Origin of the sequence: Enterococcus sp. DIV1316a (assembly GCF_050536915.1) — a bacterium.
GTDB classification, from domain to species: domain Bacteria; phylum Bacillota; class Bacilli; order Lactobacillales; family Enterococcaceae; genus Enterococcus; species Enterococcus faecalis.
This window is the reverse complement of record NZ_CP172913.1, coordinates 919,558-977,228: the sequence shown is the minus strand read 5'-3', so window position 1 is coordinate 977,228 and position 57,671 is coordinate 919,558. Positions and strand designations below refer to the sequence as shown.

Below are 57,671 nucleotides of genomic sequence, written 5' to 3'. Positions count from 1 at the left end.
TTTGAGCGACATCGACTTTGCCAATCATGGGATCCATCGCTTGCCACGTTTTTTCATTGGCATAGACATCTAACTTATATTTTCGCGCTAACACGCCAACGCCGTGAATGTGATCCCGATGTTCATGTGTAACTAAAATCGCATCTAAATCTTCTGGTTTGCGATTGACTTCTGCTAACAGTGAAGTGATTTTTTTGCCACTTAAACCCGCATCTACTAATACTTTCTTTTGGTTGGTTTCAATAAAAAGGGAATTGCCTGTACTGCCACTGGCAAGAACACTGATATTAAAAGCAAACTCTGAATCCATTTAAAACTCTTCCCTTCTACATTACAACATTAACGTGTTTCATTATACAACGGACCTTAATGTTTTTCCACCTTTGGCACAGTATTATTTGTGATGATGGTATTACTTACGGCATTCACCTGTTCAATTTCAACTGAATCTTCACCAGTAGAAATTCCTACAAACCAGACTGGAACGTATACATTTTTCTCACGAATTTTATAAATTCTTGAATAGGCCAATTTAATGAATGTTATTTTGGAATTACTAGGAATCCGGTTATTCATATAGAGCGTGTCTATCGCATCACGATTGGAATATAAATCCGTTTTGTCCCGTAACTCTTCAATATTTTCAATGTGCGTTTGCGAATATTTACTAATTTTCCATAATTCACCTGACGTATCTGCTAAAATACTTAATTTTGCCGTGTCGTCTCTAAAAGGAATTCCTTTATACGATTGTGCAGCCACAATTTCTGCCGTCGGCTCTTTTAAATGAGAAAATTCTGGTAAGTATTGATATTCGTCTCCGAATAATAAAGCATTTTTTTCATTTAAAAAGGTACTTAAATCTTTATCAATTTTCTTAGGATCAATAAAATAGTTTTTACTAGGTACACTCGTTAAAGTATTATCCGCAATTTGCAGCCCATTTCTCAAAAAATTTTTATTCTTTTCACGTTGGATTTTTAAAGCAGCAGAAAAATTGGTTTGTTCGCCACTTAAATAATAGCCTTCCAATCGTTCTGAAGAAAGTGTCCCTTTATACGAGATATTATCTTTTTCCAACCGACTTTCAATCGATTCTGTTTGGCTGGAAGAAGAGACGTTGCTCTCCTCTTGTTGACCTTCCCGATAAATTCCAAATAAAAAGATATTTAATCCTAAAAATGCTAAGAAGAAAATCCACTCAATTCGTTTAAAATCCATTAGCCCACCTCCAAGCTTGGTAATTGTTTTACCAAGTCCGTTGCAGTGTACCAATTGTTGTTATAAAGGACATACCATTCCGGACTTAAATCAACGACTTGTTTGACTTCTTCAATTGTCTGCCACGTATAACCGATAACAGCCGATTGGATTTTTTCCTTTTTAGCACCAGCCGTTTCTAAACGCTTAATCAATTTTTCCGTGCTTTCCAGCGTCACTTCTTCTTCTGAAGGAATCGGTACTTGGATTGTATTCACACTTGTGTTAATGGTTACGCTTGGCGCAGCACCATCGTTGTTCGTGATACGGATATCCACTTGGCCTTTTAAATCATTACTGAACACTGGGAAACCTTCCACAAAAGTCCGATAATTGACACTATCTTTCGTTCGATCAAAGTAACGCAAATTCCCCATATTGGTTCCTAAACGTTTTACATAAGAAAAGCTTTGATTATAGATTGAATCCCGTTTATTCTCTTCTGGCAAGGTCCCTTTAAAATCGATTTTCCCCAGTTTTTCTTCTGCAAACAATCGTTCTTCTTTACTCGTATAGGTTAAGTCTTGACTGTCTTCATTGGTTTGGATATCTTCCGTTTCATTGAAAAAAGCATTCCTAAAACGAGTAACTGGTTGCGAAGCTAAGATATAACTGTACTTTTTCAACTTCATATCATTGGTTAAATAACATTGTCCTTGTTTGGTTAGCGTATTTTCGGAAACGTCTTGATATTGCAATCCCTCTTTATTGATAATTCCCATTAAGCGCGCCTTATTAACAGTCATGGGCGCTTCATAGACGTTGGATTGATCATAATCTAAAAAACGTATCTTATTTTCGTTAAAATCCAATTGAATTTTCGTAAAATACTGGTCCGTCAACTCATTAAAGTTAGTAAAATTAATGGATAGATTATAAATCGAAGCATAGTCCGAGATTAAAAAGGGACCTTGATAAAGAAGTTCAATGCCTTGTTCCATTTGGTTGTAGCGCTTAAGTTGCTCTGCATTTTTTGTCACAACTTGTGTCAATTTACCAAACGTAGCCATTTTAATATCATTTTGAACATTACTAATTAATGTTTCACGATTACTTTGCATCGCTTTTCCATCGGCTATTCGAATCAATTGCAAAGGTAAATAGACATCGCCAATGGCTTTTTCATTGACAGCTGTTGTGACTTGGCTTCCCGACTTCATTTCTGGTATTTTTTTGGCAGAATTCAGCCAGATATTGACTGAAAAATATATACTTAAAATGACCATCAAAATCAAGCCAATTCTTGTAATCCATTCTGATAATTTCATCATTCCCACCAATCCTCTTCATAAGGTTCATATGGTAGTGAAATATAGAAAGTCGATCCTTCACCTTCTGTACTTTCCACCCAAATACTCCCGTTATGGGCCCGAATTACTTCTTTAGAAATTGCTAAACCTAAACCAGTCCCACCTTGTGCTCGCGCACGTGCTTTATCCACACGATAAAAACGCTCGAAGACTTTCCCGAGATCTTTTTTAGGGATGCCCAAACCTTGGTCCGAGATACTAAAGACGACATTATTATGTGTTTCAACTAGTCGGCAGGTAATGACGCCGCCATCTGGCGAATACTTAATCGCATTGTTCAAAATGTTGTCTAAAACCTGAATTACTTTGTCTGTATCTAACTCTACCCATAAATCGCGTTTAGTAAATTCACGGCGAATTTTGTAATTTTTTTGCTCATTTTCAATCATCATATCAAAGCGATCCAAGACAAAATTAATCAATTCGTTAAAATTCACATACTCTAATTGAAGATGTGTATTCCCAGAGTCCATCCGAGATAAATTCAACAAATCATTAATCATACGAATCATCCGGTCGGTTTCTTCTAACGTGACTTTTAAGAAGTTCGGCGCAATCTCAGGGTTTTCCCAAGCTCCTTCACTCAAAGCCTCTATATAACTACGCATACTTGTCAAAGGCGTTCGCAACTCATGAGAAACATTGGAAACAAATTCCCGTCTTTCCCGTTCGTTTTTTTCCTGTTCTGTGACGTCATGAAGTACGCAAACTAAGCCAGTAATAAATCCTGATTCCCGACGAATCATCGTAAAGTCTACCCGGATAATCATTTGGTCTTCTTCACGATCAGACGTTGAGCGATCAATCAGCAGTTCATCTGGCTCTTCTAACAGCTTCCGCAATGTGTAATCTTCTTCAATATCTAACAACTCTAATAACGAGGTCCCAATCACATTTTCATTTTTTACATTTAATAATGAAAGGGCCATTTCATTAATCGTAATCACCTTTCCGCGGCGATCCGTCGCAATGACACCATCTGTCATATGCGTTAAGACACTATCTAAACGATTTCTTTCTGCTTCCATTGTTTCTTGTGCTTCTTCAATCCGTTCTGATAATTGATTAAATGTTTCTGCTAATTGGCCTAATTCATCTTTTCCATGGACTTCTACTTTTCCAGCGTAATCACCACGAGCGATTCGAATGGCTTGCTCGCGCATTTCCCCAATCGGCTTCGTGATTGATCGTGCAATCAGTAAGGTCACAATAATCGAGATTGCTGCGGCAATAATAGAAGCAGTGAAAAAGATACTTGCTGTGTTGGTAATTTCTTGGTATTTATTTTCTAAATTACTTTTCACATAAAGGACGCCAATCACTGTTTCTCCAGTAGGCGATTGAATCGGCTGGACATTCACATACACGCGTTTATCATTATCTAAAGCTTGATATTTTTTACTCGTAAAGTCATTTAAATCACGATAATCATTCTTTTTCCCAATAATATTTTGTTGATTTAAATCATTGGTTGCCCGAATAATCCCTTTATCATCGACAATTCTCGCTTCAGAAATATCTGCATTTGAAAAATCAGATAACGCTTTTTTTAAATTTGCATCAACGTCACTACGTTCGAGATCTTTGTTGCTCATCTGCGTGCTTAACGTATTTGACAATTGGACAACTTGGGAATCCATATTTTTTTTAAAATCGGAAATTGTAGTGGCTTCCAATTCACGAATGAAATAGCCACCAATGATTTGAATCGCAATCAGTAACAGCAGAATAAATGATAACGCAATCTTAAAATTAACAGATTGAAAAAAGTGAACTTTTTTCTTCATACCTGATTACTCCTGTTCAGGATTTCTTAGATAATAACCAACCCCACGACGAGTAACCAAATACGTTGGATGACTTGGACTATCTTCAATTTTTTCTCTTAAACGACGCACGGTTACGTCCACTGTCCGCACATCACCAAAATAATCATAACCCCAAACGGTTTGTAACAAATGTTCACGAGTCATCACTTGTCCGATATGTTTTGCTAAGTAATAAAGTAACTCAAATTCACGGTGGGTTAATTCAATTTTTTCACCCCGTTTTGAGACCATGTATGCATCAGGATGAATGGTTAAATCACCAATCGTTAATTCAGATTGTGTTGTCACCTCAGCTTCTTTCGCATTGGTTGCACCTCGCCGTAAATTGGCTTTTACACGAGCAACTAATTCACGATTTGAAAATGGTTTCGTTACATAGTCATCGGCTCCTAATTCCAATCCTAAAACCTTATCAATTTCAGAATCTTTGGCAGTCACCATAATGATTGGCATATCATGTGTTTTGCGCACTTCTCGCGCGACTTCTAAGCCATCCATTTTAGGGAGCATTAAGTCTAAAATAATTAAGTCTGGTTCCACTTCTTCCACTTTTTCAAGTGCTTCTTCTCCATCATAAGCAGTAAATACTTCATATCCTTCTTTAACCAAATTATATTTAACGATCTCTGAAATTGGCTTCTCGTCATCAACTACTAAAATTTTCTTCACAAAGAGACACCTCTTTTTCCTTCTAATCTTATTTGATACTTTCCTATTATACCTTATTTTGATGATGTTTTCATCTTTAGCTAAAAATGCGCCTTCAGGTTCTCCTAGTATAACAAAAAAAGAATCTCTGACAACAATTGACGCTTGTTATCAAAGATTCTTCTTCTGCTAATCTATTCTTCCGTATCTAAGACGGATTTTGCTACAAGAGCGGCTAATAATCCACCAATTAATGGCGCAACGATAAAAATCCACAACTCAGATAACGCTGAACCACCCGCAAAAACGGCTGGCGCGATGCTACGAGCTGGGTTGACAGAAGTTCCTGTCAAAGGAATGCCGACTAAGTGAATCATTGTTAGTGTTAACCCAATTACGATTCCTGCTAATGAAGCATTGCCTTTCTTAGCACTTGTAACTGTCATGACAACTAAAACAAAAATAAATGTTAAAATAATTTCGACTGTCAATGCACCAGCAACACTTAATTCCCCTACGCCATTTTGACCTAAGTTCTCAATACTTTTACCAGCACCTTTTAGAATGCTTAATAATGCAAATGAGGCAATCAAGCCACCAACAATTTGTCCCACTACATAGTAGATTAGTTCCATTGTTGTTATTCGTTTATTAAGCCACATTCCTATAGAAACAGCTGGATTTAGATGTGCACCTGAAATTGTGCCAATACTATAGGCAGCAGCAACGATTGTTAACCCAAATGCTAAGGCAATCCCCGTTGTTCCAATCCCTTCCATACCATTTCCTAGAACGGCTGTTCCTGTCCCAAAAAAGACAAGAATAAATGTTCCTAAACATTCTGCTATTGTTTTTTTCACAAAAAATTCCCCCTTTGTAGACAAATTGTAACACATTCGTGAAATTTTCAATATAATTTTCGTTGTTTTTTCAGTAAAATGATATTTCTATGAAAAAGAGAAATCTTAAATGAAAAATCCCCTCAAAAAAATTTGAGGAGATTTTTCATTTAATTAATCATTTAATAACTGTATACCAACACCTAAAAGTCCTGGTCCTGTATGAACAACTAATGCCGGACTAATCGTTCCAAAGTAAATTTCTTCTGCTTGTGGAAAAGCCGCTTTCAAGCGTTCCATCATTGCTTTTGCTTCTTCCTCTGCCGCACCGTGAGCGACTGCCAAACGGAAACGGGGTGCCTCACCTATAAAGTTCGTCACCAACTCAAACGTTTTATCAAGACTTTTTTTACGGCCGCGAGACTTAGCCACCGTATAGTAAATGCCTTCTTCATTACAAGAAATAATGGGGTTTAATTTTAGCGCATTCCCTAAAATAGAAGTGACTAAACCAATTCGTCCACCTTTTTGTAGATATTCTAAAGTGGCTACATTAAAAAATACTTTTGCGTTGGCTACTTCTTCTGTTAATTTTTGTTGTAATTCTTGCCATCCTAATCCTGTTTCAATTAATTCTGCTGCTCGTATCGCCTGAATGCCAGCTCCGATACCAATGTTCTTTGTATCTAAAACAAATACATCTAGTCCTTCGGTTTGTTCTCCAAGCAAGCGAACCACATTATACGTTCCACTTAAACCACTAGAAATGGTCACCGCTAAGACTTTTTCGTAACCCGCTTCTTTAATTTTGTCAAAAATAGCTTGGATTGTTGCGCCATCTGGCAATGAAGTACTCGGGATTTCTTTCTCTAAACGTTGATACACTTCTTCTGGTGTAATATCTACCTTATCTGTATAGGTTTTTTCAGGATAAATAATCTGTAAAGGCAAGACATACATGCCGTATTGTTTGACTAATGCCTCTGGAACATCTGTCCCAGAATCAACCAGTAGTGCGATCTTTTCTTTATTCATGTGTCATCTCATCCATTTCTTTTAAGTATTCTTGTTCCAATTCAATCACTTTTTCACTAAACATTTTAGTAGCAAAAGACATTGTCGCTGCTTTTACAGCCAAATATTCAATCCCCATAGGTTCTTGTGATTTAGCCTGAACTTCTTTTTCTTGCGCTTGAGCAGCAATCACATAAATCGCTCGTTCCTGTTCTTGACAAAATAAATTGTACGCTTCACGAATACCAACCGTGGCTCCTTGGAATAAAATGCCTTGCTTAATTTCTGGCAATGTTAACACTTGTTTCAACAACGTAATCGCAATTAAAAACGCTAAATGCTTTTGATTGTAGCGCTTTTTCACTGGGGCCGGGATTAACCCGTGTTTGACATAATTATTAACCATTGAGGACGTTAACAAAGTATGTTTTTCCAGTGTAATCAATGGGGATAAGTATTTTTCTATCAGAGTAATCACTTGATCCATATATAATTCAATGTCTGGTAACTCATGCCATCTTGGCAAATGAACATTTTCCAATTGTTGGCCCCAATTTTGTAGTGATTTTTCTATCTCGTCCATAAAAACCCTCCTAACCATTTCTAAAAAAGAATATCATACTTTTGACAATTATTCAATCTAGTTTTTAAAACTAGATTGAATAAAAAAGAAAAGCGAGCAATTTTGGAATTGTTCACTTTTCTCTCTTTATTTTTTTAAAGAACGTTTTCCGATTAAAACACCTATCAAAAACAGGCCTTCTAATAAAACAAAAAACAAGATAAAGCAATGCATAAAGTAGGCTTCAGGTAAGGCATTGATAATCGGATCAGTCAGCGGATTAAATAACCAAGCATCGTTGTTAAAAAATAATCCATGAAACGCAATAAAAAATTGATCAAAGCCAATCAGCATGAAAAAGCCAAAAAGCACAGGCAAAAACATTCCCCACTGAAATGGCCGTATCAATGTCCATAAACGCTGATTTTTTACCAAATATTTTAAATAAAGGACACTAGGCATCAACGTAACTAGTAATACGCCATAGCACAATAAAAATAATTTTTTCACTTCATAAAAATGAAAAGCCGCGCTATCAGACATTGGAAAATCAGGAAATACTAATGTTTTTTCAAAAGGATTGTTTAAGTACATCATTAAATGATCGTAATTTTTAATCAAGGTCACACGATCAACCTCTACGTCTTTTAAAATATTTAAGTGTTGGATATCAAAAAGATACAATGGACGAAAATTAATCGTGATCGTGATACTTAAAGCCACAATCGTTAAAAACAAACAAATGAGTCCAAGTGTTTCCCTTAAACGCAATTTCGACCTCATCATACTCAAAAAGTCCATTCATCTAAGGAATCAACAACATAGGTTGGTGGCGTTGGCAAAGTTGGAACAGCTGACTTAGGGGTAAAACCTGATGTAACTAACAAGCTATCAATACCATTTTGAATCCCTGATTGAATATCGGTTTCATAATTATCTCCAACCATAATTACTTGCTCTTTTTCCACGCCTAAATGCGCAATCGCTCGTTCCATGATAATCGCTTTTGGTTTGCCAATATAAACTGGTTTTGTTTGAGTAGCTGTCTCCACAAACGTCACAACTGAACCTGCACCAGGTAATAAGCCTCTTTCTGTCGGAATGTTCTTATCTGGATTGGTCCCAATAAACAACGCCCCTTTTTGAATGGCTAAGGTAGCTAAAACCACTTTTTCATAAGATAATTCTGTATCGAGTCCCACGACAACATAATCAGGGTTTGTTTCATCCCATTCAAAACCTGCTTCTAAAATTAAGTCAATTAAACCAGCCTCGCCGATGACAAAGACTTTCTTGCCTCGATTGGTTTCTTTCATGTAATCAATCGTCGCTAAAGTCGCTGTATAAACAAGGGATGCTGGGACATGAATATCAAATTCATTTGCTAAACGTTGTGCCACTGTTTCAGGAGATTTAGTGGTATTATTCGTTACAAATAAAAAAGGCAAATCTTTTTCCTGTAACTGCTCGACAAAACGTTTTCCGGCTGGAATTGGTTCTTTTCCTAAATAAATCGTTCCATCTAAATCAATTAAATATCCTTGATAGTCTTTTTTCACTCTGTTTACTCCTCACGTTGACGAATCGTAAAGCCTTTGCCAGATTTTTTGGGACTAGGCTGTTTGGGTGTAGTCGTTTTTTTATTTTCTTCTTTTCGCGTACGAATCACTGGCTTGCTATTTTTATTAGCGGGCGCACTCTTTTCCTCGACAAACGCGTTAGAACGATTATTCTTTTTATGGCGACGACGACGATGCGTTGTTTTTTCTTTACGTTCCCCTGTTCGTTCAATTACAAAATAGGCACAGCCAAAATTACAATATTCATACAAATAGTCTTCTAGTGTATCAATGCGTTGATCCGGCGCTGCCCGACGATTAGAAGTATCAAAAAAGCCACGCAAGCGTAACTGTTCATAGCCCCAGTCTCCTACGATATAATCATAACGCGCTAATACTTCACTAAACCGTTCACCTAAGCGTTCAGGATCAAAGGCATCACGATGATTTTTAACAATTCGGTACTCTCTTTCACCAATTTGAATATCTGTTTCATTCACAATGGTGACAATTTCCCCTTTTTTCTTTTCTTTTACAGGTTCTTCTTTTATTTCTTCAAGAACTGCTGTTAGTTCTTCTGTAAAGGTTGCAGCAGTTTCTGTTTCTTTTTTTTCGGTTGTCTTTTTGTCTGTCATTTTTTCACCACCTAGTTTTTATTATACCTTGTTTTTATTTGATTGGATAGTGGGCATGCAGATAGTTCGCCACGACAGTTCTTAAAACGTCTGGAAATAAAAATTCGACTTCTCCAACTAACTCAATCGTTGGGAAAAACGGAACAAATTGAAAGTGATCCACTGTTGTCAGCGTATACTTCTGCTCTGGCTGAATAGGTTTCCCTTGCCAAAAAACGGTCTGGCTATTTCGCTCAAAACGAATCCCATCATAACATAATTCGCCAAAAATTTTCCCGCGGAAGCCCATCCCGCGAATCGGAAATTTCCGCAGAAATTGACGACTTTTTTCCATTTCACGAATCAAACGGCTCATGTCTGACCCTTTCAAGGTAACCTTGATTAAATGCATTGGATGAGGCAAGGCCTCATGTAATTGGTCTGCATTGATTATTCCTTCTGGTAAATCTGCTAAAAATAACCCGTTGTTCAACACAGCCGCTTCGGTCTGCCCCGCTTCTTTTAACGCCTTCAAGGCAACAGTTATAAAGGCATGCGGTTGCCGTAAGTCCGTTGACAAGGTTTCAGGGATTTGTGCAATTTGCTGCGCTTGCAATAGTCGATGACCTTCCGTTAAGTAACCCGCAATTTCCTTGGCATCCGTTGCTTGCTCTTCTAAACTTGCTGTTTCAATCGTTTTTGCATAACTTGTGACTTGCTTCGTGTCGGCATCCACAAACAGATGCACTTCACCAATATACTGTCCATATTTGCCAGCAGCTGCTAGTTGCACATGATTAATTTTTTCACCATCTTTAAATAAATGATGTGTATGGGAACCTAAAATCACTTGAATTTCAGGATAATTCGCCGCAATCATAAAATCAGTATCTATCCCCAAGTGACTAAGCAAAATGAGAACATCACATTGAGGCGCAACTTCTGTAATCAGTTGAGGAAGGACTGCTTCCACTTGTTTGATTGTCCAGCCATTGGGATTATACGTTAAAGGAAATGGTGCGGTTAAGCCAATAAACCCTAACTTCGTGCCTTCTTTAGTTGTCATAATTTTATATGCTTGACAAAAATCTGGTAACGTTTGGGTTTTTGGATCTTCTAAATTAGCTAAGACCACTTCAAATGTTGCCTGATCATATAAATGCTCTAATTGTTTCTTTGAATTGCCGATTCCTTCATTATTTCCAATTGTAACCAGGTCATACGCTAATGTATTCATTATAGCTACATTTGCTCGACCATCTGTTGCTTCGGTCAAAGGATGACACCGATCTGAAAAGTCACCTAAATCAATGGTTACGACTGTTTTGCCCTCTTTTTGGTACAGCGAACGTTTGGCTTTAACCAGACGCCGTATTTTGGGCCAATTTTCAAAGTGAGAATGAAGATCATTGGTATGGAACAACACAATCTCTTCCACTAAAATCGCCTCCTTTATTCAGCGCTCTGATTAATAGTACCATATTTATAGAAGAAAGTTACAAAAAAGAACAGATGACTTTAGAAGAATTTCTCCTAAAATCACCTGCTTTTATCAGGACGAACTATGCATTATTTTTGGGACGCTTGCGTTGCGTCGCTTCCATGATAACTGGTAAGATCACAGGACGACGTTTGGTTTGTTCAAATAAATAACGGCTTAAGTTTTCGCGGATTTCTTGTTTCAGTTTGCTCCATTCGAAATCGTCACTTTCTAAATGCTTTTCAACAATTTCTGTAACAATATTGCTACTTTCTTTCATTAGGTCTTTACTTGTTTTAACGTAAACAAAACCTCTAGAAGTAATTTTAGCTGGTGAAACAATTCGTTTTTCTCGGCGATTAATTGTCACAACAGCCACAAAAATACCATCTTCTGAAAGAATACGACGATCCCGTAAAACGATATTACCAATATCGCCGACACCAATCCCGTCAATCATAATATTTTCGGCCGTTGTGCTGCCAGCTACCGACATTCTACCTTTTGTATACTCTAGAATGTCCCCACGACCTGTAATAAAGATATCTTTATAAGGCATGCCAATTTCGTGTGCTAAGTCCGCATGCGCAGCTAACTGGCGGTATTCACCTTGGACAGGAATGAAATATTTTGGTTTCATTAAGTTCAGCATCAATTGCAAGTCATTCGGATTAGCGTGACCAGACACACGTAAATTGTCGGAAATTTGCTTCACCGTAGCACCGGCCCGATAGACAATATCCTCTGTTTTGGCAACCGTTGTTTCCATGGCCGTTGTCGGCGTTGTCGTAATATAAACTAAATCGCCTTCTTCAATTCGAACGACACCATGTGTATTATTAGCCATTTTTTGAAGTGACTTAATCGGTTCTCCCATCCGGCCTGTTTCTAAAATTAATAACTGTTCGGGTGCATATTTTTTCATTTCTTTTGGTTTCACTAATAGATCTTCACTTGGCAATTGTAATTTTTCCAATTTCATCGCCGTCCGAATAATCCGTTCAAAATCTTGGCCTGTCAAAACGACTTTACGACCAGAACGATCCGCTGCATTCAATACTTGTTGGACCCGTTGCAAATTACTTGCCACACATGCCACGATGATTCGTCCTTCCCAATAGCGAATCGTGTCGAACACTTCATCAGCGATTTGGGCTTCCGATGCAACTTGGGCTGGGTTTTCAGCATTTGATGAATCACTAAGTAGCGCCAAGACGCCTTCATTCCCAATTTCAGCCAAGCGGCCATAATCGGTTTGATACATCTCAATCGCACTTTGATCAAATTTAAAATCACCAGTATAAACAATGTTGCCTTCTTTTGTTTTGATGCTAACGCCAATCGAATCTGGAATGGTGTGCGTTGTTTTAAAGAAGCTCACCGTTGCTTGACCAAAATCAATTTCTGTATGCGGGTCAATCACATGGAAATCTTTAAATTTCTTCGTTTCCGCATGACTGTTGACACTTAGTTTTGCTAGTTCAATCGTTAATTCTGTCCCAAAAACAGGCACTTGAATTTTTGAAAGCAAATACGGTAAGGCCCCAATTGCATCTGCATGGCCATGTGTTAAAAAGACCCCTGCAATTCGTTCACTATTTTCTTCTAAATACGTAAAATCCGGAATGACAACGTCAATTCCTAAAAGTTCGTTCTCTGGATATTGTAATCCACAATCCAGTACAAAAATTTCATCTTCCACTTCAGCAACGTACATATTTTTTCCATTTTCACGAACGCCGCCTAATGGAACGATTTTTATTGTACTCACTCTTTTCACCTCTCTATGATTACACGTTCTTTAAATCTCTAACGTGCGAATAATTCTTTGCTCTTCTTCTGGTGTACAAGCAACTAGAGGTAAACGTAAATTTCCAACAGGAATACCTAAATGATTTAAGGCCGCTTTCACGGGTGCCGGTGAAGGCACTGAAAACAATGCGTTCATTTTTGGTAATAACTGTCGTTGAATTTTAGCCGCTTCCGGCAAGTTCCCCTGCTCCAGCGCTTGATACATCTCATACATTGACGAACCGAAGACATGACTGGCTACCGAAATAACCCCTTGTCCGCCAAGTGCCTTGGTGGCAAAAGCCAACCCGTCTTCTCCAGTATACACTAGAAAGTCTTTTGGCGCTCTTTCAATCAACTCAGTAATTGCATCTAACCCTGCACATTCTTTAATTGCCACAATTTTTTCCAATTGTGCTAAGCGCAAAGTAGTTTCCACTTCTAGACATGCAGCCGTTCTACCAGGAACATTGTACAAAATAATTGGCAGTTCACTTGCTTCTGCGATGGTTTTAAAATGTTGATACATACCTTCTTGATTCGGTTTATTATAATAAGGAACAACCGCCAAAACAGCATCGATACCAGCGATTGTCGCTAACTCTTTCACAAAAGCGACTGAGTCACGTGTATCATTCGTACCTACACCACAAATAATCGGAATACGTCCATCGATCAGTTCAATCATTCGCTGGAATAATTGTAATTCTTCTTCATGAGTTAACGTGGGTGATTCACCAGTTGTTCCTGCTAAAATAACGCCTTCTGTATGATTGGCCAATAAATAGTCTACCAATTGCGGTAGTTTATCAAAATCTATTTCTCCCGATTCTTGAAACGGCGTAACCATTGCCGTAATAATTGTTGCATTCGTTAAATCCATCCTATTCCCTCCCGAGTATACAATACAAACCTTCTAGTCGTTTTCAGGTACACGAAGCAAATTCATTTCGTGTAGCGTTTCAGCAATTTGGACCGAGTTCCAAGCAGCTCCTTTTAATAGGTTGTCTGACACAATCCATAAATGGAAACCGTTCTTCACGTCAACGTCTTGACGAATACGGCCGACAAATGTTTCTTTCTGGTTGACGCTATTTAGCGCTTGTGGATATAGTTGTTCACTTGGCTCATCTTGCAAAATTACACCTGGAGCTTGCGCCATTAATTCTTGGATGGCTGAGACCGATGCATCTGCTTGTTTCACTTCTATATAAACAGACTCAGAATGTCCTGAAATTACCGGAATACGGACACAGGTGGCAACGACTTTTAGCTTGTTGTCTCCCATGATTTTTTTTGTTTCATTCATCATTTTCCATTCTTCGTAGGTATACCCTGCTTCTGAAAAAACATCAATTTGAGGCAACGCATTAAAAGCAATTGGATAATGTTTTTCGTCACTGCCAGCTGGTAAAATTTCAGCTGACCATTCGCTGACAGGTTTTCCCTCTAAAAAATCTTCGGCTTGTTCTTTTAGCTCATTAATTGCACGGATACCTGCGCCACTCACAGCTTGATACGTTGAAACGATGATTCGTTCTAAGCCAAACGCTTGCCGAATTGGTTCCAAGGCCACCATCATTTGAATCGTAGAACAATTGGGATTTGCGATGATTCCCTGATGATTTTTTAAGGCTTCCGGGTTCACTTCTGGAACAACTAAAGGAACATCTTTTGCCATTCTAAAATGGCTAGTGTTGTCAACAACAACAGCTCCGCGCTTAACTGCTTCTGGTGCAAACTTTTCGGAAATACTCCCACCAGCACTAAATAATGCTAAATCGATTCCTTCAAATGATTCCGGGACTAATTCTTCCACGATAAGAGGTTGCCCTTTAAACTGAATCTCTTGTCCAGCAGAACGCTTAGACGCCAATAACCTCACACTGGCAATTGGCAAACTTGTTTCTGCTAACAATTCAATCATTCTTGTCCCGACAGCACCTGTTGCTCCTACCACGGCAACATGATATTCTTTTCCCATATTTTCATACTCCCCTCTTACCTTCTTGTAAAAGCTACTTGTCCTATTTTACCATAGTATTGAAAAAACCTACATAGTCAAAAAAATGATTTTTTTATTTTCCCATGATATTTTAAAACTATTACCCATTAAAGGACTATCCATTGACTTTTGACTTAAATTTGTTATAGTTAAAACGAATTTAATTATAAAGGGAGCGAAATTTCATGGCACGCGTAGAAAGTTTTGAATTAGATCACAACACAGTAAAAGCACCATATGTTCGCCTTGCTGGCACAGAACAAAATGGTGATGCGTTAGTCGAAAAATATGACTTACGTTTCTTACAACCAAACAAAGATGCCCTACCAACAGGCGCATTACACACGTTGGAACATTTGTTAGCAGTTAACATGCGTGATGAATTAAAAGGAATCATTGACATTTCGCCAATGGGTTGCCGCACTGGTTTTTATATGATTATGTGGGATCAACATTCACCACAAGAAATCCGTGATGCATTAGTCAACGTTTTAAACAAAGTAATCAATACAGAAGTTGTTCCAGCAGTCTCTGCAAAAGAGTGCGGAAACTACAAAGATCATTCTTTATTTGCAGCGAAAGAATACGCAAAAATCGTCTTAGACCAAGGAATTAGTTTAGATCCATTTGAACGTATTCTGTAATCTTTAGCAATTAACGACTGAGAAACCCACTATTAAGCTGTGGGTTTTTCTGTTCTCTTTCTTAATTTAAACGGAGGTTTTTTATGAATCAAACAATCGAACAATTACTAAGTCACCGTTCCGTTCGTCATTTTAAAAAGCAAGCGTTAACGGACAAGCAGAAACAACAGTTAATTACTGCAGCTCAAGCAGGATCAAGCTCCAATTTTTTACAAGCTTATACAATTATAGAAATCAAAGATCCTGAGCTACGCAGAGAATTGGGACGTTTAGCGAATTGTGAAGACTATGTCGTTAACACTGGTGTGTTCTATGTTTTTGTTGCTGATTTGTATCGTCATGCAACGATTTTGTCAAAAGAGGGGCAATCATTGGAACCCTTAAAGACACCAGAATCATTATTAGTAGCTGCCGTTGATACAACGATTGCTGCGCAAAACATGGCCATTGCGGCTGAATCTATGGATTTAGGGATTTGTTATATTGGCGGCATTCGAAATGACTTAGACACAGTAGCCAAACGCTTATCTTTGCCTGAATTAACTGTACCACTTTTCGGATTAACAATCGGTGTACCAGAAACGTTAAATGGTGTAAAACCACGGATGCCTTTTGAAAATATTTTAAGCGAAAATCACTACCAATCAGACAAATTGACAGATATGCACACATATGATGAATTATTAAAAGATTATTATGCCAGCCGCTCAAGTAACGCCCAAACAGCGGATTGGTCACAGAAGTCTTTGTCCTATTTTTCTTATAATCGTCGGCCAGAAGTAAAAACATTTTTACAGAAGCAAGGATTTGATATCTAAACAAAAGAGCGTGGGCTTACGTTATTTCAACGTAAGCCCACGCTCTTTTGTTAATTTTTATTTATCTTTACTAAATTTGTCTTTTAAGTCTTCAAAGCCTTCTTTAACTTTATCAGTTAATTTTTCAGCGCCTTCTTTAAGGTCATCGCCGGCATCACGTGCTTTGTCTTTTACGTCAGCAAAGGTTGATTGAGCTTTTCCTTCAAGTTCTTTGCCTTTATCATCCGTAACTTTGCCTTGCGCTTCTTTTGCAGTACCTTCTACTTTATCTTTTGCATCGTCAAAACGTCCTTTTAAATCTGCCATGCTAATCCCTCCTAAATAATTAATTACATAATAAGAGTATCATTCTTAGCCATTTCCTTCAAATATAATGCATGAACTGCGAATAAATGGTTATTTTTGAGCTATTAAAGCTTTTTTTGCCAAGGCAAAGCAACCAATTGTTCCTGGATTATCTTCTAAAAGAGGCGTCACCAAGTATTTTTCTAAAGGCGGTGTTTCCACATATCCATTGACTAATTCAGCAAATTTTTCACGAACTTTCGGCATCAAATGACGTTGTTTCATGACGCCGCCGCCTAAAATGATCACTTCTGGCGCTAATAATAAAGTCGTATTGTACGCCGCTTGCGCTAAATAATAAGCTTCTAGTTCCCAAGTTTTATGATCCTCTTCCAATAAATGTCCTTTTTTACCAGAACGACCTTCAACTGCTGGTCCTGCTGCAATCCCTTCTAAACAATCTCCATGATAAGGACAATTTCCTGCATACGTATCTTCAGGATGACGACGGACTAACGCATGCCCCATTTCTGGGTGGCTAAAGCCTTCAATAAACTCACCGTTTTGAATCGCTCCAGCGCCAACACCAGTTCCAATTGTATAATATACACAACTAGATGTATGTTGCCCATTTCCAGCAACATACTCACCATATGCCGCAGCATTCACATCCGTTGTCCAAGCCATTGGCACATCAAAATGTTGTTTCATAGTCCCTAACAAGTCAAAGTTACGCCAAGCTAATTTTGGTGTAGAAGTGATATAACCATACGTAGGAGAATCAACGTGAATATCAATCGGACCAAACGAACCAATCCCAATCGCTTTTAAAGGATATTGTTGGAAAAATTCTATTACTTTTTTCATTGTTTCTTCTGGGGTTGTTGTGGGAAAACTGACACGTTCTACGATGGTCAAATCATCTGTCCCAACGCCACATACAAATTTTGTGCCACCGGCTTCGATACTTCCTAAAAGTTTTTCTGTCATTGCAATATGCTCCTTCGTTTCCATTTTATAAGTAAGCGGATACATTACTTTTGATTAAATAACTAACATACACGTTTAGTTTACCACTTTTTTTTCGTTTCGACAGAACAATTTAACAATTTCAGTCAGGTTGCCCAATGAAATCTGGCAAGTTGCTAAAGAGCATTTTCCTAAAACAAAAAACGAGCATTCACGGTTATCTAACAATGAATGCTCGTTTTTTGTTTATTGATTCTTTAGCGAAAAATATAACAATAGTCCGATTGTAATCCACCCACCACTAAGTAAAAGCATTAACCAACTTAAAAGCGTTTCTTTTAGAATACTTCTGGGTTCTTTTGCATGCTGAATAAAACTCATACTAGTCAGCAAAGAAAAGAGGAAAAACATAAAACAAATGACCGCTAAACCGCCAGACAACCAAAACCAACTAGCCATTATTCTCACTCTCCTTTTCGCTTGTTTTTTGATAATTATTGCGCCAAATGACACTATAAATTGCCCCAATTGTGATTACTAACAACGTGTAGAAAGTCGGTAACCACCATGTAGGTAGGACCCATTTGACCGTAGCTTCTTGATTCAATTTTTTTGCTTCACGAGTGTTAATCGTAAATTCTTGTTGAAAAGGCCAAGACCGTTGTTCATCTTGTTGTAAAATAGCACGTCCTGTAAATATATAAGTCCCAGCATCTAGCGGTTGTTTGCCCAAATCAAGATGAAAATTCATGGAACTATTTGGGGCAAAGCGAACATTTTTTAGTGTCCGTTGTGCAATTTTTTTAGAGGATCCTTTTTTTATCACTTGACCTTCTAAACGAACTTCTGGAAAAATAGCAGCATACGGATTTTGAATGACCGCCTTTAGCGATTTGGACCCTAAAGCAATTGTAGGTGTTACTTTCACTAATTTCAGTTGGTTCACCTCTGTTAAAGGAGCATTCTCAGCACTCCTCATGGCAATCGCAACATTAAACCCGTAGCGACTGGTTAATCCCATTGTTTGGTTCTCTTCCTCTGTTTTTTCATCTTTGAGATGCGCATAACCCCCGCCTAAAACAACTCCTTTGATAGGCTTATCAAGTCCCTTCACCTTCATCTTTGCTGATACTGTTTGATGAGGCGGCACACTCACTTCCTCATTTTCTAAAGTAACCAAGTCTGTCAGCGGAACCTTTAACGATGAATCAAGTGGTTTATCAAAATCATTGTACACAATCAACCCATTATCATTTGTTGATGCATTTGCTAGAGTCAATACGATGGACAATTTTTCGTCTGTCTTATTTTTTATATCTAGGACAATAGTGGAAGATTGCTTTGGTGCCAGAATTAAATCATAATAACTAGATGTTCCTGACACTTGATTTTCTGGTAAAACAGGCGTTACTGTAAATTTAGTCTTCATTTCTTCTGTAGCTTCTACTTTTGGAACAATAATAAAAAATGTGAAAAACAGAAATAGACAGAAAACACCGACTTTTTTTCTACTCATTTCTTCAAGATCTCCTTTATAAAGCTGAATGTACCTACTAGTCTAACAAATCAGCGAAACAATGCTGATCAATCTTTGACTTTTGGGAAGGATAATCTTGAAAAGAAAGAGGAAAAGATTGGTAAGTTGCTTTATTTCTTTTCTCTGAATTAAAACTACATATTTAACGCAAAAAAAGAGGTTTCCCACCACAGTGGAAAACCTCTATAAACCTTGTCATAACAATGTTTTGAAAGACTATGCGTCTGGATTTGCGTTTTCGTCTTTGAGACCGTATTTTTTGTTGAAACGGTCCACACGTCCGTCGGCTTGTGTGAATTTTTGACGACCAGTGTAGAATGGGTGTGAGTCTGAAGTAACCTCAACACGTAATAATGGATAAGTGTTGCCATCTTCCCATTCAACAGTTTCTGAAGATCCTTTAGTTGAACCTGAAAGGAATTTGAAACCTGTTGTTGAATCCATGAATACTACTGGTTGGTAATTTGGATGGATATCTTGTTTCATACGTTTTTTTCGCTCCTTTGCCCTGATCCATTTGCTGTATCAGAGTTATTTTGTCGGTATACAACAATGCTATCTTACCATGTTTTCAGTTGGTATGCAATTATCTTTTTGGATTTCTTTTAATTTGTTTGCCAAACGAAACATCATGGAAAACTTCAAATAATTGTTGATTATTTTGGGTCCGTTTCAACATTTTTATGAATTGATCCGTATATTCCAGCGAGTCTCCTGACATATTATTTCTCAATTTCCACGTTTCTTCTAGTTGTTCTGGTGTCATTAGCAACTCTTCTTTTCGCGTACTTGATTTTTTAATATCAATTGCTGGGAAAATACGGCGCTCTGCTAATTCACGAGATAAATGGAGCTCCATATTGCCTGTGCCTTTGAATTCTTCATAGATGACATCATCCATTCGGCTACCTGTATCCACCAATGCCGTGGCTAAAATAGTCAGACTGCCCCCTTCTTCGATATTTCTGGCAGCACCAAAAAATCGTTTAGGTTTGAAAAACGCAGCTGGATCTATTCCGCCACTTAAGGTTCGACCACTAGGCGGGACCACTAAATTATAGGCCCTTGCTAAACGAGTGATGCTGTCCATTAAAATAACTACGTCCCGTTTGTCTTCAACTAAGCGCATTGCTCGATCCAAAACCAATTCAGCAACTCGCGTATGATTTTGTGGTTGTTGATCAAAAGTTGAAGAAACCACATCGCCTTTAACGCTTCGCTCTAAATCAGTCACTTCTTCAGGACGCTCGTCAATTAACAACAGAATCAATTCCACATCAGGATGATTTTCTGTAATCCCATTAGCAATTTCCTTTAAAACACTTGTTTTCCCGGCTTTTGGCGGCGCTACAATTAAACCACGTTGCCCAAAACCAATTGGGGCAAATACATCAATCATTCGTGTTGATAATCTGCCAGCCGTTGTTTCTAACGTTAATTGTTTTTCAGGATACAACGGTGTTAGCGCTGGAAAATGTGGCCGCTCTTTCGCTTCTTCAGGATCTTTCCCATTGACACTTTCAACATGCATGAGTCCATAGTAACGTTCTGATTCCTTTGGCGGACGCGCCTTGCCAGCTACTTTGTCCCCATTTCTCAATCCGAAACGACGAATTTGAGAAGAAGAAATATAAATGTCTTCTGCACTTGGTCCATAATTAATTGGCCGCAAAAAACCATAACCATCCTGAGAAACAATATCTAAAATTCCTTCCATGAAGAAAAACCCTTGCTTCTCAGCTTGTGCACGAATCACAGCTAAAGACAATTCTTTTTTGTTCATTTGGCTATAATAAGGAATTTTAAACTCTTTCGCGTACGCATAAATATCTTTTAACGTACTGTTTTCCAATTCAGCCATTGTTAAATAGTCGCTCATTGATCCACCTCAAACGGACCTTCTTGTTCTTCGGTTTCTAGCATTTGAATATCAGCACCCAAAGCAGTTAACTTTTCGATAATGTGGTCGTACCCACGTAAAATATATTCTACATTATAAATCGTGGTCGTACCTTCAGCCATCAAGCCGGCAGTGACTAGGCAAGCGCCTGCCCGTAAATCAGAGGCGACTACTTCTGCACCGTGCAATTGATTTGGGCCATTTAAGATAATCATATTGCCTTCAACCGAAGCATCAGCCCCCATCCGCACCAACTCAGGGATATGCTTATTTCGTTGAGCATAAATCGTATCAATAATTTCACCAGTTCCTTGCGCTTTTAAAAGTAATGGCGTTAACGGTTGTTGCAAGTCTGTGGCAAAACCAGGATACGGATAGGTTTTCACCGTCGTCATTTTCAGATCATGTGACGGATGAACTTCAATCATGTCTTCTTCAATTGTCATCTTAACGCCCATTTCTTGCAATTTCGCAATGAAGCTTTCTAAATGCTCATAAATAACATTTCGAACTTTGATTCCTTCACCCATAGCTGCTGCCATAGCTAAATAAGTCCCAGCTTCAATTCGATCTGGAATAATCGAGTGACGACAACCATGTAATTCTTCGACACCTTCAATCCGAATAACGTCCGTTCCAGCTCCTCGGACTTTTGCACCCATGTTATTTAATAATGTAGCAATATCAATAATTTCTGGCTCACGCGCAGCATTTTCAATAATCGTTTTGCCTTTGGCTTTAACTGCGGCTAACATGACATTGATTGTAGCGCCAATAGATACCATATCCATAAAAATTCGTGTTCCTTGTAAGCCAGCTTCGTCTGTTCTCAAGTACATCGCCCCATGTTCGTTGGTTACATGAGCGCCTAATGCTTCAAATCCTTTGATATGTAAATCAATTGGACGAGGGCCTAAGTAACAACCGCCAGGTAAGCCGACAACGCCTTCCCCAAATCGACCAAGAAGTGAGCCCATAAAATAATAGGATGCACGTAAGCTATTGATTTTTCCTTTTGGCATTGGCACAGAAACAACTTCTGTTGGGTCAATAATTAATGTATTATTTTCAAAAGTAATTTTAGCACCCATAATTTCTAAAATTTCAATTAATGAGTGAACATCCTGAATGTCAGGAACGCCATCTAAAGTCACGGGCGAATCTGCTAAAATAGCAGCTGGAATTAAAGCGACCACACTATTTTTAGCGCCGCTAATGGTTACTTCGCCTTTTAATGGACGATTCCCATTGATTACGATTTTTTTCATTTATATTCTCACCTATCTGTAATATACGTTTTCTAAATAAACTACCCAATCATTCTATCATAATCAAGCTTAAGAAAAAAGAAAACTTCTCAGGTATTTTAATAGAATGAAAAAATAACAAAAAATAAAAAAGACAGCCACGTGCTGTGGCTGTCTTTAACGTAACTAGTTGATTAAGCTTTGTTAGCTGAACCGAACCAATCAATGTGTTCTTCTGCATCTTTGATGATTGCAGCTTTACCTGGTGCTAATAATTTACGAGGGTCAAATCCTTTACCTTCTAAATCTTTACCAGCTTCAATATATTCGCGCGTTGCTTTAGCGAATGATAATTGGAATTCTGTATTTACGTTAACTTTTGAGATACCCATTGAAATTGCTTTTTCAATTTGTTCTTGAGGAATACCAGAACCTCCGTGTAATACTAGAGGTACATCAGAACCGACAGCTTCAGCAATTGCTTGTAAGTGATCAAATGCTAAACCTTTCCAGTTTTCTGGATATTGACCATGGATGTTACCGATACCACATGCTAAGTAGTCAATACCTGTAGCAACCATTTGTTTACATTCTTCGATATCAGCTAATTCGCCAGTACCGATGATTCCGTCTTCTTCACCACCGATTGAACCAACTTCACATTCAACAGAAATACCTTTAGCGTGAGCTTTTTCAACTACATCTTTCGCTAATTTTAAGTTTTCTTCGAATGGTAAGTGAGAACCATCAAACATGATTGAAGTATAGCCAACTTCGATACATTCTAAAGCAGCTTCGTAGTCACCGTGGTCTAAGTGAATTGCTACTGGAACTGTGATATTCATTGAGTCTACTAAATTAGTAATCATGTCTTTAGCTACTTTGTAGCCGCCCATGTATTTAGCAGCGCCCATTGATGTTTGGATTAGAACTGGTGCTTTTTTAGCTTCTGCTGCTTCTAAAATCGCTTGTGTCCATTCTAAGTTATTTGTGTTATAGCCACCTACTGCATAGCCGCCTTTACGTGCTGCTTTTAAGAATTCTGCTCCTGATACTACTGGCATAAAAAATTCCTCCTAAGTTTTTAAAAACTTTATTTGTTAGGTGTTCCCTAACCAACGGTTCTATTTTAGCAGAATTCCTGACACTTTTCTAGTAAAATTCCCTTTTTCAGAAAATTTTTGTCTATTCTTTCACATAACCTTCATTTTTATAAAAAAACCTCCAGTTTTCCCGTTAAGACTTTGGGACCTAAAGGCCGACTTGCTATTTTAATTTTTTCTTTGGTGGATAACGTTTCACCTTGTAAGATTGAAGCTCAGGAAATGTTCCTGTACTATGAAAAATCCGTTGTTCATCTTCATTGGCAAAACGCCCTAAAACCGATTGTGTTGGTAAAATATTTACAAAGGCATTCTCATCGATACTGTAAACTGCTTGTTCTAAATCATAGAGTTCGTAGCGAGTAATGACCATCATAATCATCCGACCTTCTGCACCTGAATAGCCGCCGATTGAAGGCAACAAGGTCATGCCACGAGCGATTTGTTGAGAAACTTCTAAGGCAACGGCTTCTGGTCTCGTGGTGACAATCATTGCTGTGACTTTTTGGTGACTGGTATGAATCATGTCGACCACCTGACTCAAACAGTAAATAGAAATAATAGTATACAACGCACTTTCCCAGTTAAATACAAAACCAGCCAACAGCACAATAATACCATTTAATAAGAACATAAAATTACCAACGGTTTTCCCTGTTGTTTTTGAAAGAATCAGTGAAATAATGTCCATGCCGCCAGTGTTAAAGCCCATTTTCAATGAAAGCCCTGCGCCAACGCCGACTAAGACACCACCCATAATTGCGTTCATCAAAGGATTCGTTGTGACTGTTACGATTGGCACAAACATAGTGACAACGGAAATGCCAATAACATTGATGAAACTAAGAATCGTTGATTGTTTCCCTAATTTTACAAACCCTAGAATGAAGACGGGAATGTTTAAAAATAAAATGAAGATCCCTGTATTAATATGGATTCCTAAATTTGTATATAATAATGTAGCAATGATTTGCGCAATTCCGTTCATCCCTGCCGAAAAAACTTTTGCCGGAATCAAAAAGAAATTCAAACCGACCGCAGAAGTCAAAGCGGTTATCGCCATCACTGCTATTTTTTTTATCGATTCATTCCTTTGGTAAGTACTAACCAATCGACTCATTTTTCTTCGCTCCTTCGCTATTCTTCTGACTTAGAATAACAGGTTCTATCCTAAAAGAAAAGGGGCTAAAAGCGAACATTGAAAAAAATTTTTTTTGCAACGTTTCCATGAAAGAATGCGGGAAGATATCCCTAAAAACTGATCTTCTTATTTCTCTATTCAAAATGATTCTAGCCTAACCTTTTTTACTATTTCATGATATGATGAAGCAAAGAATATTTTAGGAGGTTTTTACATGGCTGCAAAAGAAGCAAGTTTTGATGTAGTTTCAGAGGTCAATATGGAGGAAGTCAAAAACGCAATTCAAATTGCCTTAAAAGAATTGAAAAATCGTTTTGACTTTAAAGGGTCAATTGCTGATATTAAATTGGAAAACGATAAACTAGTAGTCGTAGCTGAAGATGATTATAAAGTCGAGCAAGTGAAGGATATTTTATTTGGAAAATTAGTCAAACGCAATGTTCCGATTAAAAATATTCATTTCTCAGAAAGTGAAAAAGCCTTAGGCGGTACTGCTCGCCAATATGGTGATTTAATCAGTGGTATTGATAAAGAAAATGCGAAAAAAATCAACACAGCTATCAAAAACTCTGGTATTAAAGTTAAGTCACAAATCCAAGAAGACAAAATTCGGGTAACTGGAAAAAGTCGGGATGATTTACAAAAAGTCATGGCTCTTTTACGAGAATTAGATTTACCAATGGCTCTTGAGTTTAATAATTATCGCTAAAAAAATCCTTCAACTGTTAATGAACAGTTGAAGGATTTTTTTAGTTTTGGTACCGGCCATTCTTGATTATTCAATAAAACGATTGGTCGGCGTTGAATTTTTTCTGAAAAAGCGGCAATTGCTTTGAAGACCTTTGGCATAAAATAAAACGCATTTAATTCTTCTAAATCCAGTTCTTCTTCTGCCGCAAACGCGACACAAACTTCTTGTTCTGAAAGCATAATTTCAATTTTCTTTAAAAATTGAAGTTGCCGCATTCCCGGTACGAAATAACCAGCCTTTGCAACACGAGAGGTTGTAATATCTAACTTATCACTAATGATTAGCGCTAGTGTCATTAACTCTTCCGAATCAAAGCCATTACTATGATTTTCTATAGAAGATAAAATTTCTTCTTGATAAGGCAAACAAATCTTTTGCTTACGAAAATATGCTTCTGCAAATTGTTTCCCACGAAGTGCATGTCCTGCTTTTCCTTGTAGCGCACCCACATCATGGAGCAGTGCCGCAATTTTTGCCGCCTCTAAATACTCCTCTGAAACAGCAAGTTGTTTCAAAATCATTTCCGTCATGGCTACGACATTGTTTACATGAAACCAATTATGGTATGCCCACCCAGCTTCTTCATCTTCCATTTGACCAATTGCATCATAAATTTGTCGAATTTCAGTATCTTGATGAATGCGTTCAAACAGCTTCATTTATTTTCTCCTTAAAATTAGTTACTGTTCCAAAAATTCTTTTAACTCTGCAGGATTTTTTTCGCTGTTTAAACCAACAATTAAACGAATCCGCGCTTTCGGTCCGTTTAAGCCACGAGCAAAAACAACCCCCATTTTTTTCAAGCCAACGCCACCACCAGCATAATCATAGATATCTTCAGCAATGCCATTGGAACAACGAGAAACTAAAACGACTGGAATCCCGTTGTCTAGCATCTTTTGTAATGCTGGGAGCGTTTCTGGCGGTAAATTGCCCGCACCTAGCGCTTCAATTACTAACCCATCCGTTTCTGGGGTGTTTAATAATTCAAACATCCGTTCACCCATCCCCGCATAGGCCTTCACTACGTGAACATTTCCTTTCACAGAAGAAACATCGCAAACTTCTTGTGGTAAGACCTCTTTCGCAAAAAAAGCACGTTCTTTCGCAATGGTTCCTATTGGTCCAAAAGTTGGCGTCCGAAACGTCGCTACGTTCGTTGTATGTGTTTTTGTCACATAACGCGCCGTATGAATTTCATCATTCATCACGACTAAAACACCTTTATCGTATGATTCGTCTGAACAAGCAGTCCAAATAGCACTGATGAAATTATACAAACCATCACTACCGATTTCGTTACTTGACCGCATTGCTCCTGTTAAAACAATGGGGATTTTTTTCTCTAAGGTTATATCTAAAAAATAAGCAGTTTCTTCTAATGTATCTGTTCCATGCGTAATAACCACGCCATCAATTGGTTCAGAATAAGCTTTTTGAATCCGTTCTTTTAATTGAAACATCCGTTCTAAGGTCATGTGTGGTGAGGGAATATTAAAAATATCTTCGACAACTAAATGAACCTTGCCAGAAAATAATGCTTCTTGTTCCATCAACGGATTTTTTTCATTCGGGGCAACACTTCCTCCTGCTACTTTCGACATGGAAATGGTCCCACCTGTATGAAGGACTAAAATGGTCTTCATTTGTTTCCTCCTTTGTTTTCTTTATTTTTTAACCAAAATTGTTTCACTTGTTGAATGAGTTGTTCATTGGTGTTTGCCTTTCGATGCGCCAACCAATGCGGCGGAAAGAAACGCTGGACACTTGGTAATTCAAATCGTTCGTCTAATAACAACACAAAGCCTTTATCTTGCGCATCTCGAATGACACGTCCAGCCGCTTGCAAGACTTTATTCATGTCAGGAATTTGATACGCAAATTGAAACCCTTGCCCTCGCTCTTCTTGATAAAAAGTGCGAATCAGTTCTTGCTCCGGATTCATTTGTGGTAGCCCGACACTAACAATTATCGTACCAATCAATCGGGTACCTTTCAAGTCAATTCCTTCTGAAAATATACCACCTAAAACACAAAAACCGATGAAAGTTTCTTGAGGATTCTCTTTAAATTCAGCTAAAAATGCTTCTCGCTCTTTTTCGTTTAAGTCCGTTCCCTGAATTTGAGTTTTTACTTGCGGATAGCGTTGGCTAAATACTTGATAGACATCATCCATATAGGCATAAGAAGGGAAGAAAATTAAATAATTACCTGTTTTTGTTTCACTTAACTTCCCTAAAAGTTCACTAATCTGTGGATAACTTTTTTCACGGTTTTTATAGGTTGTTTGGAGATGACTACCAATCATCAACAATTGATTTTCTTCTGGAAAAGGATACGGAATCCGATAACGTAGGCTTTCTTCACCTCCACCAAGCACTTCTTGATAATAATTCAGAGGTGTTAAACTTGCCGAAAATAAGATACTCGCTTTCCCTTTATCTAATCGTTGTGACAATAAATAAGCCGGATCGACACAAAATTGTTTCACAACGCAGTCATAGTTTCGCAAAGAAATAGACGTATAAAAGCCGTTGTCGTAATACTCGCTGATTCGAAGATAACTTAAACAATCAAAATAAAAACTGAGAATCGACGCCAATTCCTCAATGTGTTGATTTTCTGGCAACCATTCTGCAATTACTTCTGTTAATCGATGTATCTGTTTAACTAATGAATCAATTGGCGCACGTTGGGCAAAAAAATCCGTGTCTTTTTCTTCACAGATTGCTTCAATATCATCAAACGTAGTTAAGACTTTTTGACAAGCTCTTTTTAATTGAATAGATTCTTTTTGCAATCTTTTTTGAATTTGCAAAACCGCATTCCTAGAAATAGCGGCCGAATACATCTCCCGTGAACGATTAACCAAATTATGGGTTTCATCCACTAAAAAAATATTCTCTTCTGCACTTTGGGGTTCTTCAAAGAAGCGCCGTAAATAAACCGTTGGATCAAATAGATAATTGTAATCGCCAATAATTAAATCACACCAAAGACTTGCATCTAGCGACAACTCGAATGGACACAATTGGTGCTTTTGTGCATACCGTTCAATAACCTCTCTCGTTAAATGATTTTCATGTTGCAATAAATCCCACAGTCCCTCATTTAAACGATCATAATAGCCGTCAGCAAACGGGCAATGTTCTGGTGTACAATTTCGTTCAGTTAAAAAACAAATTTTATCTTTTGCTGTTAACGTAATACTCTTAGTTTGCGCTTGTTTTTCGGACAGCGCTTTGACGGCATCTTCAGCCACTTGCCGCGTAATGGTCTTAGCTGTTAAATAAAAAATCCGTTCGCCTTCTTCTTCACCAATTGCTTTCATCGCTGGAAAAAGAGTGGACATTGTCTTGCCTGTTCCAGTTGGTGCTTCCACGAAGAGCCGCTGTTTACTAAGAATTGTTTTATAGACGGCTACCGCCAATTCTCGTTGCCCTTTGCGATACTCCCCGTAAGGAAAACTAAGATTTTTTAATGATTTATTTCTCAAAATACGCCACTCTTCTTTAAAAATTACCCACTGTTCATAGCGCTTCATCAAATCAGTAAAAAACTCCGCTAATGCAGCTTCTGTAAAATGGCGTTCTTGTCGTGTGATTTGTTTTGTGGTGGTCTGATAATAAGTGAGTTGCAGCGTTATTTCAGAAAGTTGTTCTTGTTGGCAATACATGTGACCATAACACATCGCTTGATACCAAAACAATTCGACCTTTTCTGGCGGCAATTCTTCAAACGCTGGCTCGGATGTTTTAATTTCATCAATGACCACTTGCCCAGTTTCTTTCACAAAAATGCCGTCTGCACGACCTTCTACACAATAATTATGGCCATTTAAAGGCACCTCAATTTTTAAAGATACTTCCTTTTGATAAAGGCTCCCCGCTTCCTTTTGCAACATTCGATGAAGGCGACTACCTTCTTGTGGTGTATGTTCACTCACATGGCGAGAATCGATACTTCCCCGCCTTAAAATAAATTCGACCACTTGACGCACCGCAATTTTTCTCGTTGATTTCACGTAATCCCACCTATCTGCCTCCCTATTATAGAACATACATTCGCTAAACAAAAGCAAAAAATCCAAAACGAACACAATCATGCGTTCATTCTGGATTTCTCTTTAGATTATCAACAATTAAAAACAACTTGTTTCTTCTAACTGTTTGGTTTCTTTTCCATTTGCTTTTGCCACGACCAATTGCGCCATTTGTTTAAACGAATTATTTAAACCAATGCCGCCCTTTTTGGGCATCTTCACAATCGGTACTTGCTGATAATAGTGACTAACTGCTGGATTTTCTTCTGCCATCGCTGCAATTGCAGGAATGCCTGCAGCATTAAACTTACAAGCTAGATGAGCGGCCATTTCTCCAAAATTAGGATAATGCATGGCAGGTCCGCAAAGAACCGCATTGGCATGAAACTTTTTTGCAAAGCCAATAAATTTCTTTGCTACCTCTTCCTCGTTTTCCAAATAATATTGGTCACCACAATAAAGTGTCGCAACAATTTCCGCTCCTTGCTTCTGTAAAAATGGTAGCAATGTTACCCCTGGACCTAAGGGAGCTTTTTTACCACTTGGTTTCAGCTGAGCTTGTTCATCACTGCCAAATCCTGCTAAACTGTGGTTTAAGACTAAAAGGATTTTTTTCATGCCTATTTCCTCCTTATTTATAAATCATCGAAGTCAAAGGAATCAAAATCAATTTCTTCACTCTCTTCTTCTTGTGCTTTCCATTCTTCACGTAAATATTGGTCATCCATAACTCGAATAAAAGGATAATAAATGAACATTCCTAGTACCAATAAGAGAGCTTGCAGAATTGATCCTTGCCAACCGCTGACTAAAAATCCTGAGATAATTGGTGGGGTCGTCCACGGCAATTGAATACCGTTCGTCAATGGAACTAAGCCCCAATCCATAGCAAAATAGGCAATAATAATATTAATTGCGGGTACTAATACAAATGGAATTAAAAGGATTGGATTTAAAACAATTGGCAACCCAAAAATGATTGGTTCGTTAATCCCAAAAACACCAGGAATTAGTGAAAGTTGCGAAAGCTTTTTAATTCGTTGACTTTTACAGAATAAGACCATCACAATGATTAATGAGAGTGTGGAACCGGCGCCACCAAATGTTGCAAACATATCTTGAAATTGTCCAGTGATGATGTTGGGAATTTCATGACCGTCTTTAAATGCTTGTAAATTTTCAACAGACAATGCCCGCAAAACAGGATTAAAGACTGCGCCAACCACGCTACCTCCGTTAATGCCAAAGAACCAAAAGAAGTGTAAAAATAAATAAGCAATGCTCATCGCACCTAAGGTATTACCAAGACTCAATAAGGGCGTTTGTAGAAATTCAAAAATAACATCTTGTAAATTACCATAAGGAGTTAAAGCAGCCAGCCAATTGACTAAAAACATGAGAGTAACAACTAAAAAACTCGGAATCAGGGCCTCAAAAGACTTAACAACTGTTGGTGGCACTCCTTCTGGCATTTTTATTGTCCACCCTTTACGAACAATGGCCACAAATAAACGAGTCGCAATTAATGCGACAATCATTCCTAAAAACAAGCCACTGGAACCCATCCATTTTAAAGGTAAACTAGTAACTTCATAAACCTTTGAACTATTTTCCGGTGTAAATAATGTTTGATAAGGCGTTACAATAAAAAATGAAACCAATGCGATAATTCCTGCTTGCATTGCATCCACATTGAATTGTTTTCCTAAACTATAGGCAATACCGACAACGGCCAGAATAGTCATTACATCAAAACTAGCACTAGCTGGAACAGACATCATTGTCGCCCAGTCTTTACCAAGCAAATGAGACATCCAAGTATCCCATTGTGGCAAAGGAAAATTAGCAATTAATAAGAAGACCGAACCAACAATCAACAAGGGCGTTGATAAAAGGAAGCCATCACGAATCGCTACTAAATACTTATTTTCTCCTATCACTTTTGCCAAAGGGGTCAATACGCGCTCTAACCAATCCAAAAATTTTTGCACGGTCGTCACTCCTATCTATTATTTTTTATTTTGCTTAATTAACCGCAGCGCTTCTTTCAATGCTTTTTCGCCATCCATCATGCCATAAATTTCTGGCGCAATTGCAGCGACAGGAATCCCTTGAGGAGCAAATTGTTCTTTTGTTTTTTCTAATAAAAAACGGACTTGTGGTCCTAATAAAATAGCAACAGGCTTCTCTGCTTCAACCACTTCTTGTGCTCTTGCAATAGGAAAAGCAGTAATCATTAAAGGCATTTGATGTTTTTCCACCACTTCCATCATTTTATTAACCATAATACTTGTAGACATTCCTGCATCACAAAAAAGATAAATTTGTTTTTTACTCATGTTCCTTCACTCTCCTCATTTATTCAATTGGTGCTTTGATTCTTTTTTCATAGGCTGCTAACCATTCTTGTGAAATCGGCTGAATCTCTGTGGTATGATTCTTGCCTGGATTTGCAATATAGATTTCTGGTTGCTGCATATCAGTACCAACCGTAAAAGTAAATTCCACATTCGTAGCTACGCCCCAGTCTCCCTGTTTGTTCATGGCCACTAGTGAAAAAGCTCCTGCTTTCCCATAACGTTGGGTCAATTTTTCATGAAAAGCATAGACGGCTTGATCACATGCTTGTTGTGGCGAGCACCCTTCCCCCATTAAACGGACGATTTCATAAGAAAGACAGCCTTTCATTAAATCTTCACCTAATCCTGTAGCCGCAGCACCACCAATTTCGCTATCAACATAAAAACCAGAACCTGACAGTGGTGAATCACCAACACGTCCTGCTTTTTTCATGAAGAGTCCCGAACTGGAAGTGCCAGCTGCCATTGATCCTGTTTGGTCTAACGTAATAGCGCCGACGGTATCATGCCCATCATAGGGGTTCAACTGATTTTCCTGAATTTCTTTTAAACGCTTTTGCCACCATTGATTAGCGCGTTCTGTCAACATATTCTTTCTTTCAAAACCGTGCAACATTGAATATTTCGTTGCACCTGCGCCAACACGAAAACTATTAAACTTCTCTTTACTTAATGCTTTAGCCACTGAAATCGGATTTTTAACATCTGTAATTCCTGCCACAGCACCAATTGCAAATGTGTCTCCATCCATATAGGCAGCATCCATTTCTAAAATCCCTTCCTCATTAGGTAAACCGCCGTAGCCCACTGACTTATAAAAAGGATAGTCTTCTACTTCTTTAATTAATTGTTCCACGGCCGTGCCTGCAGCACCTCCTTGTTGTAATTCTTCTGCAGCTTTTAGTAACCCATCATGTGCCATCCGCCATGTCGCAATTGCACCCCAAGTCATTTTCCATCCGCCCTTTCGTTAACGCTTACATTTCTCCACCATTATAAACTAGTATATACTGTTTTGTATATACTGAAAATGAAATTTTATACAGAAAAATAGAAGATACACGTATGCGACCTCTACGAAACACATTGGCTTCTTCTCATACGTGTATCTTCTATTGGTTTTATGCTTCTGTTAATGCAATCATCGCTTGCATATAGATTTCCAGATTAAGCAGTAAATCTTTTTCATCCATATATTCATCTTGATTATGCGCAATGCCTTTTTGACCAGGAAATGATGGACCAAAAGCAACGATATTCGGCATAAAACGAGCATACGTAGCACCTGTAGTTGTGACTGGCGTCCCATCTAAGCCAGTAATTTGTTCATAAACCTTGGTTAATTTTTGAACATTGCGCTCATCTTTTGGAAACAGCGTACTAGGGAGGAGGCGGATGACGGTCACTTCACTTTCTGGAAATAGTGCCTTCGTTAGCTGCGTGGTTACTTCGTTTTCTGTAATAGAAACAGGATAACGCACGGCCAATGATAACACCAATTGCTGTCCTCGTTTTTCCAACGCATAGGGCGTTAAAATCAATTGCCCACTATCCTGATCCTTAAAGTCCAGAGCTACTCCTTCGCCATAGTGCTTTTCGTGAAAACTAGCGGTTAACCAGTCGAAATACTGTAATAAAATTCCTTTGACTAACTGTCCCTCGCTAATTTTCTGTGCCAATAAAGTAATCGCGTTCTTGCCTAGTTCTGGCGCATTGGAAGGAGCACGTTTTCCCGTGATTGCTGTTGTTTTTCCCGCAATCACCACACTTAATTGATCAGGTACGTGGTCTTTTGCTTGATCACCTATAATCTGACCAATTTGTTCACTTGAATCATCTGGGATGGTCGTTGTGATCTCATAATTAACAATCCCTCGCTCCCCATAAACTACTGGATATTTACAATCTGGAGTAAATCCAAAAACGGGTGCGTTTTCCTTCTCTAAATATAAGGGGATATCTCCACTCCCACTTTCTTCATCCGTGCCAAACATTAAGCGAATGGTTTTCTTTGGTTGGTAACCAAGTTCTTTCAGTAATTTCATTCCATACAGGCAAGCCAAGATAGGACCTTTATTATCTAGAATTCCTCTACCATACAAACGTTGATTTTTTTTCGTTAATTGAAAGGGTGGCACTGACCAGCCAGAACCTTCTGGTACTACGTCTAAATGACCAATAATCCCCAGATATTCTTCCGCTGTTCCCCATTGCGCATAGCCAACTGCGTCATTGACAATCTCAGTTTGAAAGCCATAACGCTCTGCAAGTTTCAACGTTTCTTCCAAGGCTCTTTTCGGTCCTTCGCCAAAAGGTGCCTCTTTTTTAGGCGACCCTTTCACACTTCGAATCGCGATAATTTTGTTTAAGTCTTCATAAAATAAATCTTTTTGAGCGGCTATTTCTTCTTTGATCTTCATTCGTTCCAAGAACCTCCTAGCTCCACTTGGTTGTTTTCAGACGGGCTATAGCGGGTCAGTGTGTTTTTAAACGTGTACCGATCTGCTCGATATAAAGAGACATCATATAAAATAGGAGTTGCATCAAGCGCATAAGTGATAGAGTGGACTTGTAAAAGTGGTTGGCCCACAGGAACATTCAATAATTCTGAAATTTCCGCTTCAACTAAGATTGCTTCAATTTCTTGATGCGAATAAGCAATCTCGACGTTCTTCTCGATTAAGCAGAAAAGAGAGCCCTCGAAGTCTTGCTTCGTATGGCCTTGTACGTATGCCTGTGGCAAATAAATTTTTTCAACTGTCATTGGCTCGCCGTCTAACATTCGGCGGCGAATCAGTTCATAAATTGCCTCATTTTTGCCCACTTGGAGCGCCTCCCGAATTTTTTCAGCGGGATGTACTACTTCTTCAAAGGAAATGACTTCTGTCTGGCTTTTTTTCCCGTAAGCTTTGGCTGCCTCAGTAAAACCTTGTAAGCCAGCGCGACCACTTTGAATTTTCGCTTGCGACATCACATAACTACCTTTACCATGTCGTTTTACCAAAATATTTTTGCGGATCAAATCATCAATCGCTTTACGGATGGTCAAGCGACTGCAGTTATATTCTTTAGCTAAATCATATTCTGAAGGTAATTTTTGTGCACTTACATACAGACCGTCTCTAATCTTCTTTTCAATTTCTGCAGAAATTTGCTTAAATTTGGGTGCATTTTCTGTCATTTCATCGCCTATCTTTCTTCAAAAAAATAAATTCTCTAGTATATACCACACTGTCTATACTAAATCAATTTTTAAGAAACCGCAATCATTTGTTGCGTTTCTTAAAAATCAAAAAAGAAAGCGAGCCACAAGTCGGTTGGACTTGTGGCTCGCTTTTTTAGGAAAAAATATGTTATTTCCCTTTCATCCGTTCTTTGCCTTCTTGACACATATAGAGTAGCGGACAGGCTTCACATTTAGGCGCTCTTGCTAGGCAGTGATAACGCCCAAAGAAAATCATGGTATGGTGCGTTTTCACCCAGAGTTCTTTTGGAACTTTACGCATTAAGGTCTGCTCAACTTCAGTAACATTCGCATTTAGCTTACAAATTCTAAGGCGCTTGGACACTCGTTCCACGTGTGTATCTACTGCAAAAGCCGGTTCACCAAAAGCATCTCCCATTACTACATTGGCTGTTTTTCTCCCCACGCCAGGTAAACTGACCAGTTCATCTCTGGTTTGCGGAACTTCTCCATTGAAACGTTCTAAAAGTTGTTGTGCGCACGCTTTAATATTTTTTGCTTTATTGCGATATAAGCCAATGGTTTTTATTTTAGCAATAATCTCCTCCACCGGCGCAGCTGCTAAAGCTTCTGGTGTTGGAAAAGCTGCGAATAAACCAGGAGTCGCTTTATTTACCGATACATCGGTTGCTTGCGCACTTAAAATCACAGCAATTAATAATTCAAAAGGATTCTTATGTTTTAATTCACATTCTGCATTTGGAAACATCTCATACATAATTTCAATAGCTTCCATTGTTTTCTCTTTTGATAGCATGGCCCACCTCCTTTTTATTCACTGTCTTCTGGATTTAACCAATTGTGTAATGTAACCTTTGGCAACGATTCTTGTGTCTGACCTTGTTGTTCAATCTCATTTTGAATCATAGAATCTTTTCGTTTTTTCTGATCAGCAGCAACTTGTTCTTTGGTGGTAATATTTTTACGCTCCCACGCAAGTAAAATACGATCAATATATTTCAAACTATACGCCTGATTTAAAACAGCTTCTCGCAACGCTAACCGGATTAATTCAGGGGAATAATGGTCCGTGTTCAACCACTGACCAATCATTTCTAATTCAATTGGTGAAAGTGGACGTCCGAATTCTTTTTCAAAGCCTTGGTAAAGCTGTTTAATTTCATCTTCGTGGTTTGCGACAACTTGTTTTTCTTTGCTCGTTTGTAAAAATAATTGAATCTTTTGAAAAACAGGCAGTAAATCATACGTATCCATCATTTGACCTTTTTGGTTTTGTTGTGTTTCAATTCGAATAAATCCGCGAGAAACCAATTGATTTAACAACTTATAAATCGTATCTGGCGTTTTACCCATCGTCTCTGCAATCGCCATTAAGTCTGGAAATAAATCGCCTGCATTTTGCGAACGAAAAAGTTGCAGTAAAAAGAGAAATTCATCATCTTTCAAACCAATTTTTTGGTAATGATCAAATAGTAAGTTTGAGATTGTTGTTTCACCAGCTTCTAAATATTCACGAATTGATAACATTGTTGTTGTCCACTTCCCCTTGCTTGTTTCACTTATTGCACTTGATAAACATCAAAATAAATAGCTTTCATATAATCAATTAAATAACTAGGATTCAATTCTTCTCCCGTTGCATCATAAATTAATTGATTTGGTTTACGTGAAGCGCCGTACTGATGAATATGTTGTGTTAACCATTTACGGATATCAGAATAATCCTCCGAAGCTAAAATTTCATCAACAGATAATTCTTGTTTCATTGCGTGAAATAGTTGCGCGGCGTACATATAACCCAAGGCATAAGATGGGAAATAACCAAAGCTACCTCCAGACCAATGAACATCTTGAAGGACACCTTCTAAATCATTTTCAGGTGATACGCCTAAGTACTCTTGGTATTTTTCGTTCCACACTTTTGGCAAATCAGCGACTTCCAAAGAACCATTAAATAACATTTTTTCAATTTCATAACGAATAATGATATGCAAAGGATAGGTGAGACTATCGGAATCAATCCGAATCAAACTTGCTTTCATTTCTTTTAAAGAAGCATAGAAATCTTCAAAAGCAATATCATCAAAAGTACCTTCTGCGCAGTCTTGGAAAAACGGGTATTGTTTTTGCCAAAAAGCCCGGTTGCTACCAATGATAATTTCATTAAAGAGCGATTGTGATTCGTGAATCCCCATAGAGGCACCTTCGCTTAGCGGCGTAAAGTCAAATTTAGGATCAAAATTTTGTTCATACATCCCATGACCCGCTTCATGAATCACACCAAATGTTGCCATTGAGAAATTATTTTCTTCCCAGCGCGTAGTAATCCGCGCATCATTTCGATTTAGAGCTGTCATAAAAGGATGAACTGTATCATCTAATCGGCCTTTTGAAAAATCATAGCCTAATTGTTCAACCACACCAATCACAAAACGGCGTTGTTGTTCTTTGGTCATTTTTCTAGATAAAAAGTCAGTTCTAGGCGGCGTACCTTTTTCCGCTAAAACGGTCCGAATTTCTTGAATCCCTTGTTTTACTTGGTCGAATACTTGGTCTAGCTTCTCAACCGTCATCCCTGGTTCAAATTGATTTAATAACACATCGTACGGTGTTTTTTCTTCTTTTTGCCAATAAGGAATGAACTCTTTTTGGAACGCAACGACCTTCGTTAAGGTTTCTTCTAACAAGCCGAAATCTTGTGCAGCGCGTGCTTTTAGCCAATCTGTATGTGCTTGGTTTAATACTTTAACATATTCTTGCATACGTTCAGCTGGAACATTTTTATTCAAAGCATATTCTTCTTTTACTTTTTCAAAAACCAGTTTCCCTAATTCAGATAATTCTTCAGGGCGTGTCTCAAAATAGGCCAATGCTTCTTGAATAACTGGGCCAATACTTCGTTCAAAATATAATCCGGTTAAATACCCTTCTACTTCTCCTCGAAAAGGACTACTTTTTTCTGGCATCCCAGTTGATGAATCCCAGTCTAATAATGTCAAGGCATTTTTTAGTAATTGAATTTCTTTCACTTCTTGTAAAAATACAGCTTCCTTCATTTTTTTACACCAGCTTTCTTAGTCTTCCCTTGGTTTTCTTGGTGGGCGTGTTCCCCAGTATTGGAATAAATCTGTTCGTAAGGCTCCGTTGTAAAGCTTCCGTTTTTTAGTAGCTTTGGCACCATAATATTCTTCAAAAGCAAGATCACTCGTCAGTATATACTTGCTCCAAGTAGTTAACGGACGGAAAACATGGCCCATTTCTTTATACAAACGGCGAACACTTTCCTCTTCTCCTAAACGCTCACCATAAGGCGGGTTAGCTACCATTACACCATATTCCTTCTCGGTTGTAAAATCTTTTAAGGCCAATTGTTTAAAGGTAATTGAATCACCTAAACCAACTTCCTCAGCATTCGCTCGTGCGACTTCAATCATTCGCCCATCAACATCTGAACCACAGATATCTAATTCAACATCGTAGTCTGCCTTTGCCTCGGCTTCGTTACGTACTTTTTCAAAAATTGCTGGATCAACCCAATCCCATGTTTCACAAGTAAAACTACGATTAAAGCCAGGAGCAATGTTATGGCCAATTAATGCTGCTTCAATACAAATCGTTCCAGAACCACAAACTGGATCATAAAAAGGACGATCTTTGCGCCAATTGGTCAACATCACTAAAGCAGCTGCCATGTTTTCCTTAAGAGGTGCGCCCCCCTTTTCAATGCGATAGCCTCGTTTAAATAAACTTGGCCCAGTCGTGTCCAACGTCAACGTCACTTTATCTTTTAGAAGAGCCACTTCTAATTTAAACAAAGCTCCTGTTTCGGTTAAAGGCACCGTCGCTGGACGATGGTAAACTTCTCTTAAACGGTTAACAATGGCTTTTTTGGTGATGGCTTGGCAATCAGGAACACTATACAATTTTGACTTAATTGATTTACCTGCAACTGGAAATTCTGCATCTAAAGGCAAATAATCTTCCCAAGGAAGTGCTTTAACTTTTTCAAATAATTCATCAAAACTATAGGCGTTAAATTCGCCAACGACGATTTTAATCCGATCTGCTGTCCGTAGCCATAAATTGGCAGTAGCAATTGTTTCAACAGTGCCTTCAAAGACGGCCCGGCCATTTTCTACTTCACAGGGAATCCCTAAATCACGCAATTCTTTTCCAACTAATGCTTCTAAGCCACTAGCAGCCGTTGCAACAAGTTTGAATGTTTTTTCTTTCGTCATAAAAACTCCTTCTTGACTCTTTTTTATTGTCTGGAGCTAACAGTCCTGCCGACTACTGCTCCGCTTGTTTTTTATAATTGTCCGCTTTCTCTGAACTAAACGGTCCTGTCCCGGCCTCTTTAGAACAGACAGCTTACTACTTTTATCTCAGTTTCTTTATTTTAACATTTTTTTATTCTTTTCGTAAAAAAAGCCTTCACAACTACGTTGGAAGGTCTTCCTGAATTACTTGTAATTTTCTATAAGCCATGTTCTGTATCACCAATTCTTCAGGAAAAATTGGTGACGGTCATCATCTATCTGCAGAGTAAACTCTGCCTCTTCTACTCGTTCATTTCCTTTAGAAGAGCGCCCCTACCATTGTTTGGGTTGCTCGCTCGAGGGGTTTACCGCGTTCCACCGATGGAGTTTCCCACATCGCTTCGTCACTGTGGCACTTTCAAGGATACTTTGACATAGTCGAAACCTTAGTCATTTTTCCTGCCGTTACTCTAAAAGAGTACCTTAGCTTATGATTTCGCTAAGCACGAACACTACAAGCATCTCAGCTTGTGCGAGCATGGACTTTCCTCAGCTTGCAAAAGCAAACCGCGATCACCCGAAAATTACAAATCTGTTTAAACGAACAGCAAAAATTTACACACTACAACAAGTGTCCGCTATTCTAACAAATGCTTTTTGTTCCTCGTGAAAACTTGACTTAAATTGTCTTGTTAAAATTGACGTGTTTGTGCATTATCAACATCATGGTTCGCTGGTTCTGCAGTCATTGACGGTGCGGAAGGCGTTACAGGTGTTGAAGGTGTTTCATCTAACTTTTTACCAAAAACTTCACGCTCTAAGTTTGATAAACGTTTTAAAATATCAAAGTTGGTCACTGCTGCACTTTTTGGTACTTCTTGAGCAACACGAGGCGTTGGTTGGGCTTTTGATAATTGGTCTAATTTTGCCATTAAGCGGCTGTTTTCTTCTTGCAAGCTTAATAATTCTTTATTATAAGCTTCGTAGTCTTTAATAACATTGTCTAAAAATTCGTCTACTTCAATTGGGTCATACCCGTTCATCATTTTCGTTTTAAATTCTTTTTGTAAAATGTCTTTAGGACTATATACTAAATTTGCCATGTTTACACCTCATTTGTTTATTTACGATAGAAAATTTCATAGTTCCACAAATACTATTGTAACGAAAAATAGCTAGAAAATCAAACAGATTCTCTAATCAATCACCGAGTTTTGTAAATCATCCATTGTAATTAAGCGAATATCATAGGGTTCTCGTTCCGAAAAATGTTGTGCATCCTTTAAAAAATACTCCGTTTTGCCAGAGTACTCTTTGTCATAAATAAGTAAGCTGCCTCCAGAATGTTCCAAAAGAAATTTTGTATGCATTTTTAATTGTGCTGGCGATTGATAGGGCTGGTGACTTACTGAGTTGATATAATCAGCCAAACTTTCCGCTTTCGATAACAGTTCTCGATTTTGTTCATTCCAATTATTGCCAAAGTCTTTAAATGGATAAAGCAAACCTAGCTGAACTTCTGGATATTCCATTTTTAATTCCCCAACTACTTCAGCTGTCCAAAGTTCAACACCTAAATTGCCAGAAATCAAAATCCATTCTACTCCCGCTTCAATATAACTGGCTAACTCTTTTTTTAAGACATTTTTAATAACTGTGATTTTCGGGTCTTTTCCTTGAAATATCCCCAATTCAAAGCTGCGATAACCGGTGACATAGAGGGTTTTTATCATTTCCATAAGTCATCCCTTTTCTTTCAGGTCTTTTTTTTGGTATAATACAGGCTAGGAGTGTGATAAACGTGACGTTCCATTATCCTAACGGAATACCTTATAATCATCATGAAGCACAATCACCAAAAAAACAAGTAAAAAAGAAACGCCCCGTTGAATTTGGTAATCGTGGGATGGATTTCGAAGAAGCGATCAATCAAAGCAATCAATATTATCTATTGAATAAGCAAGCAGTCGTTCATAAGAAACCCACTCCTGTTCAAATTGTTAAAGTAGATTACCCCAAACGAAGTGCGGCTGTTATTAAGGAGGCCTACTTTAGACAAGCTTCAACGACTGATTATAACGGTGTATATCAAGGCCGTTACATAGATTTTGAAGCGAAAGAAACGAAAAATACCACGTCCTTTCCCTTTAAAAATTTTCATCAACATCAAATTGATCATATGGAACAATGTATAGCACAACAAGGGATTTGTTTTGTGCTATTATGGTTTTCAAGCTTAAAACGCTGCTTCTTTTTTAGTGGTGAAAATCTAATAACGCATTGGAAAAACCAAGCAGTTACTGGAAAAAAATCTATGCCGCTTGCACTCATCGAGAAAGAAGGAATTGAATTATCTTTTGGAATCGCACCGCGAATCCCTTATCTCGACGCAGTGGAACAATATATTCAGACACACTAGATTCATAAAGTTTTGAAAGTATAACAAAGGAGTTGCTATTTATGCCAACCGCAAATTCAGGCTCGCGAGCTGCTAGACATGCATCCAACACCTCATCGAAGTCGAGTTACAAGAAAAAGACACAACCGCCGAAAAAGAAAAAACGGCTTGTTTTAAAAATCTTTCTTGGCTTACTTATCGCTGGGATGGTCGCTTTTTTAGCAGGCGTTGGTCTTTTTTGGTTCTATGCACGACAAGCCCCAAAATTAGAAGATGACAAACTGAATGCGACAGTTTCATCGAAGCTTTACGATATTAATAATGAAATTTTTGAGGATTTAGGCGCAGAAAAGCGTGAATTAATTCAACCAAATGATGTGCCTCAATTATTAAAAGATGCCATTGTTTCTGTCGAAGACCGTCGTTTCTATAAACACATTGGTGTGGATCCGATTCGGATTATCGGTTCTGCTCTTTCAAATGTCAAAAATGGTGGATTACAAGGCGGAAGTACCTTAACCCAACAATTAATTAAATTGTCCTACTTCTCTACAAAAGAATCTGACCAAACCTTGAAACGGAAAGCACAAGAAGCATGGATGGCTGTTCGTTTAGAACGTGAAAAATCAAAAGAAGAAATTTTAACTTACTACATTAACAAAGTCTACATGGCGAATGGTTTCTATGGAATGGAAACAGCGGCTGAAAATTATTATGGTAAACATTTATCTGAACTTGATTTACCACAAACGGCCCTACTGGCAGGAATGCCACAAGCGCCAAACTCATACGATCCCTATACAAAACCAGATACTGCTAAAGAACGCCGGGATGTTGTACTCTACACAATGTACGACAATAAAAAAATCTCGAAAGCAGAGTACGAAAAAGCCAAAGCTACCCCAATCGATGAAGGCTTAGTGCCATTAAAAGCCAGTGATGACAATCGAAAAGTCGTAGATAATTACGTCAAAGAAGTAATCAATGAAGTGAAAGCAAAAACTGGTAAAAATGTTTACACAGACGGACTAGATATCTACACAAACTTAGATATGAATGCCCAAAAACAACTTTACGATATTGTCAACAGTGATCAATACGTTGCGTTTCCAGATGATAAAATGCAAGTGGCTTCAACCGTTATTGATGTTGCCTCTGGACAAGTCCGAGCACAAATTGGTGGTCGTCACATTCCTGATGATGTGCAATTAGGAAACAATTTAGCTGTTAACACCCAACGTGATGTTGGTTCAACCGTGAAACCAATCATGGATTATGGTCCCGCAATTGAGAATTTAAATTATTCGACAGGTCGCCTCATGGTGGATAAACCAACGAAATATCCTGGTACCGACATTGATGTCTTCAACTCTGATTTAACATATCAAGGCGTCATTACTATGCGCCGTGCGATTATGGGTTCTCGTAACACAACCGCGGTCCAGACGTTTGATGAAGTTGGTAAAGAAAACATCATGCCTTTCATTAAAGGACTAGGAATTGACTATAAAAACTTAGAAGCCTCGAATGCCATTTCAAGTAACACAAGCGATGTAGATGGCGATAAATATGGAATTTCCTCATTGAAGTTAGCAGCAGCTTATGCGGCTTTCGCCAATAACGGGATATACAACAAACCGTATTACGTAAACAAAGTCGTTTTCAATGATGGAACTAGCGTTGATTATCAACCTGATGGCAAACGTGCAATGAAAGACTCTACCGCCTATATGATGACGGATATGTTAAAAGATGTTTTAAACGGCGGAACAGGATTTAACGGCGCCATTCCAGGCTTAATCCAAGCGGCCAAAACAGGGACTTCTAACTATACTGATGAAGATTTAGCGCGAATGGGCACAACAGAAAAAGGAATTGCCCCGGATAGTACCTTTGTTGGTTATACAACACACTATGCCGTTTCTGTTTGGACTGGATACAATGATCGAAATACACCAATCTATCAAGAATACTATGGGATTGCCTCGGATGTTTATCGTGAAATAATGAGTTACTTGTCTCAAAATGTTTCAAACGATGACTGGGTGCAGCCAGACAGTGTTGTGCGGGTAGGTAATGAATTATACGTGAAAGATGCCTATGAGGTACCAAATGTACAAGTTTTACCAAGTACTACCTCTTCAGCACCACAGCCGGAATCTAGCAGTACGGTGGAATCCTCTTCCACAAAAGAAGCGGAAAGTTCATCAAGTTCTAGTTCAGAAAGTGCGCCTTCTTCCTCTGAAGCGCCACCCTCAACCGAACAACCGGCAAGCTCTTCCTCAGCAGAGCAACCGGCAACATCGGAACAACCACCTGAACCATCAAGTTCTAGTTCACAAGAACCGCCGCAACCACCTGAAAGTAGTTCTAAACCAGATGAAAATAAAGCAGCATAAAAAGTACGGGGCTCACCATGAGCCCCGTACTTTTTTAGATTAAAAATGGACGAAGTGAACTGAATCACTTCGTCCATTTTTGCTTATTTACTTTCTTTATTTGCCAAAGCTGCACCAACAAATCCTTTGATTAAGCGTTGTGGGCGATTTGGACGAGAAATTAATTCTGGGTGGAATTGACAAGCCACAAAGAATTGTTTTTCAGGAATTTCAACAATCTCAACTAAACGATTATCTGGTGAAACTCCAGAGAAAACTAAGCCATTTTCTTCAAATAATTGACGATATTTGTTGTTAAATTCATAACGATGACGGTGACGTTCTTGGACAACATCTTCATTTCCGTATGCTGCCGCAGTTTTCGTTCCTTTTTTCAATTTACATGGATATAAACCTAAACGTAGTGTGCCACCTAAATTCTCGATGTTTTCTTGATCTGCCATTAAATCAATAATGTTATTTGTCACGTCAGGATTAGTTTCTGCAGAACCAGCATCTTCTAAGCCCACAACGTTACGACCAAATTCTACACAGGCCATTTGCATACCTAAACAAATACCAAGGAATGGTACGTCATTTTCGCGAGCAAAACGAATCGCTTCAATTTTTCCTTCAATTCCACGATCACCAAAACCACCAGGAACCAAAATACCATCTGCTGAACCAATTCTTTCAGCGACATTTTCAGCAGTTAATTCTTGTGAATCAACCCAATCAATTTCGATATCTGAATCAAAATCAAACCCAGCATGTTTTAATGCTTCTACAACAGAAATATAGGCATCTGGTAATTCAACATATTTACCAACCAGCGCAATTTTTGTTTTCTTTTTCAAGTTAAGAACTTTTTCTTCTAATGCACGCCACTCAGTCATGTCTGCAGCCGGTGCATCCAATTTTAAATGATCACAAACAATTTGATCCATGTTTTGTGCTTGAAGTGCTAATGGAATGGAGTACAATGTTTCAACATCACGAGATTCAATTACCGCTTCCGGATTAACATCACAGAATTGTGCTAATTTGTTTTTAGTGTTTTGAGAAACAGGTAATTCTGTACGGACCACTAAAATATTTGGTTGAATCCCTAAACTTCTTAATTCTTTGACACTATGTTGTGTTGGTTTAGTTTTCATTTCACCAGCCGCTTTTAAGTAAGGAATCAAGGTTGTATGGATGTACATTACGTTGTCACTACCCATATCAGCTTTCATTTGACGCAATGCTTCTAGGAAAGGTAATGATTCGATGTCGCCGACAGTACCACCTACTTCTGTGATAATCACATCGGCATCCGTCATTTTCGCTGCACGCATGATTTTTTCTTTGATTTCATTGGTAATGTGTGGAATAACTTGCACTGTTGCACCTAAGTATTCCCCTTTACGTTCTTTACGTAAGACTTCTGAATAAATTTTCCCAGTGGTTACGTTTGAGTATTTATTTAAGTTAATATCAATAAAACGTTCATAGTGACCTAAGTCCAAATCTGTTTCGGCACCATCATCTGTGACAAAAACCTCTCCATGTTGGTAAGGACTCATTGTCCCCGGATCCACATTAATATATGGATCGAATTTTTGAATCGTAACTTTTAATCCACGATTTTTTAATAATCGTCCTAAAGATGCTGCGACAATCCCTTTTCCAATAGAAGAAACCACGCCACCTGTAACAAAGATGTATTTTGTCATAATAGTTAAAAACCCTTTCTTTGATAATATTTTGTAGAGAGAAGTAAAACAACTTTGAGACTCTTACGTTTCTCCAAATAAAAAAGAAACAAAAATAGAAAAGCTCCCTATCCATTACGAATAGGGAGCTTGTAAGTTCGTTCAAACTTCTGACCTTCTTAAAGGTGCCCAAGTAGTATAATACAAGCAAACGGACATCAGGTCAAGTACTTCTATTCAAGAAAATAATTTTTTCTATTTTCTCATTTTTCTTAAGCATTCAACTAAAAAGCTTGACTCCTTCTTAGGAATCAAGCTTTTTGGTTTCTTACTCTTCAGAATATTCGTCATCAAAATCGTCTTCATCTTCAACATCATCGTCATCAATGATCGTTAAATCTTCTTCGATTTGCGGAATGTCTTCTTCATCATCGTCTGAATCTGCACCAATCTCTTGTAAGTCAGAGTTGTATGCTTTGATTTCTTCATCTTCATCTTCTTCATCATCGTACAAGATGTCTTCTTCATCATCATTTGTTAATTCAGCATCTTCTGGATCGTCATCGTTATAGTCAATTACATCTTCATCGTTTGGATTAGTGATGAAGGCATTTACTTTTTTACGTTTTCTACGACGTGGTGCATCTTCTTCGTCTTCTTCCAAACCATGTGTAACTTCTTCATCGATTGAATCGATTGGATACCATGAACGTAAGCCCCAACGATTGTCTCCCAATGAGATAAAGCTACCGTCGATGTTTAAATCTGTATAAAATTGTGCTAATTGGTCACGAATTTCACTATCAGACTTGCCAAGATAATTTTGGATTTGGTTAACTAAATCAGAAAAATCCATTACATCTGCATGTTGTTCTAAAATAGCGTGTGCTACTTCAATCATGGATAATTCTTTTTTGTTTAACCCTTCAAATACATTAATTTCCAAGAGGTACACGTCCTTTCACAGTCTACTCCTTATCATACAAAAACATTGAAAAAAAATCAATTCTATTCTGCAATATTTATGCAGTAAATTCTAATTCTAAATGATATTCTCCGATTCGCTCTGTTTGAGAGTATAAATCATAATCAACTAAAATCTTACCAGACATTGGTTGATCTTTTAAACTAACACGCAAATTATGTGTAAACGTACTAATCTGTAGCAAGCCATAAGGGGTTCGATAACTTGTATCTAATTTTTCCTGATAGCCAAATCTTAAACGCATCCGTAATTCGCCGGCACGAATCAGCTGAACATGCCCGTCTGGTTCAATTTTAATGGTTACGGGGGTTGGTTCTGTATCCTCTAATAATTCTTCTTTGTAACGAATGTATAATGTATCACCCATTTTTACTAATTGACCTTCTAAGTCAAAGAAAAAATCTTTTTGTTCGTTGCCTTGTTGGACAATCGTTTTTAGTTGAATCGATACAGGAACGCCTGTTGATAAATCCATAATGGTCACTCCTTTTCCAAAATATAACTTTCTTATTGTTGACTTTTTCAATATATTTGTCAACTAAAGTCAATTTTTCCTTGTTTATGTACCTTTTCTTATTGTATAAGCTCTTTTCACGGGTTGCAAGCATTTGTTTCATCTATTTAATAAGAAAACCGTTTACTATTTTAGAGAATTCCTTCAGAATTCGTTTATATAACATGCTTTTTTGCGTTTTTTGTATATAATATAAGAGAGAGTAAGAAAATAAACGTATTAAATGACGTAATTATAAATAGACAGGACGTTTTTTATGAGCACAACTTTTCCCCTTCACACCGAATCATTTATGCTCCTTGATTCAGGTTGTTTAACAAACAGTGACTATTTTTTACCTTTTGCCTTGACCGATGTTTTAACTACTTTTTCAGGAATGCAGCACCAACCAATCATTCATTTCTGGCAATTGGATCAAGCAATGATTCTTGGCATGAAAGATACCCGTGTACCACATCTAAAAGAAGGCATCACTTCTCTGCAAGAAAACGATTATTCTGTAGTCGTTCGCAATGCCGGCGGTTTAGGGGTGATTGCCGATTCGGGTATTTTAAATGTTTCACTTATTTTACCAAATAATTCTGAACACAAATTAAGTATCGATGCGGCTTATGAATTAATGTGGGCTTGGCTCCGTCAGAGTTTTCCGGAGAAAGAGATTGACGCCTTTGAAATTACTACATCCTATTGTCCCGGTACTTATGATTTAAGTATTGGCGGTCAAAAGTTTGCTGGGATTGCCCAACGACGCGTCAAAGACGGTATTGCTGTCATGATTTACATCAGCGTTAACGGCAATCAACTTGCTCGTGGAGAAGTGGTGCGAGACTTTTACCTTGCTGGCTTACAAGAACAATTTGGTGAAAATGGCTATCCACCCGTTGATCCAGCAGTGATGGCAAATTTAGAAACCCTGATTGAGACTCCATTAACAATAGACGCCGTAAAAACCCGTTTAATCGAAGCATTACCTCAACAATTTGAAAAATCTATTGATCCAAACTTAACCGAACCAATTATAACCTCAGAATGGTTCCAAACAAATTTAACTGTCCAGCTGGAAAAAATGGCGCAACGAAACGCCTTAATTAAAGGAGAGATCGTATGACGATTCCGTATAAAGAGCAACGATTACCAATCGAAAAAGTTTTCCGTGATCCCGTCCATAATTATATTCATGTCCAACATCAAGTGATTTTAGACCTTATTAATTCTGCTGAAGTGCAACGATTACGTCGCATTAAGCAACTAGGTACTTCTTCTTTTACGTTTCACGGTGCCGAACATAGTCGTTTTTCCCATTCTTTGGGTGTTTACGAAATTACACGTCGGATTTGTGAGATTTTCCAACGTAACTACTCTGTGGAACGATTAGGTGAAAACGGCTGGAATGACGACGAGCGCTTGATTACACTTTGCGCAGCTTTATTACATGATGTCGGTCATGGTCCTTATTCACATACATTCGAGCATATTTTTGATACAAACCATGAAGCAATCACGGTCCAAATCATCACCTCACCAGAAACGGAAGTCTATCAAATTTTAAATCGTGTTTCGGCAGATTTTCCTGAAAAAGTCGCCAGCGTTATTACTAAACAATACCCAAATCCTCAAGTGGTGCAAATGATTTCTAGTCAAATTGATGCCGATCGCATGGACTATCTGTTACGTGATGCATACTTTACAGGGACGGAATACGGAACTTTCGATTTAACTAGAATTTTACGTGTGATTCGACCCTACAAAGGAGGCATTGCCTTTGCTATGAATGGGATGCATGCGGTGGAAGACTATATCGTTAGTCGTTACCAAATGTATGTCCAAGTCTATTTCCACCCTGTTTCTCGTGGGATGGAAGTGATTCTTGATCATTTATTGCATCGAGCGAAAGAATTATTTGAAAACCCTGAATTTGACTATGATTTACAAGCCTCTCTGCTTGTACCATTCTTTAAAGGGGACTTCACCTTACAAGAATATTTAAAATTGGATGATGGCGTCCTCTCTACGTACTTTACACAATGGATGGATGTGCCTGATTCAATTCTAGGTGATTTAGCCAAACGTTTCCTTATGCGTAAGCCTCTGAAGTCAGCCACCTTTACGAACGAAAAAGAGAGCGCAGCAACGATTGCTTATTTAAGGGAATTGATTGAAAAAGTTGGTTTCAACCCTAAATATTATACTGCCATTAATTCAAGCTATGATTTACCTTACGATTTTTATCGTCCAAATAAAGACCGTCATCGTACACAAATTGAATTGATGCAAAAAGATGGCTCATTAGTGGAATTGGCAACGGTCAGTCCCCTAGTTGCAGCACTTGCTGGTCAAAGTCAAGGAGATGAACGTTTCTATTTCCCTAAAGAAATGCTTGACCAAGGAAATAAAAAACATTACGATTTATTTGATGAGACGTATCGTGAGTTTTCAAGTTACATTCATAATGGTGCGTTAGTTTTAAAAAAATAGGTTTTCTAGGAGGATTCTATGTCAATTAAGTTAGTTGCTATTGATATCGACGGAACATTGCTAAATTCACAACACAAGATTACCCCACGGGTCAAAGAAGCGCTCCAAAAAGCAAATGAGCAAGGCGTTCGTATTGTTTTATGTACAGGCCGTCCTTTGCCAGGCGTGAAAGAACAATTGGATGAATTAGCCTTATATGGTGAAAATGATTTCGTGATTACCTACAACGGTTCGCTTGTCCAAGCAACCAAAGATAATGCGATTATTTCACGCTATACCTTAAGTTATGAGGATTTTTTAGAAATTGAAATGTATTCTCGTAAAGTCGGCGCTCACTTGCACACAATTGATGATTCCGCTATTTACACTGCCAATCGCAATATTGGTAAATATACGATTCACGAAGCATCTTTAGTGAACATGCCTTTGAAATATCGTACGGTGGATGAAATGACACCAGAGATGAACATTATTAAAATGATGATGATTGATGAGCCGGAAGTTTTAGATCCTGCCATTGCAAAATTACCATTACATTTTACCGAAAAATATACGACTGTTAAAAGTACACCTTTTTACTATGAAATCATGAATAAAAATGCTAGCAAAGGCAATGCTCTAGCAAAATTGGCAGACCATTTAGGCTTAAATAAAGACGAAGTGATGGCCATTGGTGACAATGAAAATGACTTATCCATGATTGATTACGCTGGGATTGGTGTTGCGATGGGCAATGCGACAGAAAATGTTAAAACAATTGCCGATGTGCATACCACTAGTAATGACGAAGATGGTGTCGCTCAAATTATTGAAAAAATGGTTTTAATTTAAACATTCTTTTCAATAACAATAACCCTCAATCTAATCAACATAGATTGAGGGTTATTCGTTATTTTATGATGCTGCCGCTAGCCATTTTTCAACGGCCCAGCGGTGGCTTCCTCTTTTTAATAAACGGACTGCTTCTTCTGGTGCAACCCAGTGTAAAGTATTGGTCCTTTCTAAGGGTTCGCTAAGTTGCCGCCAAGTATTCGCTACATAAAAATAGCCAGGATTATAATAGGCAGTTTGGCGATGGTTCGAATAAAAATATTCATCAGCTTCCCCTAAATAACAGCCAATTTCTACACTAATTCCTAATTCTTCTAGCACTTCTCGGTGGATCGCTTCTTCTTTCGTTTCGGTGCCTTCAATTTCGCCTCCTGGTAAAAAATAAGCTCCATTTGGCGCTTGTACCAGAACCATTGTGTTATTTTCTGGCTTTGAAACAATAATGTATGCAGCATATCTTGTTTGATAGGTCAATGTCTCTTCTCTTTTTCCAAACGTTGGCGTTTTCATTGGCGCACCTCTTCTCTTTTCATCTATTTTACCTGAGAAATTCCTTTAGAACAAGTCAGAAACCAAGCGTTTTTCTCTACATTTCACGTTTATCTATGCTACTATTAACGTTGGAAATATAATTAAGTTTGAAAGGGAGTTTTTAACTATGAAAATGGCTCATACATGTGTGCGTGTAAAAGATTTAGAGGCATCATTAGATTTCTATCAAAAAGCCTTCAATTTTGAAGAAAGTCGCCGTCGTGATTTTCCAGAAAATAAATTTACTTTGGTTTATTTAACTTTACCAGGAGACGACTACGAACTAGAACTAACTTATAATTATGATCATGAAGCATACGATTTAGGAAACGGTTATGGTCATATCGCCATCAGTACAGATGATTTAGAAGGATTACACGAAAAACATCAAGCGGCTGGCTTAACTGTTACTGACTTAAAAGGCTTACCTGGAACTGCACCATCTTATTACTTTGTTGTCGACCCAGATGGTTATAAAATCGAAGTCATTCGTGAACGTTAAAAAGTTTCACTTGTTCACTTACTGAGTTTTTTGTGTTTGAGAGCTGTCCGAGACAAAACTTGTCTCGACTTCTTCTCAAACACTTTTTTCAAAAAAGTGCTACAATAGAACGTATGAATTTATTGAGGATGTGATGTTATTATGACAAAAAAAATTATTGGAATCGCTGGCAATCAACTTTTGCAGGCGGCTGAAGTGTTTCACGGTAACCAAGTGACTTACACCCCACAAGGTTTTGTGAGCGCTGTTCAAGCCGCAGGTGGCGTTCCTCTCGTTTTGCCAATTGGCCCCAAAGAATTAGCCGCTACGTATATACAACAAATTGATAAACTACTTTTAGCAGGCGGTCAAGATGTTGCCCCTGAATTTTACGGACAAGAACCCCATATAAAATTAGAAGAAACGAATCGTGATCGTGACGAGTTTGAATTAGCCCTAATTGAAGAAGCCTTAAAACAAAACAAACCTATTTTTGCGGTTTGCCGTGGAATGCAATTAGTCAATGTTGCTTTAGGTGGCACATTATATCAAGATTTATCGATGTATCCTCAATGGTCAGTTAAGCACGGACAACAACCCACTCAACCAATCTTTGCGACGCATCGTATTGATGTTGAACCAGACAGTCAATTATCAAACATATATGGTACAACTGGTCAAGTCAACTCGTACCATCACCAAGCACTACATACTTTAGGAAAAGATTTACGCGTTACTGCTTGGTCCTCTGATGGCCTTGCAGAAGCAGTGGAATCAACAAATGAACAGCAGCCTTTATTAGCTGTTCAATGGCATCCTGAACTAATGTACGCACGTGATGCCAAATCCCAAGCACTCTTTAACTACTTTGTTCAAAAATTATAGTAAAAACGGAGGGACGTCTTTTGCCCCTCCGTTTTTACTTGCTATCATACTTAAAAATCAAAATTATCTGGATCTGCACCAAAACGATGATCCTTATTTAACTGATTAATTGCGGTTATTTCTTCTGGTGTTAATTCAAAATCAAAGACAGCAAAATTTTCCTGAATTCTTTTTTCGTGAACAGATTTAGGAATCACGATAATATCATTTTGTAAGTGCCAACGAATAATCACTTGGGCCGCTGATTTACCATATTTTTCACCAATTTTCACTAGTACTGGTTCAGATAATAAATTACCTTGTCCTAGAGGAGACCAAGCCTCCACGGCAATCTTATTTTCGGCTAAATATTTTCGTAGCGGTTCTTGTGTTAACGTAGGATGTAATTCAATTTGATCCACCATTGGCACAACATTGGCTTCTGTTAATAAATCTTCCAAATGATGTTGATGAAAATTGGAAACGCCAATTGCTTTGGCACGACCACTTGCGTAAATTTCTTCTAATGCTTTCCATGATTCTTTATATTTACCAGCAACAGGCCAGTGAATTAAATATAAATCAACATAGTCTAACCCTAATTTTTCTAAGCTTTTATCAAACGCTTTAATCGCATTTTCATAGCCTTGATCTTCATTCCATAATTTCGTCGTCACGAAAATTTCTTCGCGGGGAATACCCGATTGACGAATGCCTTCGCCCACCCCTACTTCGTTTTTATAAACGGCTGCCGTATCAATCAAGCGATAACCCGCTTCTAAAGCCCATTTTACTGAATTTGTTGCTTCTAAGCCATCTTCTACACGCCAAACGCCTAAACCTAAGCGTGGCATTTCATTGCCATTTGCTAATTTTTTTGTTTTATCCAAAGTCATGTGTTTCTTCAGTCCCTTCATTTTCATTACTTTTAGTATACTACGCATTCTTCTTTCACGAAACAATCACGACTTGTCAGGTCATTTTCTTTATTTTTAATAAATAACGACGCCAATAAGTCAGCACTCCGATTAGTGCCACAACTACAATTGTTCGACCGCTAACGCTTCCAATCCACAGTTTAACTGCAAGTAACCAGATACAAAAGAGATAAACACAGGACCAATTAAAGGAAACTTTCAATGTACATGATTCCGCAATTTCGATTATCTGACTACTAAAAAAACGACTCCCTAATCGTAAAGCGACTGGATTATGGAAGATGAATGTTCGTCGCTTGTCAGCCGTCAAGCGAGTGGCACATCGTTCATCAATAAAAATTGTTACAGGTAATTTAGAAAGTAAATCATTTTTTGCCCATTCAATTGAAACTTTCACGCAGCACTCACAACCTTTAACAAAATTATAAAATATATTATTTATTTACAAAATTATAACATTCCTAAAAAAACATGTTAAGTCTTTAAAAAAACTTTCTATTTTCTTCCCCTTTCGCCGAGAGATTTAGTATACTAAAAGAAGAAATTTTAGAGAAAGTTGGATTTTTATGTTGATACTTGGTTTAGCCAGTACTGAAACAGTCGATTCTTCTGCTCCTGATTTAGCAGAAGCGACCGTAAAAAAAGTGAGCGCGCTACAACGCTTTTGGAACAATATTAATTGGGATGCCATTGTCGCTACCTTAATTGAAAAAAGTTTATCAATTTTATTTTTAATTTTTCTATTTTTTATTATTCAGCGAATCGGGAAATATTTAATTGATCGCACCTATGCAAATTATAGTAAAAAGCAACATTTTAGTGAAAGCCGTTTAAAAACGTTACACACTTTAATTATTAATGCATTTCAATATACGCTGTTCTTTTTCTTCATCTATTCTCTTTTGACCATTGTCGGTGTGCCTGTTGGCTCATTATTAGCCGGAGCGGGAATTGCCGGTGTTGCCATTGGTTTAGGGGCTCAAGGATTCATGAATGACTTAATTACCGGATTTTTCATTATTTTAGAACAACAAATGGATGTAGGCGATTATATTCGCTTATTGGCGTTAAATATTGAAGGAACAGTTACTTCTGTCGGATTACGAACCACTCAAATTAAAGCGGTTGATGGAACTGTTCATTTTATTCCAAACCGAAACATCACCACAATCAGTAACCTGTCTCGTGCCAATATGCAAGTGTTAATTGATGTCCGCATCAATCCTGAAGAAGGTTATGAAAAAATTTGTGAAGTGATTACAGAAGTCAATGAAACGTTAAAAGAAAAGTATATCGAAAGTATTCAAACTGGGCCAGATATTTTTGGTATGGTTGATTTAGGCAATGGCAACTTTGCGGTGCGAACGACCATGTATGTACTAAACGGCAAACAATTTGCGGTCAAAGAAGAATTTCTAGCTCAATATATCAAAGCATTAACAGAGGCCGGTTTTACGATTCCCAATACGCCCATTATTGCAAAATAAAAAACAGCCACCAGATATTTATTAGTTATCTGGTGGCTGTTTTTCTAATTGTCCAATGATTTTAAAAACCCACTAACTGCCTCCACTCCAAACAATAACGCCTCTTCGTTCGGTTCAAACTTGGCAGAATGAAGGCTATAAGGACTTGCCACGCCTAACCAAAACATCGTGCCTGGGACTTTAGACAATAGATAGCCAAAATCTTCACCTGTCATTGCAACCGGTGCTTGTTGAAATTGAACTGTTGCTTGTTTGCTCATGTATTCAATAAAATTCGTGGTACATGCTGGCTCATTCACTACAGGTAAATACCCTTTTTGATCAAGATGAACAGTTACTTCACATTGAAAAGATTGCGCAATACCTTCACTAATTTCGCGAATTCTTCGCTGCGTTTGTTCATTCGTTTCTGCTGTCAATGTGCGAATTGTACCAGATAAAGTTGCTTCTTCGGCAATCACATTGCAGGCAGTCCCTGCATGAAAAGTCCCAAAAGTAACGACTGCCCCGACCACAGGATCAACATTTCGACTAACGATCGTTTGCGCTTGCTGAATTAAATTTGTGGCCGCCAAGACCATATCATTTGCTTGATGCGGAAAAGCCGCATGTCCACCTTTTCCTTTTAAGGTAATGTTCACTTCACAAGTGGCAGCAAACAATGTCCCTACTCTGGTACTAATAGTTCCGACTGGCAAATCAGGATTAACATGAAGCGCATAAAATTCATCAGGTAACCACTCACCAAACGCATGGTCTTCATACATCAACATCCCCCCTGCTTCATTTTCTTCAGCAGGTTGAAATAAAAATAAAAAGTTATTGTCTGGTTGCTGTTGACTTAATTCTTTCAAAACCCCTAAACCGATTGTCATGTGAAAATCGTGCCCACAGGCATGCATAAACCCTGGTCGTTTTGATTGAAAAGCAGAAACCACTTCCTCTTGAATAGGCAAACCATCAATATCAGCACGCCAGCCGATGGTTTTCTGAGGATTTTTGCCTTCTATGAAGACTAAAATCCCCGTTTGCCATGTTCGAACTTGCAGATAAGGTTGCTTCATTTTATCAATTTCATTAAGTAAAAAGGCTTGTGTTTCCTTTTCTTCTAGACCGATTTCAGGTATTTGATGTAGTTGCCGTCTAATCGCAATTAATTCTTCTTGCTCCACAAAAGCCACTCCTTCATTTTTGGGGTAATCGAAAGCCGCCATGAAGAAGTTTCTTCATCGCGACTGACTAATTTATTTTTAGAGTTTACGTAATTCTTCTAAAATCTCTGTTTTACTCTTGGTTTTATCATCAATTTGTTTAATTACTTTTGCTGGCACGCCTGCGACAACGGTATGCGCTGGAACGTCTTCCACAACTACTGCCCCAGCAGCCACAACGGCACCTTCACCAACACGAACCCCTTCTAGTACGACCGCATTCGCTCCAATGACAACCTCGTTTTCAATAACCACAGGTGCGGCACTTGGGGGTTCAATGACACCAGCTAAAACCGTTCCCGCGCCAATATGACAATGTTTTCCTACAGTTGCACGGCCGCCTAAAACAGCGCCCATATCAATCATAGTCCCTGCACCAACGACGGCGCCAATATTTAGAATAGCCCCCATCATAATCACCGCTTGATCGCCAATTTCAACTTTTTCGCGAATCAAAGCACCTGGTTCAATTCGAGCATTAATGTCTTTCAGATCAAGAAAAGGAATTGCTGAGTTACGTGCATCGTTTTCTACAACATAATCCTCAATTTTTTCTTTGTTTGCTTCTAAAAAAGGTTTTACGTCAGCCCAATCGCCAAACAATGTCCCAGTTTTACAATTATTAAAGACCTTAATTGTTTCCGGAAACGTGACTTCTTTTAATTGCCCTTTCAGTGTTACTTTAACAGGCGTTTGCTTTTTGGCATCGCCAATATACTGAATAATCTCATATGCGTCCAATCACAGCACTCCTTTACTTCGTGTTATCATACAGAATAACGCATTTATGAGAAAAAAGTAAAGAGTTTCTTGCGTTTTATTTAAATTACTTTCATTTCTTCTTCTGATTTAGGCAGAACAAGATGATGTTTTTCTAATTCATGCGCCATATGATTGACCGCTTTTAAAATTTCTTTGCGTGTAATGATACCTTTAAAGCGTTGATTATCATCAACCACTGGTAAAAAAGAAGCATCTACTAATAAATGTAACACTTCTTCTAAATCCCACGATTCACCAATTACAGGAACATTGACTTCCATTACATCGGCCACAGTAAATTCATTCAATTTTTCAAAATCCACTGAAGTCAAATCAAACATTTTATCTACAACGTCTGTCAAGCCGATTAAGCCAACAAAGCGATCTCCCTTATCTAACACAGGAATCTTGGAATAGCGAACTTGCGATAAGACTAATGCCGCGTGACTTAACGGATTTAAACACATTACATTGGCGACATTTTCGGCGGGTACTAAAAACGTTTCTTGTTTTTCTAATAATAATTCTTTTACAGCAGTCCCTATCATGATTGGGTTGCCTCCATTTCTAATTCTTTAACACGTAACTTATTGTACCTAATTCTGCGGAAAAAGTCTTGGAATTCGCAAATTCTTCATAACTTAACAAACGAAAATTAACGTTTTGTTCTATTCTCCCCAAAAAAAGAGAACGCTTTCTTAAAAAAATAAAAACTTAGTTGTCCCATAACAGACAACTAAGTTTTTATAAAAGACCAATTAATCAGTCAATTATCCTTCTTTTTCACACGTTTCATCACAGCCATCACTGACCATAATAAGCGGAAATCCCATGTTTTCTAAGATAGTGTTTATCCAATAAAAAATGATCAATTGGTTCAACAGCTGGATTAATTATTTCCGTCAAACGTGCCATTGAACAGATTTCATCTAAAATCAAGCTGTTTTCAA

At 38.1% G+C, this 57,671-nt stretch carries 59 protein-coding genes, 1 other RNA gene and 1 pseudogene (2 of these 61 only partly in view); 11 read left to right on the top strand and 50 right to left on the bottom strand.

What is annotated here, in order from left to right:
- The 15 genes from IGL56_RS04815 to IGL56_RS04745 all read right to left on the bottom strand — a co-directional run.
- A protein-coding gene (locus IGL56_RS04815) for an MBL fold metallo-hydrolase (RefSeq protein WP_002357943.1) crosses the window boundary here: on the bottom strand, window positions 1-310 show its 5' portion. It extends 497 nt beyond the left edge of the window; only the first 310 of its 807 coding nucleotides appear in the window; it begins with the start codon at window positions 308-310; its stop codon lies beyond the left edge, outside the window.
- A 56-nt stretch (window positions 311-366) separates the two neighbouring features.
- Window positions 367-1,221 carry a two-component system regulatory protein YycI gene (locus IGL56_RS04810; RefSeq protein WP_002365516.1) on the bottom strand — a complete coding sequence of 285 codons (855 nt, stop codon included), beginning with the start codon at window positions 1,219-1,221 and terminating at the stop codon, window positions 367-369.
- Complete coding sequence (locus IGL56_RS04805; protein ID WP_002391610.1) at window positions 1,221-2,531, bottom strand: YycH family regulatory protein; 1,311 nt, start codon at window positions 2,529-2,531, stop codon at window positions 1,221-1,223. Before IGL56_RS04805 ends, IGL56_RS04810 begins: the two co-directional genes overlap by 1 nt.
- Entirely contained in the window at window positions 2,528-4,357 is a 1,830-nt protein-coding gene (walK, locus tag IGL56_RS04800) for a cell wall metabolism sensor histidine kinase WalK (protein ID WP_002357946.1), read from the bottom strand. The genes IGL56_RS04805 and walK overlap by 4 nt, the downstream gene beginning before the upstream one ends.
- A 6-nt stretch (window positions 4,358-4,363) precedes the next feature.
- A complete protein-coding gene (gene yycF / locus IGL56_RS04795) occupies window positions 4,364-5,068 on the bottom strand; it encodes a response regulator YycF (protein ID WP_002357947.1) in 705 nt (234 codons plus the stop codon).
- 173 nt (window positions 5,069-5,241) lie between these two features.
- On the bottom strand, window positions 5,242-5,943 hold the full coding sequence (locus IGL56_RS04790) for an MIP/aquaporin family protein (protein WP_002385990.1): 702 nt from the start codon (window positions 5,941-5,943) through the stop codon (window positions 5,242-5,244).
- A gap of 117 nt (window positions 5,944-6,060) precedes the next feature.
- On the bottom strand, window positions 6,061-6,921 hold the full coding sequence (locus IGL56_RS04785) for a DegV family protein (protein ID WP_002357950.1): 861 nt from the start codon (window positions 6,919-6,921) through the stop codon (window positions 6,061-6,063).
- Window positions 6,914-7,483 carry a DUF1836 domain-containing protein gene (locus IGL56_RS04780; RefSeq protein WP_002357951.1) on the bottom strand — a complete coding sequence of 190 codons (570 nt, stop codon included), beginning with the start codon at window positions 7,481-7,483 and terminating at the stop codon, window positions 6,914-6,916. The genes IGL56_RS04785 and IGL56_RS04780 overlap by 8 nt, the downstream gene beginning before the upstream one ends.
- A 126-nt stretch (window positions 7,484-7,609) precedes the next feature.
- Window positions 7,610-8,263: a TIGR01906 family membrane protein gene (locus IGL56_RS04775; RefSeq protein ID WP_002381967.1), complete on the bottom strand. Its 654-nt coding sequence runs from the start codon at window positions 8,261-8,263 to the stop codon at window positions 7,610-7,612.
- Window positions 8,251-9,021, bottom strand: a complete 771-nt coding sequence (locus IGL56_RS04770) for a TIGR01457 family HAD-type hydrolase (RefSeq protein ID WP_002357953.1) — start codon at window positions 9,019-9,021, stop codon at window positions 8,251-8,253. The genes IGL56_RS04775 and IGL56_RS04770 overlap by 13 nt, the downstream gene beginning before the upstream one ends.
- 5 nt (window positions 9,022-9,026) lie before the next feature.
- Window positions 9,027-9,656, bottom strand: coding sequence for a YutD family protein (locus IGL56_RS04765; RefSeq protein WP_002357954.1), 630 nt, complete (start codon window positions 9,654-9,656; stop codon window positions 9,027-9,029).
- Between the two features lie 34 nt (window positions 9,657-9,690).
- Window positions 9,691-11,073: a bifunctional metallophosphatase/5'-nucleotidase gene (locus IGL56_RS04760; RefSeq protein ID WP_002357955.1), complete on the bottom strand. Its 1,383-nt coding sequence runs from the start codon at window positions 11,071-11,073 to the stop codon at window positions 9,691-9,693.
- Between the two features lie 124 nt (window positions 11,074-11,197).
- Window positions 11,198-12,886, bottom strand: a complete 1,689-nt coding sequence (locus tag IGL56_RS04755) for a ribonuclease J (RefSeq protein ID WP_065813836.1) — start codon at window positions 12,884-12,886, stop codon at window positions 11,198-11,200.
- 30 nt (window positions 12,887-12,916) lie between these two features.
- A complete protein-coding gene (gene dapA / locus IGL56_RS04750; RefSeq protein ID WP_002357957.1) occupies window positions 12,917-13,789 on the bottom strand; it encodes a 4-hydroxy-tetrahydrodipicolinate synthase in 873 nt (290 codons plus the stop codon).
- Between the two features lie 33 nt (window positions 13,790-13,822).
- Window positions 13,823-14,890 carry an aspartate-semialdehyde dehydrogenase gene (locus IGL56_RS04745; protein ID WP_002381968.1) on the bottom strand — a complete coding sequence of 356 codons (1,068 nt, stop codon included), beginning with the start codon at window positions 14,888-14,890 and terminating at the stop codon, window positions 13,823-13,825.
- Window positions 14,891-15,096: 206 nt separating this feature from the next.
- Between IGL56_RS04745 and IGL56_RS04740 the strand changes: the two genes are divergently transcribed.
- Window positions 15,097-15,555, top strand: coding sequence for an S-ribosylhomocysteine lyase (locus IGL56_RS04740; RefSeq protein WP_002357960.1), 459 nt, complete (start codon window positions 15,097-15,099; stop codon window positions 15,553-15,555).
- A gap of 83 nt (window positions 15,556-15,638) precedes the next feature.
- Window positions 15,639-16,373 carry an oxygen-insensitive NADPH nitroreductase gene (nfsA, locus tag IGL56_RS04735; RefSeq protein WP_002357961.1) on the top strand — a complete coding sequence of 245 codons (735 nt, stop codon included), beginning with the start codon at window positions 15,639-15,641 and terminating at the stop codon, window positions 16,371-16,373.
- A gap of 57 nt (window positions 16,374-16,430) precedes the next feature.
- Here the strand turns inward: nfsA and IGL56_RS04730 are convergent, their stop codons facing one another.
- From IGL56_RS04730 to IGL56_RS04690, 9 genes are all read right to left on the bottom strand, one after another.
- On the bottom strand, window positions 16,431-16,679 hold the full coding sequence (locus tag IGL56_RS04730) for a YtxH domain-containing protein (RefSeq protein ID WP_002357962.1): 249 nt from the start codon (window positions 16,677-16,679) through the stop codon (window positions 16,431-16,433).
- 90 nt (window positions 16,680-16,769) lie between these two features.
- Complete coding sequence (gene scrK, locus IGL56_RS04725; protein ID WP_002357964.1) at window positions 16,770-17,648, bottom strand: fructokinase ScrK; 879 nt, start codon at window positions 17,646-17,648, stop codon at window positions 16,770-16,772.
- A 225-nt stretch (window positions 17,649-17,873) separates the two neighbouring features.
- Window positions 17,874-18,086 (bottom strand): hypothetical protein, encoded by a 213-nt coding sequence (locus IGL56_RS04720; RefSeq protein WP_002357965.1) that lies wholly within the window; start codon window positions 18,084-18,086, stop codon window positions 17,874-17,876.
- The gene (locus tag IGL56_RS04715) at window positions 18,079-19,143 is read right to left on the bottom strand and encodes a DUF916 and DUF3324 domain-containing protein (RefSeq protein WP_430599847.1); all 1,065 of its coding nucleotides are present in this window, start codon (window positions 19,141-19,143) and stop codon (window positions 18,079-18,081) included. The genes IGL56_RS04720 and IGL56_RS04715 overlap by 8 nt, the downstream gene beginning before the upstream one ends.
- Window positions 19,144-19,380: 237 nt before the next feature.
- Entirely contained in the window at window positions 19,381-19,650 is a 270-nt protein-coding gene (locus tag IGL56_RS04710; RefSeq protein WP_002357967.1) for a type B 50S ribosomal protein L31, read from the bottom strand.
- Window positions 19,651-19,750: 100 nt separating this feature from the next.
- Window positions 19,751-21,043 (bottom strand): transcription termination factor Rho, encoded by a 1,293-nt coding sequence (rho, locus tag IGL56_RS04705; protein WP_002357968.1) that lies wholly within the window; start codon window positions 21,041-21,043, stop codon window positions 19,751-19,753.
- Window positions 21,040-22,332, bottom strand: a complete 1,293-nt coding sequence (locus IGL56_RS04700) for a UDP-N-acetylglucosamine 1-carboxyvinyltransferase (RefSeq protein ID WP_002357969.1) — start codon at window positions 22,330-22,332, stop codon at window positions 21,040-21,042. The genes rho and IGL56_RS04700 overlap by 4 nt, the downstream gene beginning before the upstream one ends.
- Before the next feature lie 173 nt (window positions 22,333-22,505).
- Window positions 22,506-23,375 carry a class II fructose-bisphosphate aldolase gene (locus tag IGL56_RS04695; protein WP_002357972.1) on the bottom strand — a complete coding sequence of 290 codons (870 nt, stop codon included), beginning with the start codon at window positions 23,373-23,375 and terminating at the stop codon, window positions 22,506-22,508.
- Between the two features lie 202 nt (window positions 23,376-23,577).
- Window positions 23,578-24,534: a YitT family protein gene (locus IGL56_RS04690; RefSeq protein ID WP_002381974.1), complete on the bottom strand. Its 957-nt coding sequence runs from the start codon at window positions 24,532-24,534 to the stop codon at window positions 23,578-23,580.
- A 235-nt stretch (window positions 24,535-24,769) separates the two neighbouring features.
- Here IGL56_RS04690 and IGL56_RS04685 point away from each other — a divergent pair, with 235 nt between their 5' ends.
- A complete protein-coding gene (locus tag IGL56_RS04685) occupies window positions 24,770-25,264 on the top strand; it encodes a YajQ family cyclic di-GMP-binding protein (RefSeq protein ID WP_002357974.1) in 495 nt (164 codons plus the stop codon).
- A 16-nt stretch (window positions 25,265-25,280) separates the two neighbouring features.
- Here the strand turns inward: IGL56_RS04685 and IGL56_RS04680 are convergent.
- From IGL56_RS04680 to IGL56_RS04605, 16 genes and pseudogenes are all read right to left on the bottom strand, one after another.
- Window positions 25,281-25,965 (bottom strand): annotated as a pseudogene (locus tag IGL56_RS04680) (HD domain-containing protein).
- Between the two features lie 21 nt (window positions 25,966-25,986).
- On the bottom strand, window positions 25,987-26,952 hold the full coding sequence (locus IGL56_RS04675; RefSeq protein WP_002357976.1) for an asparaginase: 966 nt from the start codon (window positions 26,950-26,952) through the stop codon (window positions 25,987-25,989).
- Window positions 26,949-29,411, bottom strand: a complete 2,463-nt coding sequence (locus IGL56_RS04670) for a helicase C-terminal domain-containing protein (protein WP_430599846.1) — start codon at window positions 29,409-29,411, stop codon at window positions 26,949-26,951. Before IGL56_RS04670 ends, IGL56_RS04675 begins: the two co-directional genes overlap by 4 nt.
- Window positions 29,412-29,447: 36 nt before the next feature.
- Complete coding sequence (locus IGL56_RS04665; protein WP_002357978.1) at window positions 29,448-29,966, bottom strand: GrdB-related putative oxidoreductase; 519 nt, start codon at window positions 29,964-29,966, stop codon at window positions 29,448-29,450.
- Between the two features lie 17 nt (window positions 29,967-29,983).
- Window positions 29,984-31,339, bottom strand: a complete 1,356-nt coding sequence (gene celB, locus IGL56_RS04660) for a PTS cellobiose transporter subunit IIC (RefSeq protein WP_002384702.1) — start codon at window positions 31,337-31,339, stop codon at window positions 29,984-29,986.
- Between the two features lie 18 nt (window positions 31,340-31,357).
- The gene (locus IGL56_RS04655) at window positions 31,358-31,687 is read right to left on the bottom strand and encodes a PTS sugar transporter subunit IIB (RefSeq protein WP_002357981.1); all 330 of its coding nucleotides are present in this window, start codon (window positions 31,685-31,687) and stop codon (window positions 31,358-31,360) included.
- Between the two features lie 19 nt (window positions 31,688-31,706).
- On the bottom strand, window positions 31,707-32,660 hold the full coding sequence (locus IGL56_RS04650) for a N(4)-(beta-N-acetylglucosaminyl)-L-asparaginase (RefSeq protein ID WP_002357982.1): 954 nt from the start codon (window positions 32,658-32,660) through the stop codon (window positions 31,707-31,709).
- 169 nt (window positions 32,661-32,829) lie between these two features.
- Window positions 32,830-34,128: a Sapep family Mn(2+)-dependent dipeptidase gene (locus IGL56_RS04645; protein ID WP_065813712.1), complete on the bottom strand. Its 1,299-nt coding sequence runs from the start codon at window positions 34,126-34,128 to the stop codon at window positions 32,830-32,832.
- Window positions 34,125-34,889, bottom strand: coding sequence for a GntR family transcriptional regulator, LSA1692 subfamily (locus IGL56_RS04640; RefSeq protein WP_002357984.1), 765 nt, complete (start codon window positions 34,887-34,889; stop codon window positions 34,125-34,127). Before IGL56_RS04640 ends, IGL56_RS04645 begins: the two co-directional genes overlap by 4 nt.
- Before the next feature lie 172 nt (window positions 34,890-35,061).
- Window positions 35,062-35,709, bottom strand: a complete 648-nt coding sequence (gene nth / locus IGL56_RS04635) for an endonuclease III (protein ID WP_002357985.1) — start codon at window positions 35,707-35,709, stop codon at window positions 35,062-35,064.
- A 14-nt stretch (window positions 35,710-35,723) separates the two neighbouring features.
- Window positions 35,724-36,440 (bottom strand): DnaD domain protein, encoded by a 717-nt coding sequence (locus IGL56_RS04630; protein ID WP_002357986.1) that lies wholly within the window; start codon window positions 36,438-36,440, stop codon window positions 35,724-35,726.
- Between the two features lie 32 nt (window positions 36,441-36,472).
- Entirely contained in the window at window positions 36,473-37,969 is a 1,497-nt protein-coding gene (locus tag IGL56_RS04625) for a carboxypeptidase M32 (protein ID WP_010815954.1), read from the bottom strand.
- Between the two features lie 18 nt (window positions 37,970-37,987).
- On the bottom strand, window positions 37,988-39,151 hold the full coding sequence (locus IGL56_RS04620; protein ID WP_002357989.1) for a THUMP domain-containing class I SAM-dependent RNA methyltransferase: 1,164 nt from the start codon (window positions 39,149-39,151) through the stop codon (window positions 37,988-37,990).
- A 237-nt stretch (window positions 39,152-39,388) separates the two neighbouring features.
- Window positions 39,389-39,757: RNase P RNA component class B (gene rnpB, locus IGL56_RS04615), an RNA gene on the bottom strand.
- Between the two features lie 107 nt (window positions 39,758-39,864).
- Window positions 39,865-40,275, bottom strand: coding sequence for a cell division regulator GpsB (gpsB, locus tag IGL56_RS04610; RefSeq protein WP_002357990.1), 411 nt, complete (start codon window positions 40,273-40,275; stop codon window positions 39,865-39,867).
- A gap of 93 nt (window positions 40,276-40,368) precedes the next feature.
- A complete protein-coding gene (locus IGL56_RS04605) occupies window positions 40,369-40,911 on the bottom strand; it encodes a DUF1273 domain-containing protein (RefSeq protein WP_002357991.1) in 543 nt (180 codons plus the stop codon).
- A gap of 62 nt (window positions 40,912-40,973) precedes the next feature.
- Here IGL56_RS04605 and recU point away from each other — a divergent pair, with 62 nt between their 5' ends.
- Together recU and IGL56_RS04595 are read left to right on the top strand one after the other, a co-directional pair.
- Window positions 40,974-41,591, top strand: coding sequence for a Holliday junction resolvase RecU (recU, locus tag IGL56_RS04600; RefSeq protein WP_002388848.1), 618 nt, complete (start codon window positions 40,974-40,976; stop codon window positions 41,589-41,591).
- Between the two features lie 41 nt (window positions 41,592-41,632).
- The gene (locus tag IGL56_RS04595; protein WP_002360569.1) at window positions 41,633-43,969 is read left to right on the top strand and encodes a PBP1A family penicillin-binding protein; all 2,337 of its coding nucleotides are present in this window, start codon (window positions 41,633-41,635) and stop codon (window positions 43,967-43,969) included.
- Window positions 43,970-44,052: 83 nt separating this feature from the next.
- Here the strand turns inward: IGL56_RS04595 and IGL56_RS04590 are convergent, their stop codons facing one another.
- From IGL56_RS04590 to IGL56_RS04580, 3 genes are all read right to left on the bottom strand, one after another.
- The gene (locus IGL56_RS04590) at window positions 44,053-45,663 is read right to left on the bottom strand and encodes a CTP synthase (protein WP_002357995.1); all 1,611 of its coding nucleotides are present in this window, start codon (window positions 45,661-45,663) and stop codon (window positions 44,053-44,055) included.
- A 307-nt stretch (window positions 45,664-45,970) separates the two neighbouring features.
- Window positions 45,971-46,588, bottom strand: a complete 618-nt coding sequence (gene rpoE / locus IGL56_RS04585; RefSeq protein WP_002357996.1) for a DNA-directed RNA polymerase subunit delta — start codon at window positions 46,586-46,588, stop codon at window positions 45,971-45,973.
- A gap of 76 nt (window positions 46,589-46,664) precedes the next feature.
- Window positions 46,665-47,102, bottom strand: coding sequence for a DUF1934 domain-containing protein (locus IGL56_RS04580; RefSeq protein WP_002382132.1), 438 nt, complete (start codon window positions 47,100-47,102; stop codon window positions 46,665-46,667).
- Window positions 47,103-47,433: 331 nt separating this feature from the next.
- Here IGL56_RS04580 and IGL56_RS04575 point away from each other — a divergent pair, with 331 nt between their 5' ends.
- Genes IGL56_RS04575 through yidA form a run of 3 tightly spaced genes read left to right on the top strand, consistent with a single transcriptional unit; the run spans window position 47,434 to window position 50,447 of the window.
- Window positions 47,434-48,249, top strand: coding sequence for a lipoate--protein ligase family protein (locus IGL56_RS04575; RefSeq protein ID WP_002385999.1), 816 nt, complete (start codon window positions 47,434-47,436; stop codon window positions 48,247-48,249).
- Window positions 48,246-49,616 carry a dNTPase gene (locus tag IGL56_RS04570; RefSeq protein ID WP_002357999.1) on the top strand — a complete coding sequence of 457 codons (1,371 nt, stop codon included), beginning with the start codon at window positions 48,246-48,248 and terminating at the stop codon, window positions 49,614-49,616. The genes IGL56_RS04575 and IGL56_RS04570 overlap by 4 nt, the downstream gene beginning before the upstream one ends.
- A gap of 18 nt (window positions 49,617-49,634) precedes the next feature.
- Window positions 49,635-50,447 carry a sugar-phosphatase gene (gene yidA, locus IGL56_RS04565; RefSeq protein ID WP_002358000.1) on the top strand — a complete coding sequence of 271 codons (813 nt, stop codon included), beginning with the start codon at window positions 49,635-49,637 and terminating at the stop codon, window positions 50,445-50,447.
- Between the two features lie 63 nt (window positions 50,448-50,510).
- Here the strand turns inward: yidA and IGL56_RS04560 are convergent, their stop codons facing one another.
- Complete coding sequence (locus IGL56_RS04560; protein WP_002358001.1) at window positions 50,511-50,957, bottom strand: NUDIX hydrolase; 447 nt, start codon at window positions 50,955-50,957, stop codon at window positions 50,511-50,513.
- Between the two features lie 148 nt (window positions 50,958-51,105).
- On the opposite strand from IGL56_RS04560, the gene gloA reads away from it, so the two are divergent.
- Complete coding sequence (gene gloA, locus IGL56_RS04555) at window positions 51,106-51,480, top strand: lactoylglutathione lyase (RefSeq protein ID WP_002358003.1); 375 nt, start codon at window positions 51,106-51,108, stop codon at window positions 51,478-51,480.
- 141 nt (window positions 51,481-51,621) lie between these two features.
- Window positions 51,622-52,344 (top strand): gamma-glutamyl-gamma-aminobutyrate hydrolase family protein, encoded by a 723-nt coding sequence (locus IGL56_RS04550; protein ID WP_002358005.1) that lies wholly within the window; start codon window positions 51,622-51,624, stop codon window positions 52,342-52,344.
- Between the two features lie 50 nt (window positions 52,345-52,394).
- On the opposite strand, the gene IGL56_RS04545 is transcribed toward IGL56_RS04550, so the two are convergent.
- A complete protein-coding gene (locus tag IGL56_RS04545) occupies window positions 52,395-53,267 on the bottom strand; it encodes an aldo/keto reductase (protein ID WP_002386000.1) in 873 nt (290 codons plus the stop codon).
- Window positions 53,268-53,295: 28 nt separating this feature from the next.
- On the bottom strand, window positions 53,296-53,658 hold the full coding sequence (locus IGL56_RS04540; RefSeq protein ID WP_002358008.1) for a hypothetical protein: 363 nt from the start codon (window positions 53,656-53,658) through the stop codon (window positions 53,296-53,298).
- A 169-nt stretch (window positions 53,659-53,827) separates the two neighbouring features.
- Between IGL56_RS04540 and IGL56_RS04535 the strand changes: the two genes are divergently transcribed.
- A complete protein-coding gene (locus tag IGL56_RS04535) occupies window positions 53,828-54,748 on the top strand; it encodes a mechanosensitive ion channel family protein (protein WP_002382128.1) in 921 nt (306 codons plus the stop codon).
- 44 nt (window positions 54,749-54,792) lie between these two features.
- Here IGL56_RS04535 and IGL56_RS04530 read toward each other — a convergent pair whose 3' ends face one another.
- From IGL56_RS04530 to IGL56_RS04515, 4 genes are all read right to left on the bottom strand, one after another.
- Window positions 54,793-55,962, bottom strand: coding sequence for an N-acetyldiaminopimelate deacetylase (locus IGL56_RS04530; RefSeq protein ID WP_002386002.1), 1,170 nt, complete (start codon window positions 55,960-55,962; stop codon window positions 54,793-54,795).
- Between the two features lie 36 nt (window positions 55,963-55,998).
- A complete protein-coding gene (gene dapD, locus IGL56_RS04525) occupies window positions 55,999-56,700 on the bottom strand; it encodes a 2,3,4,5-tetrahydropyridine-2,6-dicarboxylate N-acetyltransferase (protein ID WP_002358012.1) in 702 nt (233 codons plus the stop codon).
- An 80-nt stretch (window positions 56,701-56,780) separates the two neighbouring features.
- Complete coding sequence (gene cbpB, locus IGL56_RS04520) at window positions 56,781-57,269, bottom strand: cyclic-di-AMP-binding protein CbpB (protein ID WP_002358013.1); 489 nt, start codon at window positions 57,267-57,269, stop codon at window positions 56,781-56,783.
- Between the two features lie 256 nt (window positions 57,270-57,525).
- Window positions 57,526-57,671, bottom strand: the end of a protein-coding gene (locus tag IGL56_RS04515; protein WP_002358015.1) for an L-ribulose-5-phosphate 4-epimerase. 565 nt of this gene lie beyond the right edge of the window; the window shows 146 of its 711 coding nt (coding positions 566-711); its start codon lies beyond the right edge, outside the window; its stop codon occupies window positions 57,526-57,528.

Bases quoted from the DNA above. Each gene is read 5' to 3' on its own strand.
- cbpB (WP_002358013.1), bottom strand. From the start codon at position 57,269: ATGATAGGGACTGCTGTAAAAGAATTATTATTAGAAAAACAAGAAACG.
- IGL56_RS04715 (WP_430599847.1), bottom strand. From the start codon at position 19,143: ATGAGTAGAAAAAAAGTCGGTGTTTTCTGTCTATTTCTGTTTTTCACA.
- IGL56_RS04665 (WP_002357978.1), bottom strand. From the start codon at position 29,966: ATGAAAAAAATCCTTTTAGTCTTAAACCACAGTTTAGCAGGATTTGGC.
- IGL56_RS04645 (WP_065813712.1), bottom strand. From the start codon at position 34,128: ATGAAGATCAAAGAAGAAATAGCCGCTCAAAAAGATTTATTTTATGAA.
- IGL56_RS04695 (WP_002357972.1), bottom strand. From the start codon at position 23,375: ATGCCAGTAGTATCAGGAGCAGAATTCTTAAAAGCAGCACGTAAAGGC.
- rho (WP_002357968.1), bottom strand. From the start codon at position 21,043: ATGAGCGACTATTTAACAATGGCTGAATTGGAAAACAGTACGTTAAAA.
- IGL56_RS04570 (WP_002357999.1), top strand. From the start codon at position 48,246: ATGACGATTCCGTATAAAGAGCAACGATTACCAATCGAAAAAGTTTTC.
- IGL56_RS04550 (WP_002358005.1), top strand. From the start codon at position 51,622: ATGACAAAAAAAATTATTGGAATCGCTGGCAATCAACTTTTGCAGGCG.
- IGL56_RS04730 (WP_002357962.1), bottom strand. From the start codon at position 16,679: ATGGCAGATTTAAAAGGACGTTTTGACGATGCAAAAGATAAAGTAGAA.
- nth (WP_002357985.1), bottom strand. From the start codon at position 35,709: ATGCTATCAAAAGAGAAAACAATGGAAGCTATTGAAATTATGTATGAG.
- IGL56_RS04745 (WP_002381968.1), bottom strand. From the start codon at position 14,890: ATGGGAAAAGAATATCATGTTGCCGTGGTAGGAGCAACAGGTGCTGTC.
- IGL56_RS04785 (WP_002357950.1), bottom strand. From the start codon at position 6,921: ATGAATAAAGAAAAGATCGCACTACTGGTTGATTCTGGGACAGATGTT.
- IGL56_RS04590 (WP_002357995.1), bottom strand. From the start codon at position 45,663: ATGACAAAATACATCTTTGTTACAGGTGGCGTGGTTTCTTCTATTGGA.
- gloA (WP_002358003.1), top strand. From the start codon at position 51,106: ATGAAAATGGCTCATACATGTGTGCGTGTAAAAGATTTAGAGGCATCA.
- IGL56_RS04595 (WP_002360569.1), top strand. From the start codon at position 41,633: ATGCCAACCGCAAATTCAGGCTCGCGAGCTGCTAGACATGCATCCAAC.
- walK (WP_002357946.1), bottom strand. From the start codon at position 4,357: ATGAAGAAAAAAGTTCACTTTTTTCAATCTGTTAATTTTAAGATTGCG.
- dapA (WP_002357957.1), bottom strand. From the start codon at position 13,789: ATGGATTTAACGAATGCAACAATTATTACGGCAATGGTTACGCCGTTT.
- IGL56_RS04710 (WP_002357967.1), bottom strand. From the start codon at position 19,650: ATGAAACAAGATATCCATCCAAATTACCAACCAGTAGTATTCATGGAT.
- IGL56_RS04625 (WP_010815954.1), bottom strand. From the start codon at position 37,969: ATGAAGGAAGCTGTATTTTTACAAGAAGTGAAAGAAATTCAATTACTA.
- IGL56_RS04780 (WP_002357951.1), bottom strand. From the start codon at position 7,483: ATGGACGAGATAGAAAAATCACTACAAAATTGGGGCCAACAATTGGAA.
- gpsB (WP_002357990.1), bottom strand. From the start codon at position 40,275: ATGGCAAATTTAGTATATAGTCCTAAAGACATTTTACAAAAAGAATTT.
- IGL56_RS04675 (WP_002357976.1), bottom strand. From the start codon at position 26,952: ATGAAGACCATTTTAGTCCTTCATACAGGTGGGACCATTTCCATGTCG.
- IGL56_RS04685 (WP_002357974.1), top strand. From the start codon at position 24,770: ATGGCTGCAAAAGAAGCAAGTTTTGATGTAGTTTCAGAGGTCAATATG.
- IGL56_RS04620 (WP_002357989.1), bottom strand. From the start codon at position 39,151: ATGACGAAAGAAAAAACATTCAAACTTGTTGCAACGGCTGCTAGTGGC.
- IGL56_RS04575 (WP_002385999.1), top strand. From the start codon at position 47,434: ATGCTCCTTGATTCAGGTTGTTTAACAAACAGTGACTATTTTTTACCT.
- IGL56_RS04535 (WP_002382128.1), top strand. From the start codon at position 53,828: ATGTTGATACTTGGTTTAGCCAGTACTGAAACAGTCGATTCTTCTGCT.
- IGL56_RS04560 (WP_002358001.1), bottom strand. From the start codon at position 50,957: ATGAAAACGCCAACGTTTGGAAAAAGAGAAGAGACATTGACCTATCAA.
- yidA (WP_002358000.1), top strand. From the start codon at position 49,635: ATGTCAATTAAGTTAGTTGCTATTGATATCGACGGAACATTGCTAAAT.
- IGL56_RS04630 (WP_002357986.1), bottom strand. From the start codon at position 36,440: ATGTTATCAATTCGTGAATATTTAGAAGCTGGTGAAACAACAATCTCA.
- IGL56_RS04700 (WP_002357969.1), bottom strand. From the start codon at position 22,332: ATGAAAAAAATCGTAATCAATGGGAATCGTCCATTAAAAGGCGAAGTA.
- IGL56_RS04545 (WP_002386000.1), bottom strand. From the start codon at position 53,267: ATGCGTAGTATACTAAAAGTAATGAAAATGAAGGGACTGAAGAAACAC.
- IGL56_RS04580 (WP_002382132.1), bottom strand. From the start codon at position 47,102: ATGGATTTATCAACAGGCGTTCCTGTATCGATTCAACTAAAAACGATT.
- IGL56_RS04810 (WP_002365516.1), bottom strand. From the start codon at position 1,221: ATGGATTTTAAACGAATTGAGTGGATTTTCTTCTTAGCATTTTTAGGA.
- IGL56_RS04765 (WP_002357954.1), bottom strand. From the start codon at position 9,656: ATGACAGACAAAAAGACAACCGAAAAAAAAGAAACAGAAACTGCTGCA.
- IGL56_RS04690 (WP_002381974.1), bottom strand. From the start codon at position 24,534: ATGAGTCGATTGGTTAGTACTTACCAAAGGAATGAATCGATAAAAAAA.
- IGL56_RS04655 (WP_002357981.1), bottom strand. From the start codon at position 31,687: ATGAGTAAAAAACAAATTTATCTTTTTTGTGATGCAGGAATGTCTACA.
- IGL56_RS04650 (WP_002357982.1), bottom strand. From the start codon at position 32,660: ATGACTTGGGGTGCAATTGCGACATGGCGGATGGCACATGATGGGTTA.
- IGL56_RS04740 (WP_002357960.1), top strand. From the start codon at position 15,097: ATGGCACGCGTAGAAAGTTTTGAATTAGATCACAACACAGTAAAAGCA.
- nfsA (WP_002357961.1), top strand. From the start codon at position 15,639: ATGAATCAAACAATCGAACAATTACTAAGTCACCGTTCCGTTCGTCAT.
- IGL56_RS04670 (WP_430599846.1), bottom strand. From the start codon at position 29,411: ATGATTGTGTTCGTTTTGGATTTTTTGCTTTTGTTTAGCGAATGTATG.
- IGL56_RS04775 (WP_002381967.1), bottom strand. From the start codon at position 8,263: ATGGACTTTTTGAGTATGATGAGGTCGAAATTGCGTTTAAGGGAAACA.
- scrK (WP_002357964.1), bottom strand. From the start codon at position 17,648: ATGACAGAAAAACTTTTAGGAAGTATCGAAGCCGGTGGCACAAAATTT.
- IGL56_RS04790 (WP_002385990.1), bottom strand. From the start codon at position 5,943: ATGTGTTACAATTTGTCTACAAAGGGGGAATTTTTTGTGAAAAAAACA.
- IGL56_RS04720 (WP_002357965.1), bottom strand. From the start codon at position 18,086: ATGGCTAGTTGGTTTTGGTTGTCTGGCGGTTTAGCGGTCATTTGTTTT.
- IGL56_RS04805 (WP_002391610.1), bottom strand. From the start codon at position 2,531: ATGATGAAATTATCAGAATGGATTACAAGAATTGGCTTGATTTTGATG.
- IGL56_RS04530 (WP_002386002.1), bottom strand. From the start codon at position 55,962: ATGGCGGCTTTCGATTACCCCAAAAATGAAGGAGTGGCTTTTGTGGAG.
- IGL56_RS04605 (WP_002357991.1), bottom strand. From the start codon at position 40,911: ATGGAAATGATAAAAACCCTCTATGTCACCGGTTATCGCAGCTTTGAA.
- IGL56_RS04640 (WP_002357984.1), bottom strand. From the start codon at position 34,889: ATGACAGAAAATGCACCCAAATTTAAGCAAATTTCTGCAGAAATTGAA.